This is a genomic window from Stutzerimonas chloritidismutans AW-1, from assembly GCF_000495915.1.
Classification (GTDB): Bacteria; Pseudomonadota; Gammaproteobacteria; order Pseudomonadales; family Pseudomonadaceae; genus Stutzerimonas; species Stutzerimonas chloritidismutans.
The window spans coordinates 56,764-106,943 of sequence record NZ_AOFQ01000050.1; the positions used below are offsets into that span (position 1 = coordinate 56,764).

General features: G+C 62.3%; 46 protein-coding genes (1 of these 46 running past the window's edge). 22 read left to right on the forward strand and 24 right to left on the reverse strand.

The window, feature by feature from the left end; genetic code table 11:
• Nucleotides 1-1,392: the 5' portion of a TonB-dependent receptor gene (locus F753_RS40285; RefSeq protein WP_023445939.1), read on the reverse strand. It extends 741 nt beyond the left edge of the window; 1,392 of the gene's 2,133 nt are visible here — the first part of the coding sequence; it begins with the start codon at nt 1,390-1,392; the stop codon falls past the left edge of the window.
• A 391-nt stretch (nt 1,393-1,783) separates the two neighbouring features.
• The gene (locus tag F753_RS40290) at nt 1,784-2,947 is read right to left on the reverse strand and encodes a type III PLP-dependent enzyme (RefSeq protein ID WP_023445940.1); all 1,164 of its coding nucleotides are present in this window, start codon (nt 2,945-2,947) and stop codon (nt 1,784-1,786) included.
• 407 nt (nt 2,948-3,354) lie between these two features.
• Here F753_RS40290 and F753_RS40295 point away from each other — a divergent pair, with 407 nt between their 5' ends.
• Together F753_RS40295 and F753_RS40300 are read left to right on the forward strand one after the other, a co-directional pair.
• Nucleotides 3,355-4,938 carry a peptide chain release factor 3 gene (locus tag F753_RS40295; RefSeq protein WP_023445941.1) on the forward strand — a complete coding sequence of 528 codons (1,584 nt, stop codon included), beginning with the start codon at nt 3,355-3,357 and terminating at the stop codon, nt 4,936-4,938.
• Between the two features lie 123 nt (nt 4,939-5,061).
• A complete protein-coding gene (locus tag F753_RS40300) occupies nt 5,062-5,469 on the forward strand; it encodes an endonuclease domain-containing protein (protein WP_023445942.1) in 408 nt (135 codons plus the stop codon).
• 303 nt (nt 5,470-5,772) lie between these two features.
• On the opposite strand, the gene F753_RS40305 is transcribed toward F753_RS40300, so the two are convergent.
• The 4 genes from F753_RS40305 to ptsP all read right to left on the reverse strand — a co-directional run bounded on the left by F753_RS40305 (nt 5,773) and on the right by ptsP (nt 13,873).
• Nucleotides 5,773-8,172 (reverse strand): membrane-bound PQQ-dependent dehydrogenase, glucose/quinate/shikimate family, encoded by a 2,400-nt coding sequence (locus tag F753_RS40305; RefSeq protein WP_023445943.1) that lies wholly within the window; start codon nt 8,170-8,172, stop codon nt 5,773-5,775.
• 129 nt (nt 8,173-8,301) lie between these two features.
• Nucleotides 8,302-10,038, reverse strand: coding sequence for a PTS fructose-like transporter subunit IIB (locus F753_RS40310; protein WP_023445944.1), 1,737 nt, complete (start codon nt 10,036-10,038; stop codon nt 8,302-8,304).
• Nucleotides 10,039-10,058: 20 nt separating this feature from the next.
• The gene (pfkB, locus tag F753_RS40315; protein ID WP_023445945.1) at nt 10,059-10,997 is read right to left on the reverse strand and encodes a 1-phosphofructokinase; all 939 of its coding nucleotides are present in this window, start codon (nt 10,995-10,997) and stop codon (nt 10,059-10,061) included.
• Nucleotides 10,997-13,873 (reverse strand): phosphoenolpyruvate--protein phosphotransferase, encoded by a 2,877-nt coding sequence (gene ptsP / locus F753_RS40320; protein ID WP_023445946.1) that lies wholly within the window; start codon nt 13,871-13,873, stop codon nt 10,997-10,999. Before ptsP ends, pfkB begins: the two co-directional genes overlap by 1 nt.
• Before the next feature lie 180 nt (nt 13,874-14,053).
• Here ptsP and cra point away from each other — a divergent pair, with 180 nt between their 5' ends.
• From cra to F753_RS40350, 6 genes are all read left to right on the forward strand, one after another.
• The gene (gene cra, locus F753_RS40325) at nt 14,054-15,043 is read left to right on the forward strand and encodes a catabolite repressor/activator (protein WP_023445947.1); all 990 of its coding nucleotides are present in this window, start codon (nt 14,054-14,056) and stop codon (nt 15,041-15,043) included.
• Nucleotides 15,044-15,111: 68 nt separating this feature from the next.
• The gene (locus F753_RS40330) at nt 15,112-15,417 is read left to right on the forward strand and encodes a nucleotide pyrophosphohydrolase (protein WP_003302193.1); all 306 of its coding nucleotides are present in this window, start codon (nt 15,112-15,114) and stop codon (nt 15,415-15,417) included.
• A complete protein-coding gene (locus F753_RS40335) occupies nt 15,414-16,163 on the forward strand; it encodes a methyltransferase domain-containing protein (protein WP_023445948.1) in 750 nt (249 codons plus the stop codon). The genes F753_RS40330 and F753_RS40335 overlap by 4 nt, the downstream gene beginning before the upstream one ends.
• 18 nt (nt 16,164-16,181) lie before the next feature.
• Nucleotides 16,182-16,790 (forward strand): DUF4136 domain-containing protein, encoded by a 609-nt coding sequence (locus tag F753_RS40340; protein ID WP_023445949.1) that lies wholly within the window; start codon nt 16,182-16,184, stop codon nt 16,788-16,790.
• A gap of 70 nt (nt 16,791-16,860) precedes the next feature.
• Complete coding sequence (locus F753_RS40345; protein ID WP_023445950.1) at nt 16,861-17,418, forward strand: DUF4136 domain-containing protein; 558 nt, start codon at nt 16,861-16,863, stop codon at nt 17,416-17,418.
• 85 nt (nt 17,419-17,503) lie between these two features.
• Entirely contained in the window at nt 17,504-17,953 is a 450-nt protein-coding gene (locus F753_RS40350) for a DMT family transporter (protein WP_003302186.1), read from the forward strand.
• 17 nt (nt 17,954-17,970) lie between these two features.
• On the opposite strand, the gene F753_RS40355 is transcribed toward F753_RS40350, so the two are convergent.
• The gene (locus F753_RS40355) at nt 17,971-18,903 is read right to left on the reverse strand and encodes an SdiA-regulated domain-containing protein (RefSeq protein WP_023445951.1); all 933 of its coding nucleotides are present in this window, start codon (nt 18,901-18,903) and stop codon (nt 17,971-17,973) included.
• Between the two features lie 230 nt (nt 18,904-19,133).
• Between F753_RS40355 and F753_RS40360 the strand changes: the two genes are divergently transcribed.
• The 3 genes from F753_RS40360 (at nt 19,134) to F753_RS40370 (ending at nt 21,343) form a co-directional block, all read left to right on the forward strand.
• Nucleotides 19,134-19,427: a hypothetical protein gene (locus F753_RS40360; protein ID WP_003302182.1), complete on the forward strand. Its 294-nt coding sequence runs from the start codon at nt 19,134-19,136 to the stop codon at nt 19,425-19,427.
• A gap of 76 nt (nt 19,428-19,503) precedes the next feature.
• Nucleotides 19,504-20,880 (forward strand): MATE family efflux transporter, encoded by a 1,377-nt coding sequence (locus F753_RS40365; RefSeq protein ID WP_023445952.1) that lies wholly within the window; start codon nt 19,504-19,506, stop codon nt 20,878-20,880.
• A gap of 4 nt (nt 20,881-20,884) precedes the next feature.
• Nucleotides 20,885-21,343 (forward strand): DUF2214 family protein, encoded by a 459-nt coding sequence (locus F753_RS40370; RefSeq protein ID WP_023445953.1) that lies wholly within the window; start codon nt 20,885-20,887, stop codon nt 21,341-21,343.
• Between the two features lie 31 nt (nt 21,344-21,374).
• Here the strand turns inward: F753_RS40370 and speA are convergent, their stop codons facing one another.
• Both speA and F753_RS40380 read right to left on the reverse strand, forming a co-directional pair.
• Nucleotides 21,375-23,288 (reverse strand): arginine decarboxylase, encoded by a 1,914-nt coding sequence (speA, locus tag F753_RS40375; RefSeq protein WP_023445954.1) that lies wholly within the window; start codon nt 23,286-23,288, stop codon nt 21,375-21,377.
• Between the two features lie 121 nt (nt 23,289-23,409).
• Nucleotides 23,410-23,781 carry a translation initiation factor Sui1 gene (locus F753_RS40380; RefSeq protein ID WP_023445955.1) on the reverse strand — a complete coding sequence of 124 codons (372 nt, stop codon included), beginning with the start codon at nt 23,779-23,781 and terminating at the stop codon, nt 23,410-23,412.
• 326 nt (nt 23,782-24,107) lie between these two features.
• Between F753_RS40380 and F753_RS40385 the strand changes: the two genes are divergently transcribed.
• Nucleotides 24,108-25,166: an IS110 family RNA-guided transposase gene (locus F753_RS40385; RefSeq protein ID WP_156924047.1), complete on the forward strand. Its 1,059-nt coding sequence runs from the start codon at nt 24,108-24,110 to the stop codon at nt 25,164-25,166.
• Between the two features lie 335 nt (nt 25,167-25,501).
• Here the strand turns inward: F753_RS40385 and thiO are convergent, their stop codons facing one another.
• Nucleotides 25,502-26,599: a glycine oxidase ThiO gene (gene thiO / locus F753_RS40390; RefSeq protein ID WP_023445957.1), complete on the reverse strand. Its 1,098-nt coding sequence runs from the start codon at nt 26,597-26,599 to the stop codon at nt 25,502-25,504.
• Between the two features lie 156 nt (nt 26,600-26,755).
• Here thiO and F753_RS40395 point away from each other — a divergent pair, with 156 nt between their 5' ends.
• The 7 genes from F753_RS40395 to F753_RS40420 all read left to right on the forward strand — a co-directional run bounded on the left by F753_RS40395 (nt 26,756) and on the right by F753_RS40420 (nt 34,108).
• Nucleotides 26,756-27,253, forward strand: a complete 498-nt coding sequence (locus F753_RS40395; protein ID WP_023445958.1) for a GspH/FimT family pseudopilin — start codon at nt 26,756-26,758, stop codon at nt 27,251-27,253.
• A gap of 168 nt (nt 27,254-27,421) precedes the next feature.
• Nucleotides 27,422-27,913, forward strand: a complete 492-nt coding sequence (locus F753_RS40400) for a GspH/FimT family pseudopilin (protein ID WP_023445959.1) — start codon at nt 27,422-27,424, stop codon at nt 27,911-27,913.
• A gap of 8 nt (nt 27,914-27,921) precedes the next feature.
• Nucleotides 27,922-28,479: a type IV pilus modification protein PilV gene (pilV, locus tag F753_RS40405; protein ID WP_023445960.1), complete on the forward strand. Its 558-nt coding sequence runs from the start codon at nt 27,922-27,924 to the stop codon at nt 28,477-28,479.
• Nucleotides 28,476-29,327, forward strand: a complete 852-nt coding sequence (locus F753_RS40410) for a PilW family protein (RefSeq protein WP_031297993.1) — start codon at nt 28,476-28,478, stop codon at nt 29,325-29,327. Before pilV ends, F753_RS40410 begins: the two co-directional genes overlap by 4 nt.
• Nucleotides 29,324-29,929 (forward strand): PilX N-terminal domain-containing pilus assembly protein, encoded by a 606-nt coding sequence (locus F753_RS40415; RefSeq protein ID WP_031297995.1) that lies wholly within the window; start codon nt 29,324-29,326, stop codon nt 29,927-29,929. Before F753_RS40410 ends, F753_RS40415 begins: the two co-directional genes overlap by 4 nt.
• Before the next feature lie 11 nt (nt 29,930-29,940).
• Nucleotides 29,941-33,657 (forward strand): pilus assembly protein, encoded by a 3,717-nt coding sequence (locus F753_RS0125105; RefSeq protein ID WP_023445963.1) that lies wholly within the window; start codon nt 29,941-29,943, stop codon nt 33,655-33,657.
• Between the two features lie 37 nt (nt 33,658-33,694).
• Entirely contained in the window at nt 33,695-34,108 is a 414-nt protein-coding gene (locus F753_RS40420) for a type IV pilin protein (protein ID WP_023445964.1), read from the forward strand.
• Nucleotides 34,109-34,179: 71 nt separating this feature from the next.
• Here F753_RS40420 and ispH read toward each other — a convergent pair whose 3' ends face one another.
• The 6 genes from ispH to murJ form a co-directional block, all read right to left on the reverse strand.
• Entirely contained in the window at nt 34,180-35,124 is a 945-nt protein-coding gene (gene ispH / locus F753_RS40425; RefSeq protein ID WP_023445965.1) for a 4-hydroxy-3-methylbut-2-enyl diphosphate reductase, read from the reverse strand.
• A gap of 124 nt (nt 35,125-35,248) precedes the next feature.
• Nucleotides 35,249-35,686: an FKBP-type peptidyl-prolyl cis-trans isomerase gene (locus tag F753_RS40430; RefSeq protein WP_023445966.1), complete on the reverse strand. Its 438-nt coding sequence runs from the start codon at nt 35,684-35,686 to the stop codon at nt 35,249-35,251.
• The gene (lspA, locus tag F753_RS40435; protein WP_023445967.1) at nt 35,679-36,182 is read right to left on the reverse strand and encodes a signal peptidase II; all 504 of its coding nucleotides are present in this window, start codon (nt 36,180-36,182) and stop codon (nt 35,679-35,681) included. Before lspA ends, F753_RS40430 begins: the two co-directional genes overlap by 8 nt.
• A 111-nt stretch (nt 36,183-36,293) precedes the next feature.
• Nucleotides 36,294-39,125, reverse strand: a complete 2,832-nt coding sequence (gene ileS, locus F753_RS40440; RefSeq protein WP_023445968.1) for an isoleucine--tRNA ligase — start codon at nt 39,123-39,125, stop codon at nt 36,294-36,296.
• Nucleotide 39,126: 1 nt separating this feature from the next.
• Complete coding sequence (gene ribF / locus F753_RS40445; RefSeq protein ID WP_023445969.1) at nt 39,127-40,077, reverse strand: bifunctional riboflavin kinase/FAD synthetase; 951 nt, start codon at nt 40,075-40,077, stop codon at nt 39,127-39,129.
• 84 nt (nt 40,078-40,161) lie between these two features.
• A complete protein-coding gene (gene murJ, locus F753_RS40450) occupies nt 40,162-41,709 on the reverse strand; it encodes a murein biosynthesis integral membrane protein MurJ (protein ID WP_023445970.1) in 1,548 nt (515 codons plus the stop codon).
• A gap of 222 nt (nt 41,710-41,931) precedes the next feature.
• Between murJ and rpsT the strand changes: the two genes are divergently transcribed.
• On the forward strand, nt 41,932-42,210 hold the full coding sequence (rpsT, locus tag F753_RS40455) for a 30S ribosomal protein S20 (RefSeq protein WP_003288018.1): 279 nt from the start codon (nt 41,932-41,934) through the stop codon (nt 42,208-42,210).
• A gap of 84 nt (nt 42,211-42,294) precedes the next feature.
• Here the strand turns inward: rpsT and F753_RS40460 are convergent, their stop codons facing one another.
• The 5 genes from F753_RS40460 to rplU form a co-directional block, all read right to left on the reverse strand.
• The gene (locus tag F753_RS40460; RefSeq protein WP_031298001.1) at nt 42,295-42,753 is read right to left on the reverse strand and encodes a CreA family protein; all 459 of its coding nucleotides are present in this window, start codon (nt 42,751-42,753) and stop codon (nt 42,295-42,297) included.
• 7 nt (nt 42,754-42,760) lie between these two features.
• Entirely contained in the window at nt 42,761-43,879 is a 1,119-nt protein-coding gene (gene proB / locus F753_RS40465) for a glutamate 5-kinase (protein ID WP_023445972.1), read from the reverse strand.
• A gap of 105 nt (nt 43,880-43,984) precedes the next feature.
• Nucleotides 43,985-45,202: an Obg family GTPase CgtA gene (cgtA, locus tag F753_RS40470; protein WP_003292363.1), complete on the reverse strand. Its 1,218-nt coding sequence runs from the start codon at nt 45,200-45,202 to the stop codon at nt 43,985-43,987.
• 169 nt (nt 45,203-45,371) lie between these two features.
• The gene (gene rpmA, locus F753_RS40475) at nt 45,372-45,629 is read right to left on the reverse strand and encodes a 50S ribosomal protein L27 (RefSeq protein WP_003292362.1); all 258 of its coding nucleotides are present in this window, start codon (nt 45,627-45,629) and stop codon (nt 45,372-45,374) included.
• A 36-nt stretch (nt 45,630-45,665) separates the two neighbouring features.
• Entirely contained in the window at nt 45,666-45,977 is a 312-nt protein-coding gene (rplU, locus tag F753_RS40480) for a 50S ribosomal protein L21 (RefSeq protein WP_003292361.1), read from the reverse strand.
• A 241-nt stretch (nt 45,978-46,218) separates the two neighbouring features.
• Between rplU and F753_RS40485 the strand changes: the two genes are divergently transcribed.
• Together F753_RS40485 and F753_RS40490 are read left to right on the forward strand one after the other, a co-directional pair.
• Nucleotides 46,219-47,187, forward strand: coding sequence for a polyprenyl synthetase family protein (locus tag F753_RS40485; protein WP_023445973.1), 969 nt, complete (start codon nt 46,219-46,221; stop codon nt 47,185-47,187).
• 148 nt (nt 47,188-47,335) lie between these two features.
• Complete coding sequence (locus F753_RS40490) at nt 47,336-47,563, forward strand: PA4570 family protein (RefSeq protein WP_003302130.1); 228 nt, start codon at nt 47,336-47,338, stop codon at nt 47,561-47,563.
• A gap of 116 nt (nt 47,564-47,679) precedes the next feature.
• Here the strand turns inward: F753_RS40490 and bamJ are convergent, their stop codons facing one another.
• The 3 genes from bamJ to F753_RS40500 form a co-directional block, all read right to left on the reverse strand.
• Nucleotides 47,680-48,297, reverse strand: coding sequence for a BamJ family beta-barrel-assembly machinery protein (bamJ, locus tag F753_RS40495; protein ID WP_014821449.1), 618 nt, complete (start codon nt 48,295-48,297; stop codon nt 47,680-47,682).
• Nucleotides 48,298-48,393: 96 nt separating this feature from the next.
• The gene (locus F753_RS49190; protein ID WP_080902094.1) at nt 48,394-48,534 is read right to left on the reverse strand and encodes a DUF2256 domain-containing protein; all 141 of its coding nucleotides are present in this window, start codon (nt 48,532-48,534) and stop codon (nt 48,394-48,396) included.
• Nucleotides 48,531-50,066, reverse strand: a complete 1,536-nt coding sequence (locus F753_RS40500) for a cryptochrome/photolyase family protein (protein ID WP_023445974.1) — start codon at nt 50,064-50,066, stop codon at nt 48,531-48,533. The genes F753_RS49190 and F753_RS40500 overlap by 4 nt, the downstream gene beginning before the upstream one ends.
• Between the last annotated feature and the right edge of the window lie 114 nt (nt 50,067-50,180).

Here is a 50,180-nt window from a genome sequence, read left to right on the forward strand (position 1 = left end):
GCCGTTACGATTGTCGTCCAGATCGATCTTCACCTTGTCGTAACGCGCGCCAAGGATCAGTTCCCACTGCGAGCTCAACTCGATTTGGTCTTGGAAGTAGATCGCGACGGTCTTAGTCACGCTGCGGTTGTCCGGATCGCTGGAGCTCTGACGGAAATATACGGGCGCACTATAAATGGTACTGGACGAAGTCACGCTGCCAAGCTTGATGTCATCGTCGATAGAGTCTCCGAAACCAGTTTCACGATAGTTATCAGTCACCTGACGGCTCAGCTCCGCACCCACAAGCAACGTGTGATTCATCCCTAACGCATTGGTATCAATGGTCAGATCGGTCTGATTGATCAGGTTCTTGCGATCGGTCGCTTTGTTGTAAGCAGCAACTGGAATGATGTTATCGGTATCGTTCTTGTCGCTGCCGGGAAACACGTTCTGGTAGAACTTCTCGTAGTCGGCAAAGCGAGTCTGGTTGACCAGGGTGACATTGTCGGAAAAGTCATGGGAGATCCGCGCGTTCAGCGCATCCACTTCAGCTGTCGCATAGCTGAGGTCTGAACTACCGATGAAGGTTGACTCGTCCACTTTCAGCGGCTTGCCGTTAAGAGACGGCACACCCCGATCGACGGTACGGTCATCCTCGAAGTGCTCGTAACCCATCTCGATGCTGGTGGCGTCGCTCAGGCGGAAGGTCGCGGTCGGGTTTATCGCCCAGCGTTCCAGCTCGACATCATCGCGGAAGCTCTCGGAGTCTTCGAACAGTGCGGTCAGACGCACGGCGACGTTCTCGTTGAGGCCCTGGTTGAAGTCGCCGGTCATGCGACGGTTCTGCCAGGAACCGTAGGTCAGACCCAGCTCATGACCATCGGCCCAGTTGGCCTGCTTGGTGACGCGGTTGATCAGACCGCCACTGGCACCACGGCCGAAGATCATGCCGCTCGGGCCCTTGAGCACTTCGACGCGGTCGACGTTGTAGAGGTCGCGCAGGTATTGCACGTCGTCACGCATGCCATCGACGAAGAAGTCCGCCGTGGAGGTATTGCCGCGCAGGATGGGCGCATCGCGATGGCCTTCGCCCTGAGCCATCTGCACGCCAGGTACGTAGCGCACCACGTCGGCCATGCTCTGCATGTTCTGGTCGCGGATCTGCTCGTCGGTCACCACGCTGATGGACTGCGGAATGTTGCGCAGGGGGGTGTCGGTCTTGGTGGCTACCTTGCTGCGTTCCACGCGATAGCTTTCGCGCTGCTCGACCACTTCCATCGAGTCCAGCGTGACGCTCTCAGCGTCCGCCGCGCCGGCCCACTGGGCCGAAGCCAGCAACGGCAGACCATAAACGGCCATGCGAATGACGTTCGCCATACGGGTTTTCTTGAAGCGTGGCTGCTGCGACATCTCTACTCCCCCAAACACTCAAACTAATGCGAATTGTTCGTATTGATATTACGATGATAAATTCGCACAGCAGTCAAAGTCCAGCGTTTCGCTGCCGGTTAACGCGAATAAATCGCAATATTTTCGGAAAGGCGGCAATTGGTCACAACACGCAGATAGCGCCAGAGCAGGATTCGATGAACTCAAACGTAGGGCGGGAGAAACCCGCCGAACGTGGCGCAGCGCCGCAGTACTACCTCGCGATGCAAGGTCCAGAAAAAAGAAACCCCGCGCAGGGCAAGGTTTTCTTTCGCAGCATCGAGCCAGGTGAAACCGCGCGGGTTTCACCCGCCCTACAAAAGCCAACAGCAAAACGCCCACACGAGGTGGGCGTCAGTCGAAGCGATGAGGCTTAGAGGTAGTAAGCCTTCAGCGGCGGGAAGCCGTTGAATTCCACCGCGCTGTAGCTGGTGGTGTAGGCACCGGTGGAGAGCCAGTACATGCGGTCGCCGATGGCCAGGTTCAGCGGCAGGCCGTACTTGTAGTTCTCGTACATGATGTCGGCGCTGTCACAGGTCGGGCCGGCGATGACCACTTCTTCCATCTCGCCCTTCTTCTCGGTCCAGATGGGGAATTTGATGGCTTCGCCCATGGTTTCGATCAGGCCGGAGAACATGCCCACGTCGGTGTACACCCAGCGCTCGACGGCAGTACGCGACTTGCGCGCCACCAGCACCACTTCACTGACCAGAATGCCGGCGTTGGCAATCAGCGAGCGGCCCGGCTCAAGGATGATTTCTGGCAACTCGTCGCCGAAGTCTTCCTTGAGGAAGCGGATGATTTCCTCGGCGTAGGTTTCCAGGCTGTTGGTGCGGGTGATGTAGTTGGCCGGGAAGCCGCCGCCCATATTGATCATCTTCAGCTCGATTCCGTCTTCTTCCTTGAGACGCTCGAAGATCACCTTGACCTTGGCGATGGCCGCATCCCACACGGAGATGTCGCGCTGCTGCGAGCCGACGTGAAAGGAGATGCCGTAAGGCTCGAGCTTCAACTGGCGTGCCAGGATCAACAGGTCCATGGCCATATCGGTTTGGCAGCCGAACTTGCGCGACAGCGGCCAGTCGGCGGTGGTCGAGCCTTCGGTGAGGATGCGCACATAGACTTTCGAGCCCGGTGCCGCCTTGGCGATGTTGCGCAGGTCGGCTTCCGAGTCGGTGGCGAACATGCGCACACCCTTCTCGTAGAAGTAGCGGATGTCCTTGGCTTTCTTGATGGTGTTGCCGTAGCTGATGCGCTCGGGGCCGACGCCGCGGGACATTACTTTGTCCAGCTCATAGATCGAGGCGATATCGAAGCTCGAACCCTTGTCGCGCAGCAGATCGATGATCTCGACCGCCGGGTTGGCCTTGACGGCGTAGTACACGCTGGCGAATTCGAAACCGGCGCGCAGGTCGTCATAGGCCTTGCTGATGGTTTCGGTGTCGATCACCACGAAGGGGGTTTCGTGCTGGTCGGCGAAGGCCTTCATCTTCTGGAAGGTGGCGCGAGGGTAATAGTCTTCGATCTTGACCGTCATGCGTGGGACTCCAAAAAACGGGAAACAAAAGTCGGATGAGGGATGGAGGGCATCAGCCCTGACAAGAACGCCTGATCAGTTTCCCCACTTTGGTTCGCCTACTTCCCAAGGCATGTCGCCGAGTATCACGGAGGATCTCTCGTCGTCAGTACTTGAGCCGGATGGATCGTTGCCAGCATGGACGTTCGGGCGCGAACTTTAGGACCAAGGGGGGCATAGATCAATCAAAAAAAACGTCCCGAAGGTGCATCCGTTTCGAGTTGTTGTCGATTCAAAACAAAGCGTCATGGAAACTGCACAAATCGGCGATTTCCGCAGCCGTGCGGGCCGCAGCGAAATCCATTTGCCGCTATAATCGCCGCCTTTTTTGACAGACCGACTACTCGTCGACGGGTTCCTTAATTCCGATGACCACTCAGGCCGCCGAAGTCGCGAAGCGCCGTACCTTCGCCATCATCTCGCACCCCGATGCGGGCAAGACCACCATCACCGAAAAGCTGCTGCTGATGGGCAAGGCGATCGCCGTTGCCGGTACGGTGAAGTCGCGCAAATCCGACCGCCATGCCACCTCCGACTGGATGGAAATGGAGAAGCAGCGCGGCATCTCCATCACCACCTCGGTGATGCAGTTCCCCTACCGCGAGCACATGATCAACCTGCTCGACACCCCCGGCCACGAGGACTTCTCGGAAGACACCTATCGCACCCTGACCGCGGTGGACTCGGCGCTGATGGTTCTCGACGGCGGTAAGGGTGTCGAGCCACGCACCATCGCGCTGATGGACGTCTGCCGCCTGCGCGACACGCCAATCGTGAGTTTCATCAACAAGCTCGACCGCGATATCCGCGACCCCATCGAACTGCTCGACGAAATCGAGGCGGTGCTGAAAATCAAGGCCGCGCCGATCACATGGCCGATCGGCTGCTACCGCGACTTCAAGGGCGTGTACCACCTCAAGGACGACTACATCATCGTCTACACGCCGGGCCACGGGCACGAGCGCACCGAGGTCAAGATCATCCAGAACCTCGATTCCGACGAAGCGCGCAAGCACATCGGCGACGAGTACGAGCGTTTCATCGAACAGCTGGAACTGGTTCAGGGCGCCTGCCACGAGTTTGACCAGGACGAATTCCTCAATGGTCAGCTGACCCCGGTGTTTTTCGGTACCGCGCTGGGCAATTTCGGTGTGGACCACGTGCTCGACGCCGTCGTCGACTGGGCGCCGATGCCGCTGCCCCGCGCGGCCAACGAGCGAGTGGTCGAGCCGGTCGAGGAGAAGTTCACCGGCTTCGTGTTCAAGATCCAGGCGAACATGGACCCCAAGCACCGCGACCGCATCGCCTTCATGCGCATCTGCTCGGGCAAGTACGAGAAAGGCATGAAGCTGCGCCACGCGCGCATCGGCAAGGATGTCCGCATCGCCGACGCCCTGACCTTCTTCTCCAGCGAGCGGGAAATGCTCGAGGAAGCCTGGGCCGGCGACATTATCGGCCTGCACAACCACGGCACCATCCAGATCGGCGACACCTTTACCGAAGGCGAGAACCTCGGCTTCACCGGTATCCCGCACTTCGCTCCGGAACTGTTCCGCCGCGTGCGCCTGAAGGATCCGCTGAAATCCAAGCAGCTGCGCCAGGGCCTGCAGGAACTGGCCGAGGAAGGCGCCACCCAGGTGTTCTTCCCCGAGCGCAACAACGACATCATCCTCGGTGCGGTCGGCGTGCTGCAGTTCGACGTCGTCGCCAGTCGCCTGAAAGAGGAATACAAGGTCGAGTGTGCCTACGAGGCGATCAACGTCTGGTCGACGCGCTGGATCGAGTGCGATGACAAGAAGAAACTCGAAGACTTCAAGAACAAGGCCTACGAGAACCTCGCCATCGACGGCGGCGGCCACCTCACCTACCTAGCGCCGACGCGGGTGAATCTGAGCCTGATGGAAGAGCGCTGGCCGGAGGTGAAGTTCAGGGCGACGCGGGAGCATCATTGATGCCGGAAATGCGTCTGTTACCGGTATAGCGGGCGTATTTGATCGGGCACCGCCGTAGGGCTGCGCCCAAGACTGCGACCTCTCGCAAGGATGCGAGAACCCCGCTTTTCACAAGGAAGTGATATGCCCACCGAACGCCCCTCCCCCGAACAACGCCAGTTCGCCAGAAATCTTCGAGGCCAACTCACCGATTGCGAGCGTCTGCTGTGGCGCCAGTTGCGCAATCGCGGCTTAGCCGGATTCAAATTTCGCCGACAGCATCCGTGGCCGCCTTACGTTCTCGACTTCTACTGCGCAGCGTTGCAGCTTGTCGTCGAGCTCGATGGCGGGCAGCACTACGACGAAGCTGGCCTGGCGAAAGACCGTTTGCGCACGGCCTATCTGCAGCGTCAGGGGCTGGAAGTTCTTCGCTTCAGCAACCTGGATGTAATGCGGAATCTCGAAGGTGTCCTGGCGGAAATTTTGCGCTGGATTGAGGCCCGCTCCCCTCACCCCAACCCTCTCCCCAATGGGGAGAGGGAGCTGGATTGAAGTTACCGAACCATCTCATGCCTGGTCCGATACGACTGGGTCATCGCGCAGCTACGCACCAACAAATCCTAATCAGAATGTATCGCTTCACATCACTCCAAGACTTGTTCGAGTCCGTGCAGCAGATACGTGCAGCAGCTCGGCGATTGGCATCGCACGAATTGAATCGCTGCGCATCGCCTTACACCGATACCGAAACCCCAACTCGGTTCAGTCCCCTCTCCCCTCCGGGGAGAGGGTTAGGGTGAGGGGCTGGGCGCTATGTCTAGCATCGCAACCAAGAGCCACACCGCGCCGCTTCACCTACTCTTCAAGCGTCCACGCGATCACCGAATCCCCAATCTTCGTCCCGAACGACCCATGCCCGCCGGCCATCTGCACCACGTACTGCTTGCCGGTCTGCTCGGACACGTAGGTCATCGGCGTTGCCTGGCCACCCGCAGGCAGGCGGGCTTTCCACAGTTCTTTACCCGTTTGGAGGTCATAGGCGCGCAGGTAGTAGTCCAGCGTACCGCTCATAAAGGCCACTCCACCGGCCGTCACGATCGGTCCGCCCAATGCTGGTGTGCCCACCGGGAAAGGAATGCCCAGCGGCGCACTGTCGCGGCTGGTGCCGTTCTTGTGCATCCAGACCTTCTTCATGGTGCGCAGGTCGACGGCGGTGACATAGCCCCACGGCGGGCTCTGGCAAGGCAGGCCCAGCACTGATAGCAGTGGCTTCAGACTCACCATATAGGGCGCACCAAGGTTGGGTTGCAGGCCGGTTTCGCCGCCTCCGGTGCGCTCATTGGGATCGACCTCGCTGCGCTTGTACACCTTCGAGACGAACGCCAGGTAGTTCGGGGCGCCAAACAGCAACTGCCGACTCGGATCGACCGCCACGGACGGCCAGTTGAAGGTACCGACATTGCCCGGATAGATCAGCGAGCCCTTCTCCGATGGCGGCGTGAAGTCGCCTTCATAGCGCAGCTTGCGGAACTGGATGCGGCACATCAGCTGATCCAGCGGCGTGCCGCCCCACATGTCCTTCTCGTACAGCGGCTCCTGCGGCGCATACGTCAGCGCCGAGACCGGCTGAGTGGGCGCGGTGAAGTCACCGTAATCGGTGCCCTGCGGAACAGGCACCTCGGTCACCGGCACGATGGGCTCACCGGTGCGCCGATCGAGCACATAGAGATCGCCGCGCTTGGTCGCCTGAATGATGGCCGGCACCTTGCCTTCGGGCCGGTCGATATCGACCAGCGTCGGCTGGGAGGGCAGGTCGCGGTCCCAAAGGTCATGGTGAACGGTCTGGAATTCCCAGCGGACTTCGCCGGTCTCCAGGTCCAGCGCAATCAGGGTGTCGGTGAAACGCTCGGCCTGGGCCGATCGATCGATTGCCCACTGATCAGGGGTCTGGTTGCCGGAGGGGATGTAGACCAGGCCCAGCGCCTCGTCAGCGGTGGCCACCGTCCAGGAGTTCGGCGTGCTGCGCACGTAGGTTTCACCCGGTGGCAACGGTTCCGTGGCATCCGGGTTGCCCGGGTCGAAATTCCAGACCAGGCGGCCAGTTTTCACGTCGTAGGCACGAATCACGCCACCGGGTGAATCCACGGCGCCGTTATCGGTAACCGAACCGCCGATGATCACCAGCTTTTCGGTCACCACCGGCGGCGAGGTGGGCAAGTAGACCCCTAGCGCCCCTTCACCCAGGCGCAGCTTCAGGTCGACGACACCGGCATTGCCGAAGTCTTCGCAGGGCTTGCCGTCTTCCACGTCGAGCGCGATCAACGTGGCATCGTTGGTCGGCAGGAACAGGCGACGCTCGCAACGCGCCGCCGATTGATCCGGCTGGCCGCTGGTCGAACCCGGCGAGGGATAGCGAGTGCCGTCGTGAAACGCCAGGCCGCGGCACGTCATGTGTTGGTAGTACTCGGCATCACGGTTGATGCTCGGGTCAAAGCGCCAACGCTCTTCGCCCGTATCGGCATCCAGCGCAATGGCGATGCTGTGGGGGGTACAGATGATCAGGCTGTTGCCGACCTTAAGCGGGGTGACCTCGTAGGTGAACTCGCCCGGATCGTTCGGCCCCGGAAGATCACCCGTGTGGTATTCCCAGGCTTTCGTCAGCGTGCCCACGTTCTCGGGCGTGATCAGATCTGCCGTCGAATACCGGTCGCCCTGCTCTGATCCGCCGTAAGACGGCCAATCGCTGTTGGAGCGACCGGCCTGCCCTTGCGGATCGAGCCCCTGCATCTGCGCGTCGCTGAACTGGCCGTCGATCGAGTGGTAGTCCTGGGTCAACGAGTATCCTGCCATCAACGCTCCGGCCAGCAGACCGAGCCCGAGCAAGCCACTGGCACCGTCGCGCCAGACCAGCCGGTCGCTCACGTAGCGGTTGACGAAGGGCAGGATCAGCCAGAGGCCGAGGATGCACCAGAGGTCGATCCGCGGCGCCAGCTGCCACCAGTCGAAGCTGACTTCGTACAGCGTCCACGCCAGCGTCGCCAGCAGTAGCACCGCGTAGAGCCAGATCGCGGCGCGGCGTCGAGCGAACAACAGCCCGGCCACGCCCAGCAGTCCGATGCCGGCCAGCAGGTAGTACCAGGAGCCACCCAGCATTGCGAGGTAGCCGCCACCGACCGCCATCAGCGCTCCCAGTAGCAGAACCACCACGGCGGTCAGGGTGATGCGCATGGGCCGCGGCCCGTAATCGATACTCATGCAACGCTCTCCAGCCAATTCATCTTCAAAACAAAAAGCAAAAAGCTGGCGAAACTTTCTGACACAAAGTCTCGCCAGCTTGTAGTGGATACGATAGGCGGGGCTTTAGTTCAGCCGTTTTGCGACTGCTTACGCCGTCGCCCCGACACTGAGCGGCTGCGTTTCAGGCCGCTTGATTACTGCGTAGATCACCCCGGTTACCAAGCTGCCGGCGAGGATTGCAGCCAGATACAACAGCGCGTGATTGATGGCGTTGGGGATCAGCATCACGAACAGCCCGCCATGGGGCGCCAGCAGCTTTGCGCCGAAGGCCATGGACAGCGCGCCGGTCAGCGCACCACCGGCGATGCTGGCCGGAATCACCCGCAACGGGTCTTTCGCAGCGAACGGAATCGCGCCTTCGGAAATGAAGCAGCAGCCCAGCACCAGCGCGGCCTTGCCAGCTTCGCGCTCGGTCTGGGCGAACTTGCGCCGGGCGATCAGAGTGGCAATGCCCATGCCGATTGGCGGCACCATCCCCGCCGCCATGGTGGCGGCCATCGGCGCGTAACTCTGGGACGCGAGTAGCCCGACGGAGAAGGCATAAGCGGCCTTGTTCACCGGTCCGCCGAGGTCGACGCACATCATGGTGCCGAGCAGCAGACCGAGCAGGATGGCGTTGGAGGTGCCCATGGTGTCGAGGAATTCGGTGAGCCCGGCGAGCATCTTCGCCACCGGCGTGCCGACCACGTAAATCATCACCAGGCCGGTAACCAGGCTCGCCAGCAACGGAATGATCAGGATCGGCTTGAGCGATTCGATGCTCGCCGGCAATGGAATCCAGCGGCTCACGGCCTTGGCCGCGTAGCCCGCCACAAAGCCCGCGATGATTCCGCCGATAAAGCCCGCACCGAGCGTGCCGGCCAGCAGCCCACCGATCATGCCAGGCGCCAGGCCCGGGCGGTCCGCGATGGAATAGGCAATGTAGCCGGCAAGCAGCGGCACCATCAGCTGGAAGGCCGTTTCGCCACCGATCTTCATCAGCGCGGCGGCCAGCGTGCCCTCCTCCTTGAACGCCTCGATGCCGAAGACGAACGACAGTGCGATCAAAAGACCGCCCGCCACCACCATCGGCAGCATGTAGGACACGCCGGTCAGCAGGTGCTTGTATACGCCAGCCTTCTCGCCCTTCTGTTCACCACTTGCGCTGGCAGCGGCGCCTCCAGCGAGCACCGCGCCTTCTTCCAGCGCGCGATCCAGGGTCGCATCGGGTTGCTTGAGGGCGACGCCAGTACCGCAGCGAAATACGCGCTTGCCGGCGAAACGGGTGACATCCACCTCGATGTCCGCAGCCAGCAGCACCACGTCGGCCTCTTCGATGGCCTGGGCTTCGAGCACATTGCGCGCCCCCACCGAGCCGCGGGTTTCAACCTGCAGGTCATAACCCTTGCGGATCGCCGCCTGCTGCAGGGCTTCAGCCGCCATGAAAGTGTGTGCCACGCCGGTCGGACAGGCGGTGATGGCCACCAGCTTGGGCTTGCCGCTGGTATGCGCCGCATCCGCTTCGTCGGCCTGCTGCAGCTCGCTGGCGGTGTCCGCGGCACTGCGCAAGAAGGCTTCCGGGTCAAGCAGCGCCTCGGATGGCGTGGACTGGGCGACGCGCTTGCCAACGAAGCGCTGCAATGACAACGGCCCGGTTTTCACCACCACCACCAGATCGGCATTGGCGATCTGCGCGGGCGTCAGCGGCGAACCGATGGCCTTGGGATCGTGGACTTCCACGGCGGTCGACCAGCCCAGACGATGGGCGGCCGCTTCGAGCAGGCGTGAAGTCAGCACGCTGGTGACCATTCCGTTGGGGCAGGCCGTGACGATGAGAAGATTCATTCCTTCACCTCTTGTTCGAATTATTGGCTGAGCGACTGCAGGCGCACCGCAGCTTCAAGCTCCGCAAGTTCAGCCGTGTCGGTGAGGCCGAACCCAACCTGCCCGACCGCCTGCGCGGCGATGGCCGTGGCCTGTGTGAGGGTGCGCTCTGCCGGCCAGCCTTCCAGCAAACCGTGAAGCATCCCGGCGAGCAGCGAGTCGCCGGCACCGACGGTGCTGACGACCCGAACCCTGGGCGGATTTGCATGCAGTGCCGCGCCTGATGAAAACCAGCTGACACCGTCAGCGCCCTGCGAAACCACCACATGCTCGATGCCTTCGGTTTGCAGCCGCCGCGCTTCGGCCAGCAGCGCCGAAGAGCCGGTGAGATCAACGCCACGGGCCTCGGCCAGCTCTTCCTCGTTGGGCTTGATCAACCAGGGCGTGGCGGCCAGCCCGTCACGCAACGCGGCACCACTGGTGTCCAGCGCCACCCGCACGCCGAGACTCTTGAGCGTCTGCAAGAGCTGGACGAACCACTGACTGTCGATGCCACGCGGCAAGCTGCCGGCGACGACCACGAGGTCATGAGCAGGCGCCAGCCGCTGGAGGCGCGTCAGCAGCTCCGTGCAGTGCGCCTCGCTCACCGTCAGCCCTGGGCCGTTGATGTCGGTGACCTGCCCGTCCGCTTCGGCGAGTTTGATGTTGCTGCGGGTATCGCCCGGCACGCGGACGAATTCGTCGGCAAATCCACGCGCGGCGAACAACTGCTCGAAGGCCTGCGGATTGCCCTCGCCGAGAAAGCCGGTGACGGTCAGCTGATGACCGAGATCGGCCAGCACCTGCGCGACGTTGAGCCCCTTGCCGGCGGCGTGCACCTGCAGGCTTTCGCTGCGATTGACCTGGCCCAGGCGCAGCGCGGGCAGCTGCACGGTCAGGTCCAGGGCCGGGTTAAGGGTGACAGTGAGAACGCGGGCCATCAGCAGTGCTCCCCGACGAAGGCGCGAACTTCATGGGCGCCAGGCAACATCAGGGCTTGCTGAGCCAACCTCTGGCACGCGGCGAGATCCAGTTCGCGAACGCGCGCCTTCACCAAGGCAATGCTGCGCGCCGACACGCTCAGCTCATCCACGCCCAGGCCCACCAGCATCGGCACCGCCAGCGCATCGGCAGCCAGCTCACCACAGACGCCGACCCACTTGCCGTGGGCATGGGCGGCCTCGACCGTCATGCCGATCAGGCGCAAAACCGCCGGATGCAAGCCGTCGGCCTGGCCGGAGAGCGTCGGATGGCCGCGATCGATGGCCAGGGTGTACTGGGTCAGGTCGTTGGTGCCGATACTGAAGAAGTCGACTTCCTGCGCCAGCACCGGCGCGATCAAAGCTGCTGAGGGGATCTCGATCATGATGCCGACCTGCAGGTCAGCTACCGGCAGCTCAACGCGCAGGCGGTCGACCATGGCTTTGGCGGTGCGCCACTCGTCAATATTGCCGACCATGGGGAACATGATCCGCAACGGGCGGCCATCGGCCGAAGCGAGCAAGGCACGCAGCTGGGTTTCAAGGATGTCCGGGCGTTGCAAACTCAGGCGAATGCCACGCACGCCGAGGAAGGGGTTTTCCTCGGCGGGCATCGGCCAGTACGGCAGCGGCTTGTCCCCGCCGACATCCAGCGTACGTACCACCAGCGGACGCCCTTCTAGGGCTTCCAGCACGCGGCGGTACTCGGCCTCCTGGGTTGCCTGGTCCGGCGCCTGGGAATGGTTCATGAACACCAGTTCGGTACGCAGCAGGCCGATGCCTTCGGCGCCCATCGCCACCGCTTCCGGGGTTTCGCCAGCAGCGCCGATGTTGGCAGCGATCTCTACCGGATGGCCGTCACGGGTGATGGCCGGCTCAAGGCGACGCTCGTTTACCAGGCGCTTGCGCTCCTCGCGGGTGGCGCGCTCGTTGCGGGCCTGCTCCAGCTGCGCATCGGTCGGGGCGACCAGCAGTTCACCGCGCTCGCCGTCTAGCAGCAACAGTGTGTTTGGGGCCAGCCCGAGCACCCCCGGCCCTGCACCGACGATGGCTGGAATACCCAGGGCGCGGGCGATGATGGCGCTGTGGGACGTCGCACCGCCGCCAGCGGTAAGAATGCCTGCGACGCGCTGGGCGTTGAGCGTGGCGACGTCCGAAGGCACCACTTCGTCCATCACCAGGATGTAGGGCTCGTCTGGGGCCTGATCGGCTTCCACACCAGTCAGGCAGGCCAGCACACGGCGACCCACGTCACGCAAGTCGGCGGCCCGCTCGGCCAGCAGCTTGTCGTGCAAGGCCTCCTGCTGTTGCGCCGCAATTTCGATTTCCTCCATCCAGGCGGCCTCGGCACTCAAACCTTTTTGCAGGCGCGCCTGGACTTCCTCGCGCAGCGCCGGGTCGCGCAGCATGGCCTGATGGGTGGTAAAGATGTCGCGGATGCTGGCGACCTGACTCTCATCGATCAGCGTGCCGATCTCCGCATGGACCTTGCCCAGCGCCGCATCCAGCCGCTGTAGTTCGATCACCGGAGACTCGCCGCGCTTGGGGTAGTCGATCACCTGCGGCTTGCGTACCAGGACCGGACCGATGGCGATGCCGGGCGCGGCGGCGATGCCGATGACCTGCTCGCCGGCCCGCAAGACGGGCACGTCCTGGGCTGCCTCATTCAGTTGCACGGCCCGCGGCTCCGCCGGCGCCCCGCCGGCCGGCAGCGGCTCGATTTCCTCGCCCAGCCCTTCTTCCACCGCGCGGACCAGCGCCGGCAACGCATCGTCGGCGATCGAGGGCTCGGCGATGAACTCCAGCACCTGGCCGCGATGCGAGCCCATCGCCAGCAGCTTGCTCAGGCTCTTGGCCGAAACGCCCGCGCTCTGGCTACCAGCCAGACGCACTCGAATCTCGCCGGCGAAGGCCTGTGCGACCTCGGTCAGCACCTTTGCCGGGCGGGCATGCAAGCCATGGGCGTTAGCCAGTGGCACCTGGGCACTCGGCCAGTCTGCCGGCACTTCGCCGCCCAGGGCTTCGAGCACTGTGCGACTGGACGTTGCCTGACTCAGCTCCTGCCCGCGGCCTTCGATCAGCAGGTTGCACAGGCGCTCGAGCATCGCCTGATGCGCTTCGCCCAGGCTGGCCAGCACGAAAAGACCGTTGAGGGGCTGGCCTTGGTGTTCAAGATTCGACGCCGGCGTAACGAACGCCAGTCCAGGGCGCTGCACCGATTGCTCGCTGCTCAGCCACCAGAGGCCATCACCCAGCGGCAACGCCTGGCCAAGCGGCAGGCTGGCATTGAAGCCTGGCTCCACGCACTGCGCGCGCTTGAGCAACTTGACGCCCTGCCAGGCCAGCTCGTCGAAATCATCCGCAGCGACACCCAGCGAGACCAGCTCGCCATCCAGCGCCAGCGCCTGTGGCGCACCCTGCAGCAGGTCGATGATGGCTTCGGGGCTTTCGGCTTTCTGCAGCGCCTCGCTCAGATCGCCTTCACCCAATGCTCGGGTCAGCAGCTGTAGCAGGCGCAGGTGTTCGTCGGAACGCGCAGCGATACCGATGGCCAGATACACCAGCTGGCCGCTGCCCCAGTCGACGCCGGCCGGAAAATGCAGCAGCCGCACGCCAGTGGTGAACACCTGATCGCGGGTTTCCGGCGTGCCATGGGGAATCGCAAGGCCCTGACCGAGAAAGGTCGAGCCCTGCGCTTCACGCGCACGCAGCCCGTCCAGATAACCCGGCGCGACCAGCCCGTCGGCGACCAGAACTTCACCCAGCAGAGCCAGCGCCGCTGGCTTGTCCGCCGCGGCCTGATGCATGTGGATGTGTTGTGCATTCAACTCAAGCATGGAGAACTCCTGCGGGGCTCGCGATTGTTGTGGCCGACGGTCGCGCCGGCTTTGCCCGAATCCTGGGCTGGCGCTTCAGACCGAAGCAGTGCTGAAACGTTTCACCTAAGGCTGGCACATTACGCAATATTGGGTAATTCTAGAAGCCCGAGTTCATACCACCCGTCTCAGGACCCTCTGTTGAAACTGACCGACATCGCCCGCCTCTCCAACGTTTCGGTAACCACCGCCAGCTATGTGCTCAATGGCAAGGCCGCGCAGCGCCGTATCAGCGCGGCCACGGTCGAGCGGGTGATGGCCGTGGCCGAACAGCAGGGCTTTCAGCTCGACCAGCAGGCGGCTGGCCTGCGTCGCGGGCAGTCGCGCACCCTCGGCTTCATCGTTCCGGATCTGGAAAACCCCAGCTACGCGCGTCTGGCCAAACTGCTCGAGCAGCGCGCGCGGCAGCGCGGCTACCAGCTGCTGATCGCCGGCACCGACGACGAGCCGGATACCGAGCGCCAGGTCATCCAGCTGCTGCGCTCGCGCCGCTGTGATGCGCTGATCGTTGCCAGCTGCCTACCAGCCGACGACCAGAGCTATCGCAAGGTGCAGGCGGCTGGCACGCCGGTGATCGCCCTCGACCGCGCGCTGGACGCCGAGCACTTCTGCTCGGTGGTCAGCGATGATTGCGAAGCGGCCGCCCTGCTCACCCGCTCGCTGGCAGTTCCGGCCGCCGCCCATATGGCCCTGATCAGCGCACGCCCGGCATTGCCCATCAGTCAGCAGCGTGAGGAAGGATTTCGCCAGGCACTGTCGCAGCACAGCGGTCAGGTCAGCATCCTGCAGGCCGAACAGTTCAGCCGTGCGTGCGGCCGTGAACAGATGCTCGCCCTGCTCGAGCGCGGCCCGCTGCCCGATGCGCTGATCACCACCGCCTACGTCTTGCTCGAAGGCGTCTTCGATGCGCTGCGCGAGCGGAACCTGCTGTGGCCAGAGCAGCTGCGGCTGGCGACCTTTGGTGACGCGCAGTTGCTGGATTTCCTGCCGATCCGGGTCAATGCGATTTCCCAGCAGCACGAGCAGATCGCCGAGCAAACCCTGGAACAGGCAATCCGCGCCATAGAGCAGGGCGATTACCGTCCCGGCGTGATCGCCATCGAGCGTGAGCTGAAAGTGCGGCGTCTCTGATCCGCCCCTTGCGGGCGCTGCCGCGCTGGCGGAAGCTTGTCGTCTTTCGAACACGCCCACCCTCCCAGATGAACATCGAACAGATCACCCAACGCCTGCACGCCATCCGCGATCAGAACGACTGGCAACGCTTTCACAGCCCCAAGAATCTCGCCATGGCCGCCAGCGTGGAAATGGCCGAGCTGGTGGAAATCTTCCAGTGGCAGACCGAGGACGAGTCGCGCCAGCTCTCAGCCGACAAACTTGAGCATGCCGGTCAGGAAGTCGGCGACATCCTCATGTACCTGCTCTTGATGTGCAGCGAGCTGGGCATCGATATGGAACAGGCGCTGCTGGCCAAGCTGGCCGACAACGAGCGGCGGTTCGCCCGATGAGCGATCGGCATTTCGACGAGCTGGCGACGCGCTTCGCCGAGAAGATCTACGGCGGCGCCAAAGGCGCGATCCGCCTTGCCGTGCTGCAGGCCGACCTGACGGAAGCCCTGCCGCAACGGCCACTGCGGGTGCTGGATATCGGCGCCGGCCTCGGCCATATGAGCCTGTGGCTGGCCCAGCAGGGCCATGATGTGACCCTGGCAGAACCGGCAGAGCCGATGTTGGAAGGCGCGCGCAAACAGTTTGCCGCAGCCGGCCAGCAGGCAACCTTCATTCAGGCGCCCTGGCAGACAGTCGAAAGCCAGGTCGAAGGCCGCTTCGATCTGGTGATCTGCCACGCGGTACTGGAATGGCTGGCCGAGCCCCAGGCGATCCTGCCGGTGCTGCATCGCCTGACATCGGCCGATGGCTGGCTATCGCTGGCCTTCTACAACCGCGACGCGCTGATCTACCGCAACCTGCTCAAGGGCCATTTCAAGAAGTTGCGCAGCCAGACCTATGCCGGCGAGCGCCAGAGCCTGACGCCTCAGCAGCCGCTGGACCCACGCGAGCTGGCGGCGCAACTCGCACCGCACTGGCAGGTCGAAACAACCAGTGGCGTGCGCGTATTCCATGACTACATGCCCGCCGATTTCCAGGCCCGCACCGAGCCGGCCGAACTGATCGAGATGGAACTGGCCTACCGCCGCCATCCACAATTTGCCGGTCTCGGGCGCTACCTGCACTGGATGTGTCGGCCGCTCTGAGCCGACCGGGAGGTACCGATGTCGATTCGCGCCATGCTGCCGGTGCTCTGCCTGGGCCTTGCAGCCTGCCAGAGCCAGAACCCCTATACCGACGAATCCGCGCCGATTCCTCCGGCGCCACCTATCGAGCAGATCCAGTCACCGGTCTATCCGGCGGCACCACGGGACTTCTCCAGCTACCAGAACTGGAGCTGGCAAGCCCCACCGGCCGGCACCGCGTCGATCACCGGTGAGGAGCTGCAGGAAATGGTCGCCGGCGCGCTCGATCAACTCGGCTTGCGCCCTGCGCAGGCCGAGCGCAAGGGCGAGCTGTTGATCAGCGCCCGCGCCAGCAAGGAGACCCGTATTCGGCAGACTTACGATGATTACGGCCCGCATGTCGGCGTAGGCCGCTACGGTGGCGGCTACGGGTACGGCTCAGGTTATGGCGTGGGGACGAACGTACCCATCGTACGCAACTACGAGGAAGAGGTGCTCTCGGTGCGTATCGAGATGTTCGACGCGGCTTCCGGCCAATCGATCTGGAGCAATCGCGCCGAAGCACGTAGCGGCGGTAGCCGCGCCAAGCAGCAGGATGCGCTGCGCGAGGCGGTGCAGCGGGCGCTGGCGGACTACCCGCCGCGCTGAGCGTGACAGCGATGCAGACTCCGCACCGCGCCGAGGCCTAGACTGAACAGATTCCACCCGGAGAACGATCATGTTGCGCTGCCTGATGCTGATACCTCTGCTCTTCGCGCTCGCCGCCTGCCAGGGCCCGCAGGTGCAGCGCGATTTCGATCCGACGCGGGATTTCTCGGCCTATCGGGCCTGGGGCTGGCAGGAACCGGCGCTGCAGTATCGACCTGATGATCCAAGAATCAAAAGCGACCTCACCGAACAACGCATTCGCGCGGCGATCGCCGAACAGCTCGATCAGCAGGGAATGCGTCCCGCCACGGCCGGCCAAGCGGCGGACCTCAAGGTGCAGGCCTGGTACATCGTCGACCAGCGCACCCAGCAGTACACGACCACCTCCGGCGCCTGGGGCAATCCCTGGTACGGCTACTGGGGTGGGCCGATGTTCACCGACACCCGCACCATCGACTACCAGGTTGGCACGCTGCAGATAGACCTGTATGACGCCGCTGACGGCAAACTGGTCTGGCGCGGCAGCGCCGAGCAGACCCTGAGCAACCGCCAGGGCACCCCCGAGCAACGCGCCGGCAGCATGCGCGAGCTGGTGACACGGGTGCTTTCGCAATACCCGCCGCACTGAGTCAAGCACAGCGAACCGCTGTCCCGCTATGGCGAGTCGTATCCCGGCTCGCCATACTGTCGCGCCCTGATTCCGGAGATCCGAAATGCCTGCCGTTGCCTGGTGGTTACTCACCCTTCCGTTCATTGCCGGCGCGATGCTGCCCCTGCAGGCCGGAATCAACGGCCAGGTCGCGCGTCACCTCGGCAACGTGATGGGCGCGGCACTGCTTTCGTTTACCGTGGGAACACTGGCGCTGTTCGTCATCGTGGCAGTCCAGCGCGATATCCCGGCGTTGCAGACGCTGAAGGGCCTGCACTGGTGGCACTGGTGTGGTGGGCTGCTGGGGGCCTTTTTCATCGCCACGGCCGCCTTCGCCGCACCGCGCACGGGAGCGTTGCTGTTCATGGCGCTATTGCTGGCCGGCCAGCTGTTCGTCGCCTTGCTGCTGGATCACTTCGGCTGGGCCGGCTTTCGCCAGTCCAGCATCAGCTTCGGTAAAGTCTCCGGTCTGCTGCTGATCTTCGCCGGCGTCTGGCTGATCCAGCGCGGCTAGTAGGTGCGCGGCGGGCGTCACTCGTGCTCGAAGGCGTAGAACAGGTTGGGCTCGCTGACCAGGTATAGATTGCCCTGTGCATCGAAGGTCATCCCTTCGGCCTGCGGCACGCTGCGCTCCAGTCCGGCAAACCCGCTCCAGAGCGAGCGGAAGCTGACCAGCTCGCCCTCGGCATCGAGCTCCAGCATCATCTTCGCCTCGTCGCTGAGCAGCACCAGATGGCCGGTACGCTCGTCGAAGTGCACCGAGGACAGATCACTGGCCATGTCCAGCTTCTCGATCCAGGCCTCACGGTCGATGATCTTGATGTCCATGTCACCTGCCAGACTGCGCTTGATGCCCTGGATCTCGTATAGCTTGCGCGGTGAATGCTCCTTGACCACGAACAGCCGGTCACCGGCGCGGTCGTACCCGACGCCCTCGAAACCGGTATTGTCCTCGTCGTTCAGAGCCAGGGTGATGGAGCGGGCGTCGGTACGCTGCAGCGGCCCGGCAATCCTGGGAACCTGCACGATCACCAGCGATTGCTTGCGCTCCTCGGTCAACACCAGCAGGTCATCACCCAGATAGGTCACGCCCTCGACGTCCTGGAACCCGCGCAGCGGGTAGCGCGCGAGGAAGCCGCCGTCCTTGTCCAGCGCCAGCAGCTCTTCGGGGTTATTGACGACGCCCCAGAGATGATCGCGGCGTTCGTCGTAGGTCAGCCCGGAAAGATTGTCTTCCACCGTGGCCACCGGCAGCGCGTCGATCTTCACCCGGTATTCGGGTAGCCAGAGGCTGTGCCTTTCCCAGCTGCTTTCATGCCAGGTGGTTTTCAGCGTATAGAACAGCCGCTCATCCAGATGAGTGGCGGTGACAACGTAGAGCAGGCCGAAAAAGACGCAGCCATAGGCCCAGGCCGGGCGCAGTGTCGTGATTCGTTCCAGGCGCGCTCTGGCAATGGCCAGCATCGTTGGTCTTCTCGCTCAGGGAATGGTAGGCAGGCTGCCTGGCGCTTGTTGCAGTTGCATGAAGGTCGGGAACGCATGATGCGCAAAGGACTCACAGCGACATTCCGACCGCCTCCTGCGCTGGTGGTTCCAGCGCAGCGGCGACCGTTCGGAACTCTCGGGCGCACTCGAGAGCCCAATGCCCAGAGCCGTGCTTGGGCACCGCAATCGAACGTTCAGGAGAGTGATACATGCGGGTAGAAGGATTCTTCGAATGGCTGGGACAGGCGCTGGGCGCGGTCATACGTTTCATCGTCGAGGCGCTGGGCGACTTCTTCGGCCTGTTTGCCAGGGCCGGACACAATTTCCTCGAGGGGTTGTCGCGTACGCTGGGCATGGACCGCTCGCTGATCAGCCTGGTAGCACTGGCTATCGGCCTGCTGTTGCTGGTTGCGGCGGTCCGCGCGTTCTTTCGCGGCTCGATCATCGGCGGGCTGATCTGGCTGTTCCTCGGGCTGTGGCTGCTGAGCTGGTTGATTCACTGACGCGCAGCCTAAAGCTCGGATTTTCCCTCTTTCATTGCATGCCACGTATAGTGCCGGGCCGTCCCGGAGGCCCGTAATGTCCAGCATGCTTGCCGCCTGGCGCCACGCCCCAACCCACAGCAAGGTGTGGGCGCTGGCGGCGCCGATGATCCTGTCGAACCTATCCGTTCCGCTGGTCGCACTGGTGGACAGCAGCGTGATCGGCCATCTGCCGCACGCGCATCAGCTGGGCGCAGTGGCGGTCGGCGGTAGCCTGTATACGCTGCTGGTGTGGGTGATGGGCTTTCTGCGCATGGGCACGACGGGCTTCGCCGCCCAGGCCGCTGGTCGCAACGACGGCGGCGCCCTGCGCCAGATCCTCCTGCAGGGGCTGCTGCTGGCCCTGGGTTTCGCGCTGTTGCTCGGGGTGCTCGGCGTGCCGCTGAAAGGCGCGGCCCTGCAGCTCATGCAGCCCTCGGCCGAACTGGACGAACTCACCCGTGATTATTTCCACACGCGGCTGTTCGGCCTGCCCGCGGCGCTGGCCAGCTATGCGCTGATCGGCTGGTTCCTCGGCACGCAGAATGCGCGCGCGCCACTGGCCATCCTGCTGACCACCAATCTGATCAACGTGGCGCTGGACCTGTGGTTCGTGCTCGGCCTCGACTGGGGCGTGACCGGCGCCGCACGCGCCTCGGTGATCGCCGAATGGAGCGGCGCGCTGCTCGGCCTGGCGCTCACCCGCAATGCGCTGGCCCGCTATCCGGGCCGACTCGACGCCGGCGCGTTGCATCAGTGGGCAAGCTGGCGGCCGTTGCTGGCGGTCAATCGCGACATCTTCCTGCGCTCGCTGGCGCTGCAGCTGGTGTTCTTCCTGGTCACGGTACAGGGCACACGACTGGGTGACGCGACGGTTGCAGCCAATGCGCTGTTGCTCAACGGCCTGCTGCTGACCGCCCATGCGCTCGATGGACTGGCTCACGCCGTGGAAGCGCTGAGCGGGCACGCCATCGGTGCCCGCGATCGCAAGGCGCTGCAGCGGGTGATGGTCGTCGCTGGCGGCTGGTCGCTGATGGCCAGCTTAATCTTCGGCCTGTTCTTTCTCTGTGCCGGCCAGTTGTTCATCCAGTTACAGACCGACATCCCCGATGTTCGCCAGACCGCGCTGACCTACCTGCCCTATCTGGCGGTGCTGCCGCTGGTGACGGTCTGGAGCTACCTGCTCGATGGCCTGTTCATCGGCGCCACCCGCGCGCGCGAAATGCGCGACAGCATGCTCTTGGCGGTGGTGCTGAGCTTGCCACTGGGCTGGTTGCTGCAGGGGCTGGGCAACCATGGACTGTGGTTGGCCTTCCTGAGTTTCATGCTGATGCGCGGCCTCTGCCTGGGTACTGTCGCCTGGCGCCTGCAACGCCGCGGCGCCTGGTTTACCATGACCGGGCCGACCGTCGGACACCCTGTCGAAGGAACCTGAACACATGGCCTATGCCGTCGCCGCCTACCTGCACTTTCTGGCGATATTCGTGCTCTTCGCACTGCTTCTGCTGGAGCATCAGCTGTTTCGCCAGCCACTGACGCTGGAGCGGGCACGCAGTCTTTTTCGCATCGATATCGCCTTCGGCATCACCGCGGCGGCGGTACTGGCGAGCGGTAGCGCACGGGCGATCTTCTATGGCAAGGGCCTGGACTATTACCTGAAGAACAGTCTGTTCCACGCCAAGGTCGGCCTGTTCGTGGTGGTCGCGGTCCTGTCCATCTACCCGACCCTGACCTTCCTTCGCTGGCGCCCAGCCCTGGCGGCAGGCCAGGCGCCGGAGGTGTCGGGCAGCTGCGCCAGATGGGTCAGGCTGAGCATTCGCCTGGAACTGTTGCTGCTCCTGCTGATCCCCATGCTGGCGGTGCTCATGGCGCGTGGCTTCGGTGTCATGCCGGGCTGACCGCGCACAGCCCGGCACATCGCTCATCCCCTCAAGGCGTCAGATAGGACGATCGCGTCAGCCCCAGGCGTAACGCATCGATGTACTGGGTGCGCTCCTTGGCGGTCAGCCTGGCGCCGGCAACCTTGTCCCGGTAGTAGGTCATCAGCTCCTCGGGTGACAGATGCACGTAGCGCAGCATGTCCTCGATGGTGTCATGGGTCTCGATGCCGGCGTGGTAATAGCTGCCATCCTCGCGCTGATAGACGTTCACCGAATCGGTATCGCCGAACAGGTTGTGCATGTCGCCGAGGATTTCCTGATAGGCGCCCACCAGGAACACGCCGAGGAAGTACTCCTCACCCGGCGCGACCTCATGCACCGGCATGCTGCTCTCGATGCTCTGCTCGTCGACGTAGTGCTTGATCTTGCCATCCGAGTCACAGGTCAGGTCCTGCAGCACGGCACGACGCACCGGCTCCTCGCTCAGTCGCTGCAGCGGGACGATCGGCAGGATCTGGTCGATGGCCCAGGTATCCGGCAGGCTCTGGAATACCGAGAAGTTGCAGATGTACTTGTCCGCCAGCTTGTCGTTGAGTTCGTCGAGCACCGCACGATGCGAGCGCTGGCGGGCCTTGAGCTGGTTGTACAGGCGTCGGCAGATGGCGAAGTAGCTCTGCTCTGCCAGCGCCTTCTGCGCCAGGCTCAGCTTGCCCGACGCGTACTGCGCGCCGGACTCGCTCATGTAGTGGGTAGCGCGCCAGTAGGTTTCGGTGACCATCTCCGGGTCGGTCGGCCCGAGCAGGTCGACCAGCGACTGGACGATCTCCGGCAGTTCGTCGTAGTTGTCGATCTGCGGCACCTCGTCGTTGTGCCGCTCGATATCGGTGACCTGCATGACCAGCACGGCATGGTGCGCGGTCATCGCCCGGCCGCTCTCGGAAAAGATGTGCGGATGCGGCAGTTCCTGACGGTCGCAGAACTCCTTGAGCATGCCGACCACGGTACCGGCGTATTCGTCCATGTCGTAATTGATCGAGCTGGCATTGCGCGAATGCGTGCCGTCGTAGTCGACCCCCAGGCCACCGCCGACGTCGATGTAGTCCACCGGCAGCCCCAGCGCACGCAGCTCGGCGTAATAGCGGATCGCCTCGCGAAAGCCCTGGCGGTAGTCAGCCAGATTGGCGATCTGCGAGCCCATGTGGAAGTGCAGCAGGCGAATGCCCTGATCCATGCCCACCGCGCGGAAACGCTCGATCACCGAAAGCAGCTGCGCCGCGGACAGGCCGAACTTGGAGCGCTCGCCACCGGTATCGGCCCACTTCGACGACGCCAGGGACGACAATCGCACGCGCAGGCCGACCTGCGGGGTCAGCTTGAGCTCGTTGGCTTCCTCGATCACCAGCCCGACCTCGGACTCCTTCTCGATGACGATGAACACGTTATGGCCGAGCTTCTGGCCCATCAGTGCCAGACGGATGAACTCGCGGTCCTTGTAGCCATTGCAGACGATGGTGCCGCCCTTCGGCGCCAGCGCCAGCACGGCCATCAGCTCCGGCTTGGAGCCGGCCTCAAGGCCGATGGAAACGTTCTGCGTGGCGATGATGTTCTCCACCACCGCTTCCTGCTGATTCACCTTGATCGGATACAGCGCGGTGTACTTGCCGGCGTACTCCATGCGCTCGATATTCGCATCGAACGCACCGGTCAGACGCCGCACACGGTCCTGCAGGATGCCAGGGAAGCGCACCAGCAACGGCAACGAAAGTCCCGCTTCGCGCAGTTGCTCGATCAGCCCGCTGAACTCGATCGGCTCGCCGCTCGGGCCTTGCGGCCTGACTTCGACGCTGCCCTGGTCATTGATCGCGAAATACCCCGCGCCCCAGTGGCGAATGCCGTAGATGCTGCGGCTATCGGCAGCTGTCCACTGGCTACCGTCGTCTTTACGTGTGCGTCTTACAGGCATCGAGGCCTCCCGGAAAAATTGACTGGTTCGCAGCGGGCTGAAGCAGCCCGGCGAAGGCTATGCGGCTTCGACAGCCGATATGCGGAAATGGCGAAACTGGCAGCCGGCGCGGCAAGGGTTCTCAGCCACCGGACTTCTTTGCCTTGAAACCACGCTTGCTCAACTCGTCGATCAGCAGCGTGACATGATCGCCCTGAATCTCGATGACACCGTCCTTCAGTGCCCCGCCGGTACCACAGCGGCGCTTCAGCGCGCTGGCCAGCTCCTTGAGTTCGCTTTCCGGCAGTGCAACGCCGCTGATGGTGGTCACGGTCTTGCCGCCCCGCCCCTTGCTTTCACGGCGTACCCGGGCGATGCCGTCGCCTTCGGGAATGGCCGTCTGCCTGCAGGTACACGCATCGTCCGGCTTGCCGCAATCGGGGCAATGACGTCCCGATTCGGTGGAATAGACCAGCCCGCCCAGGCTGGCGAGTGAGGTGGTTTTCTTCGCCACCAGACACCTCTCGATCAAACGGATGGAAGCCGCGCCAGCAGGCGGCGGAAGAGGGCGCAATTTAACAGACAGAGGCGAACGAATCCGCCACCGCTCGACAAAACTTTCCTCCACCTCCCGGCGTTTCGGTTTGCCGAGGCTCAACCATCAGCTATTCGAGAAGACAATGTCCCCGTTTCATGTTGCACGGAGGCAGTTCTGTAATCAGATGGACTCGCCCTCGCCGAGGCGTCAAAGCGCCACGGTGGCATCTAAAAGCCAACGACAGCGAGGGCGAGCCCATGAACAAGCGTACAGCGAAGAAGCAGTCCCAACCACTGAACGACGTGTCGGCCTGCACGACGGTCGCAGTCGATCTGGCCAAGCGGGTGTTTCAATTGGCGGGCGAGGATGCTCAAGGCCAAGTGGTCTTTGAGCAGCGGATCAAATCGCGCGAGGCGTTCCAGGCGTTCCTGGGCGCACTGCCGGCTGGTGTGATGGTGCTGATGGAAACCGGTCCGGGCGCACAAGCCTGGGCCCGGCTGTTGCAGGCGCAAGGCGTGCGGGTGCGCATCCTGCCGGCGCAGCGCGTGGCCGAGCATCGCAGCGGGGCGAAGAACGATCGTAACGATACGCTGGCCATCCTGCGTGCCGGGCGAGACAGCAGCATCGCCGCGGTGCCGGTCAAGAGTGCGGCGGCACTGGCGATGCAGGCCCTGCATCGGGCCCGGCAGGGCTATGTGCGCCGTCGCACGGCCATGGGCAACCAGATGCGCGGGCTGCTGCTCGAGCATGGCATAGCCTTGGCCCAAGGCGAGGCGGCCATCGCGCGGGGCGTGCCGCGCGTCCTGGAAGACGCCACCCAGCCGCTGCCCGACATGCTGCGCGAACTGCTCGACGAACTGCTGGGCGAATGGCTCCAGCTGGGGGCGCGCATCGACGTGCTGACTGGACGCCTGGAAACCCATGCGCGCACTGACGAGACGGCGAAACGGCTGATGACCGTACGCGGGGTCGGCCCGATCATCGCCACGGCGCTACTGGCCAAGCAGACCGAGCCCGAGCGATTCGCCAATGCCAGGCAGTTCGCCGCCTACTTCGGCGTCGTGCCCGACCAGCACAGCAGCGGACAGAAGGTGCAGTTGGGCAGGATGAGCAAGCGTGGCGATGCTTATCTGCGCAGCCTGATGATCCAGGGCGCGCATGCGGTCTTGCGGCAGTTGCAGCCTGATACGGAGCAGCCAGACGACCGCCGCCTGCAGCGCTGGCTACAGCGCCTCGGTCGCAAGGGCGCCGCGGTGCGCCTGGCCAACCGCAACCTGCGCATCCTGTGGGTGCTGCTGCAGAGCGAACAGACCTATCGTCGCCAGCCGAACCTGGATCAGGAGGCTGCGATGAGCCACTGAGCAAACGAGTGACCGCCACCGGGGCGCCAAGCGCTCCAACCCCTGCTGAAGAACATTGACCCCAGGTCAGACCGTCGCGGAACGATGCCTGCCACCCTACCGGCTCTTGAAGCCTCCACGTAATGGGCATACCGCGAGCTGAACTGATGTTGGCCAGAAGCCCGACGAGGCTTCCTCGAACAGGCCTGATACATAGATGCAACCGGGTAGCGGTGTTCAAAGAGCAGAAGGTTGACAGGTGGGGGCGAGTCCATACATAGGGTGGGCTTCAGCCCACCAATAGAGCACCGACGCAGCGATTACCTTGGGATCAGCCAGGCGGGTTGTAAGTCGCCCTACACGATCCGCCCGGCTGGTGCATAGGGCGCAGGATCGACAACCGGCTCACGCCCCAGCATCAGGTCGGTCAACAGCTGGCAGGACGCAGGGGCCAGGACCAACCCGTTGCGGAAATGCCCGCAATTGAGCCAGAGTCCTTCGAAGCCGCTCACCGGCCCGATATAAGGCACGCCGTCCGGCGAACCGGGACGCAGGCCCGCCCAGTGCCTGACCACCTGCGCGCCGGCCAGCGCCGGCAGCAGCTCGATAGCGGTCGCCCGAAGGCTCTCCAGGGCATCCTCTGTCGGCGTCTTGTCGAAGCCGACATCTTCCAGCGTGCTGCCGATCAGGATATGGCCGTCACGCCGCGGAATCGCATAGCGCCGCTTGGCCAGCACCATGCTGGGCAGGAAAGCCTCGGCGCACTTGAACAGGATCATCTGTCCCTTCATCGGCTTGACCGGCATATCCAGGCCCAACGTCGCCAGCAGCTTGCCGCTCCAGGCCCCCGCAGCCAGCACCACCTGGTCCGCCAGCATCTCGCCCTGCGCCGTCTGCACGCCCACTATGCGCGCGCCGTCGCGCAGGAAGCCCTGGACCGGGCACTGCTCGATCACATTCACGTTCGGCAGCAGGCGCAGCGCCTCGCGCAATGCACGGAGCAACCGCGGATTGCGCACGTTGGCGACACCCGACATGTAAACAGCCCGCTCATAACCTTCGCCCAGCGACGGCACGGCGTGGTGCACGGCTTCCATCGGCACCGACGCCAATGGCCGCCCGTACCGCTCGGCCCAGCTCAGTGCCTCGGCCTCGTCATGCAGATCGAGCCAGTAGAGGCCGGTCACATGCAGCTCCGGGTCCACCCCCGTCTCGGCCAGCAACCGCTCGCTCAACTGCGGATAGAAATCCTGCGACCAGTGCGCCAGCGCCGTGACCGCAGGGCTGTAGCGCCACGGATACAACGGCGACACGATCCCGCCGCCAGCCCAGGAGGCTTCGCTGCCGACAGCACCGGACTCCAGCAACGACACCGATTTGCCGGCCTGGGCCAGACGATAGGCGCAAAGAAGACCAATCACCCCGCCACCGACAACGATCACTTCTTGATTCACATGTCTCTCCAACCGTCTGGTTCACATTTCTGCCCTTCCTGTCTTGGACTGGCTGGCAGCCTGCTTTTAAAGTGCGTCTGTGACTGTTACGCAAGCATCTGCATGACAAACAGCAGCCAGGACGGCTGAGCATCATACGTGCAAAGGACCCGCACTATGGCGAACCGAAATCAAGGCTTCACCCTGATCGAACTGATTAGCACGCTAGCGATAGTGGCCATTGTCCTTTCGATAGCCGTGCCGGCATTTTCCGAATTGATCGAGCGGAATCGTCAGGAGGCGCTCATGCACCAAGTGCAAAACGTCCTGCACAATGCCCGTGCCCGAGCGGTCATGCAGCGTCGCACCATCGAGATCTGTGGTAGCGACGACGGCCAGACCTGCTCGGCGAGCTGGGCCGACGGCTGGCTCGTGCGCACCTCGAATGGCCAAATATTGCAGCTCACCCAGCTTCCCACGCCTGATGCACTACGCTGGCAGGGCTTCGGCCAGAGCATTAGTTTTCATGACAACGGCACTAGTCCAACCGGCAACGGGAGGTTTTACCAATGCCACAAGAGCCGAATAGCCTGGCAGCTGATTCTCAGTCGCCAAGGTCGCCTGCGCCAGGGAACGCCGACGGAGAACGTAAGCAAAGCCAGCCTATGCGATTGATGTCCTCGCACCGAAGCGCCGCACAAACTTTGACGCAGCTCACACTGCAGGGAGCGGGCAAATCGATGACCGACCGTCCGTCCACGTAAACGCGCCAACCATCTTTCCCGCGGGGACAAGACAACGGCGCATTTGCATCATCCGCTCACGATTGTCCTGGAGCACATCATGTCACGCCGAACCGACATGCACGGATTCACCTTGGTCGAGCTGATGATCACCTTGGCGTTGCTCGGCATATTCGCAGCTATTGCCGTGCCCAGCTTCAATTCGCTGATCCGCAGCAACCAAGTGCAGAGCAAGGCAGAGGAACTGGTCATCTTCCTGCAGCACGCGCGGGGGCAAGCCGTCCTCAACCGACAGCCATACGAAGTACGGATCAAAAGCGATGCGCCTTGGGAAATCAGCAAAGCGGGAAGCGACTACATCGAGCGAATCTTGGAGCATAACCCCGACCACGCGGAGATCCTCAGTTCAGCCCTGAGCAACGACAAGCTGGTCTACCGGGCAAACGGCACCGCTACAGCAGCCAGGTTCACCATATGCCGCGAATCAGACCCTGCCACCGGCTACCTGCTTGAGGTGCAGCCCAGTGGCAGCCTTATTCTTTCCCAGCGGGGCCAAGAAAACGGGACTGCCTTGAACAGTTGCACCCCATGAGGAATGCGATGAAAACCAGCAAGGGCTTCAGCCTGATCGAAGTGCTCGTGGCACTGCTGTTGACCACCATCGGCGTGCTCGGGATGGTGGCTCTGCAGGGACGCAGCATCCAATACACTCAGGACTCCGTGCAACGCAACACTGCCATCGCCCTGTCCGGCGACCTGATCGAAATCATGCGCGCTCAGCCAAAGGAGCTTTTCAACGCATCACCTCCACAGTTCCCTATGAATAGCGGCTTAAAAGACACTTCCCTGTTTTACAAGACCCTTGGTGATGACTTTGCCAACCGCGAGACCTGCGTGGCGGGCCCGAATCGCATCGCCGAGACCGCCGAGGAACTACGCGACTGCTGGGCAGATAAGGTCGAGGCCCTGCTGCCGGGTGGCACCGATGTGTTCACCGAACATACCTACATCTGCCGTAGCTCTGTCCCAGGGGACTGTGACGGCAAGGGTTCGATGCTCGAAATTCACCTGGCGTGGCAAGTCCGGGAGGGCGCCTGTCTCGATGCAAGCAATACCGACGGCGCAGTCTGCGCCTATACCGTTCGGGTAGAACCATGAAACTTATGAAATATACATTCGGCCTTTCTATGGTGGAGTTGCTGATCGCTCTAGCCATCAGCAGCTTCCTCGTCCTTGGTATTACTCAGGTCTATATCGACAACAAGCGCAACTATGCTTACCAGCAGAACCAGGCTGTAAACATAGAGAACAGCAGGTTTGCCGCGCTTGTGATCAACGACTACCTGGGCAAGGCCGGCTATCGCCGATCTCCCTCGGCGTTACTGGAAACGGTTTTCCCTGCTCTCACAGCGTCTGGGGACTGCCTCGCCTTCAATGCAGGGCATGCCGCTACCGGACTGGACCCCAACGTAGGAACCGGCTTCTGCATACGCTACCAACCGCAGATCAGCGGCGAGCTGGATTGCCAAGGCGCAGCGAGTCCAGTGGTATATGACGTGGCCTTTCCTTCACTCCCTCCTGACGAAAGCGACTTGACTGTTCTGGCATTCAAATACGAGCCCGGCAGCGGCGGTGAACTGCAGGATGGCCGACTACTGTGCAAAAGCCTGAATGCAAATAGCCCGCAATATGGAGAGGTGCTCCGCGGAATCGCGGATCTACGGCTGGATTTTGGCGTAGGCAGCACCGGCATGCTGGAAAAGCAAATCACCACTTTCATTTCGCAAGCCGACTGGACGCCAACCAGCGGTGCAATTCGTAGCGTTCGCTATGCGTTGCTGCTCGCCAGCCGTACTCGACAGCGCGACGCAGACGACTCCAAGGTTTTGGCCGATTGGTTGGCCGACGCATCGGCAGACACGAAAACCCGGCTGGAGGAGGCGGACAACAGACGCATCTATCAGATGGCAGCCGCCACGCAGACCATCAGGAATCTCATGCCATGACTCTCCATACGCGAAGCAAGCAGGAAGGAGCGGTACTTCTCGTTTCCCTCGTCATGCTGCTTGTATTGACCGTGCTGGCCGTCGGCAGCATGCGTGGGGTAACCCTCGAATCACGCGTCACCGCCAACCGTGCTCAAGACCTCAAGACCCAGAGCATCGCTGATGCGGCGTTGCGCGAAGCGGAGTTCCGCTTTTACGGCCCGGGCAACCTGGCTGACAAGCTCGAGGCAAGGGCCGAGAACTGTGCCGCGTCGAACACCTTGAAGACCAACGGAATAAACAGGCCCTGTCTGTTGGAGATCCGGGAGGATCGCCTCCTTGCCTTCGTGGACAAGCCCGGGCTGACCGGAGCTGACGATCTCTCGCTTTCGTCGAGCATCTGGATGCCCTACCGGGGCACGGATCCCGCAGCCGAAACCGAAGCCGATGCGTACTACAACAGCATCCTGGCGGCAGAAACTGGCAATGCCGCTGTAAACGCTGAATACGGCGGCCGCGGCGAAGGAAGCGGCACCTATTTCTATCTCAACAATGGCAAGACTGGTGATGCGATCTATCTGCAGTCGACGCACGCCAATATTTACCTTGGTCTTAACAATTGAGAGCCGACATCATGTCCCGTCTTCATCTCCACTCTCATACCAAGGCGCTCTCGTATGCGGTCTTCGGCGTAATTCTGTTCAGCGCTGCCGATGTGTTTGCCGCCGTATCTCAGAGCCCATTGAGCCTGACCGTGGGCGTTCCGCCGAACATGCTGCTGACGCTCGACGACTCGGGCAGTATGCGCTGGGCTTTTGCTCCGGATAATAAAAGCGGCTATTCCGACACACGCCGAGCCAAATCGAGCACTTTCAATCCGATCTACTACAATCCCGAGGCAACTTACCAGGCACCGATCGTCTTCGATGCTTCTGGCAACGAAAACCAGCTTTCCACCAGTTTCACCTCCGCGCTGGTCAACGGCTATAACAGCTCTCGCGGCGACCTGAATCTTTCTGGTGATTACAAGGTGTCATGGACCTACGTCCTAGAAGAAGGGCTGCCCACCAGCTATGGCTATAGCAGCACCAGCAATCGGTTGGCAGAGAACCCCTATGCAGACTTTTCCTGTTATGTGGCGTCTCTGAATAGCAACGGCTCATACAAAACCTGCAATCTCAGCACAGGGCAAACGGTTAAGATCACTCGCGGTGCTGATACCGGAGGCTGGAACTCAACTCGGACTTGCACCGCCACTATTGATAACTGGGTTGCTGGAGACTGCTCCTACAACAGCAATAACGGCCGCTATACCGGCAGTTGGGCACGCAAGGGAGTCCCAGCGTACTACTACATTTATGATTCGAGCAAAGCCGCGAACTGCACGTTCGATAATGATGAGTGTTACTCCCTTCAATTCGTCGGCAGCGACGAACAGCAGAACTTCGCCAACTGGTACTCTTTCTACCGTAACCGTGGCCTGGCAACCATTTCTGCCGCAGCGCTGGCCTTTTACGACGTGTCTCCTGCGGTACGCCTGAGTTGGCAAGGGCTTGGGCGCTGCACCACTTTCAACGGCAGCGACAGTAACTGCCGGAGCAACGCCTTCAAGGCCTACTCCCCCGAGCACAAAGGCCAACTGTATACCTGGCTGCAGAATATCAATTTCAACCAGAGCACCTACCTGCCAGCCGCAATGAAGCGTGCCGGCGAGTTCTTCAAGACCGCGACGCCGTGGCAGAAGACCCCCAATGGCACGGGCAATACAACGCAGAACACCTATGCTTGCCGCGCCAGCTATCACATCATGATGACCGATGGCCTGTGGAACGAATCGGTCAGCGCTCCCAGCAGTTTCCGGCACGATGCCGCCAGTTTCACCCTGCCAGATGGACGTGCTTATGCCCAACGAGCCCCCTATTACGACAGCCAGAACAACACCCTGGCCGACCTCGCTATGCACTACTGGGCAACAGACTTGAATTCGGAGCTAGACAACAACTTGCCGGCCTACGCCCCCTTCAAGAGCGGTGACACTACCACCGATTACTGGGACCCACGCAACGACCCAGCCACCTGGCAACACATGACCAACTTCATGATGGGCCTGGGCCTGACCGAAGCCATGAATCGAACGGATATCCTTTGGGAAGGTAGTACGCACAAGGGCGCCGGCTACAACGCCCTGCTGGCAGGTAATGTAACCTGGCCTCCCGCCAGCGACTCTGGTAACAATAACAACGTCTATGACCTATGGCATGCCGCAATCAACTCTCGCGGAGAGTTCTTCAGCGTTGATAGTCCTGAGGCGATGGTCCAGGCATTCGATGACATCCTGTCCCGTATTGCCGATCGCAAGTCCACCGCCGCTCGCCCTGCCATCAATTCCGGCCAAGTGAGTACTGACGAAAACGATAACGGCACGGTCAAGACCGTCTCCTACCAGACGTCATATGCCAGCGACGACAATTGGTCTGGCGATGTAAAACGTTTCGAAAAGGCTTGGAACGCTCAGGACAACGCTTTTGAAACTTCCGAAATGTGGAGCGCCAAGAGCCACGTACCCAGCTGGCAAAGTCGTACCATTAAAATGGCGGGCGAGACGAATAGTGGCCTGATGGACTTCACTTGGGCGAATGCCGGCTCCGCGGGCACCACCGGCACGCTGGCCAGCCTGCTCAGCCGCGATCCGGAAAATGGCAATCTACCGGACGCCAAAGGGGAGCAGCGCTTGCAGTATCTCCGTGGCAACCGCAGCGATGAAGGCTCAACGTTCCGTCAACGTAGCGGCGTGCTGGGTGACTTCTATTCATCCAGTCCAGTCGTGGTATCCGGGCCGCGCTACCTCGTCAATTTCAGTAATCGCCTGGAAGGCAATACCGCTTATTCAACCTTTGCAACCAATATTGCCGGCCGGACACCTCGCGTGTATGTGGGCGGCAATGACGGGATGCTGCATGGCTTTAATGCGCTTACCGGCGTTGAAGAATTTGCCTTCGTTCCTAGCGCTGTGTTTGCCAAACTCAACAAGCTGACCGGCACCAACTACAGTCACGAGTTTTATGTCGATGGCAGCCCGGTCGTAGCAGACGTATTCAATGGAACAGAATGGCGCACCATTCTGGTAGGTACGTTAAAAGCAGGTGGTAAATCTATATTCGCGCTGGATATCACGACTCCGGGAAGCGAGAAGCTTCTTTGGGAGTTCGACGACAGCAGCCTTCCGGACGATGCTGAAGCGAAGATGGGTTACAGCTTCTCGCAACCCACGATCGCACGGCTGCACACCGGCACTTGGGGCGTAGTGTTCGGCAATGGTTATGAAAGTACCAACAGCACCAACGGCAAGGCAGCCCTGTTCATAGTCGATGCAATGCAAGGCACGCTCCTCACCAGCTTGGAAGTCGAGGGTGTGGACAGCGTTGCGAATGGCCTTTCGACCCCCAAGCTGGCTGACTACAATGCCGACGGGGTGGCCGACTATGCCTATGCTGGGGATCTCCAGGGCAATCTCTGGCGTTTCGACCTCCTGCGTGACAGTCGTAGCGATACGGCACCTTTTACCACCGCAGACGATAGCGCAAACGCCATTGATGACTTCGAGGCAGCCTTTGGTGGCCACCCCCTATTCAGGGCGGTAGCGAACACCGGCACCGAAAGCCGTCAGCCTATTACCTCTGCACCCAGCCTGGTGCTTCACCCCACGGGGTTCGGCTATCTGGTCGTATTCGGTACCGGTAAGTTCTTCGAAATAGGCGACAAGGAAGGCGACAAGAGTTTCGCCCAAACGGTATACGGCATCTGGGACAAGCAAACGCTGGGTGAGGAAGCCAGCGACCCAAATATCGCCCGCAGCAGTTTGCAGGAGCAGACGATCACCACTCAAACCACTGTCGAGGCCAACGGCACCACGCGCCAAGGCTTAGTACTGAGCGATAACAACATCAGTTGGCAGGGTAGCGACGTCCAAGCGGCACAGAATGGCTGGTATCTGAACCTGCGCCAGAGCCAGGGGGAAATGGTGGTGGAGAATATGTCGCAGCTGGGCCGCACCATTTTCTTCCAGTCGCTGATTCCGAATGACGATCCTTGCAGTGATGGCGCGAACAACTGGACCTATGCCATCAATCCCTTCACGGGTGGCCGAACCTCTCACAATGCTTTCGACTACAGGCCAACCACGGACATCGGCACGATCAATGTCTCGGCTATCCGTCAGGATGGCGAGGGAGGCGGCACGCTTTCGCAGGATTCCGACGGAACCTACCAGTACTGCACGGGCCAGGAATGCACCAATGTCTATCCAGACCCAGCCAGTCTAGGCCGCCAAAGCTGGCGTCGCGTCGAGTAGGAATAACGAGATGAACCCTGTACTAACGGAGCAGTCCATGAAGCGTGCTCAACGTGGTGTCACCCTGATTGAACTCATGATAGTGGTCGCCATCATCGGCATTCTGGCCGCAATCGCCTATCCGAGCTACGAGGAATATGTGAAGCGCGGTAACCGCACCGAAGGCCAGACCCTGCTGAGCGAGGCATCTGCTCGGCAGGAACGCTACTTCGGTCAGAACAATGCTTATGTGACCACCGATGCAGACATCGCCAAACTGGGCCTGAGGAACGGGAACACATCGGAAACGGGTAAGTACACGCTTTCCGTAGGCATTGAAAACGATGACGGAGGCTACACGCTGACGGCAGAACAGGAGTTCGGCGATACCAAATGCGGCAATCTCACGCTGAATGCCCTTGGCATGAAAGGGAATACTGGTAGCGAGAGCGCAGAAGAATGTTGGCGCTAAGCTAAAGCGCGCCTTTTTCTCGATAAAAAGGGGCCGCCAAAGCCCCTTTCCGCAAGCCGCTCAGAACGAAGTCAAAGAGCCTTCACCCGAAGCTCCTTCGGCATCGAGAACGTCACGTTCTCGGGACGTCCATCGAGCTCATCCATGTCAGTCACCCCCCATGCACGGAGCTGGTCGATCACCCCACGCACCAGCACCTCAGGCGCTGATGCACCTGCGGTGATACCGATACGCTCGATGTTCTCGAACCATTCGCGCTTGAGGTCTTCGGCGCCATCGATGAGGTAGGCCGGGGTGTTCATGCGCTCGGCCAGCTCACGCAGACGGTTGGAGTTGGAGCTGTTGGGACTGCCAACCACCAGTACCACATCACACTCATCGGCCAGTTGCTTCACCGCATCCTGGCGATTCTGGGTGGCGTAGCAGATGTCATCCTTGCGCGGGCCGCCGATGCTTGGAAATTTGCTGCGCAGCGCGTCGATGACGCGACTGGTGTCATCCATGGACAGCGTGGTCTGGGTGACGAAGGCCAGCGCCTCGGGATTGCGCACCTGCAGCCTGGCCACATCGTCCTCGTCTTCCACCAGGTAAATCGCGCCGCCGTTGCGCGGGTCGTACTGCCCCATGGTGCCTTCCACTTCCGGATGGCCCTGGTGACCGATCAGGATGCATTCACGCCCATCACCGCTGTACTTGGCGACCTCCAGATGCACCTTGGTCACCAGCGGACAGGTGGCATCGAAGACCTTCAATCCGCGCTGCTCGGCTTCCTGCCGTACCGCCTGGGAAACGCCATGGGCGCTGAAGATGACGATCACGTTGTCTGGCACCTGGTCCAGTTCCTCGACGAAAACCGCGCCACGCGCGCGCAGGTCTTCCACGACGAACTTGTTGTGCACCACTTCATGCCGCACGTAGATTGGCGGCCCGAAGACTTCCAGAGCCCGATTGACGATCTCGATGGCGCGATCTACACCCGCGCAGAAGCCGCGAGGGTTGGCGAGTTTGATTTGCATGGTGAGTCTCGGCACGCGAAAGCTTGATGACGGGAGAGTGTAACGTGATCCTGCACGGACATTCGCTGATGCCCTGGATCGGCCAGCGGCTACCCAAAAGGCACCCGCCTGGCCTGCAATCCGGTTACACCGGTTTGACGTCGATGATTTCGACTTCGAAGGTCAGGGTCTTGCCGGCCAGGGGATGGTTGAAGTCAACGGTGACCTGGTTGTCGTCGAACGCCTTCACCACACCCGGCAGTTCGGTGCGCGCCGCATCCTGAAAGCTCACCATCAGGCCCTCGGAAAGCTCCATCCCGGCGAACTGGCCACGCGGCATGACCTGCACATTCTGCGGATTCGGCTGGCCGAAGCCCTGCTCCGGCGCGACCTGCAGGGTACGCTTGTCGCCGGCCTTCAGCCCATAGAGCTGCTGCTCGAAACCCGGCAGCAGGTTGCCGTCACCGACCGTGAAGGTGGCTGGCTTCTTGTCGAACGTGCTGTCGACCAGCTCGCCCGTCTCCAGGCCGAGCGCGAAATGCAGGGTGACTTCCTTGTCCGGCCCAATGCGCTGTTCAGTCATGTGCGGATTCTCCGGTCTTGTTGCTCTTGAACATGTCCAGCGCCAGCATCACGGCGCCGACGGTGATGGCGCTATCGGCGATGTTGAACGCCGGGAAATACCAGCGGTTCTGCCAATGCACCAGAATGAAATCGACCACGTGACCCAGGACCACGCGGTCATAGAGATTGCCCAGCGCGCCACCGAGAACCAGCGCCAACGCCACCGCCAGCCAGGTTTCACTGGCCTTCAGACGCTTGAGCCAGATCACCAGCACGATGCTCACACCGATCGCGATCAGCGCGAACAGCCAGCGCTGCCAGCCACTATGGTCGGCCAGGAAACTGAACGCTGCCCCGGTGTTGTAGGCCAGGGTCCAGGCAAAGTAGCCCGGAATCACGTCCATCTTCTGATACAGGCTGAAGTTGGCCTCGAAGTAATGCTTGGTCGCCTGATCGAAGGCGATTACCAGCACGCTGAGCCACAGCCAGGCGAGTCTGCCGAAACGCGCACTCATGCAGTTGCCTCCGCTGGAACACCGCGCGGTAGGGTGGGCTTTAGCCCACCGAGACTGAAGGCAGCATCGTGATGGTGGGCTGAAGCCCACCCTACGATCGTACGCAGAGGTTCACGCATAGTGACGGACCTCACCGGCGCCTTCGATATTTTCCACGCAGCGACCGCAGATTTCCGGGTGCTCGGCATGGCTGCCAACGTCCGGCAAATGGTGCCAGCAACGGCCGCACTTGCTGTGCCCGGTTTTCTTGACCAGCAGCTTGAGCCCGGCCAGTTCGCTATCCACGGCCTCGGCAGGCGCCTGGGCCAGAGGTGCGATGTCGACGGCCGAAGTGATCAGCACGAAGCGCAGCTCGTTGCCCAGCCTGGCCAGCTCCGCAGCCAGCGCTTCTTCTGCATACAGCGTGACTTCCGCTTGCAGGTTGCCGCCAATGGTTTTCGCCGCACGCTGGTTTTCCAGCTCCTTGTTCACCGCGCTCTTGACCGCCATGACCTTGTCCCAGAAGGCGCGATCCAGCTCGGCGCTTTGTGGCAGCTCGGTCAGGCCCGCGTACCAGGTGTTGAGCATCACCGACTCGTTGCGCTCGCCCGGCAGGTACTGCCAGATCTCCTCGGCGGTGAATGCCAGGATCGGCGCGATCCAGCGCACCAGCGCTTCGGCGATGTGATACAGCGCAGTCTGGCAGGAACGACGCGGCAGGCTGTTCGCACCAGTGGTGTACTGGCGGTCCTTGATGATGTCCAGATAGAAGCCGCCCAACTCCTGAACGCAGAAGTTGTGCACCTTCTGGTAGACGTTCCAGAAACGGTAGGTGGTGTAAGCCTCCTCGATCTCGCGCTGCAGCAGCAGCGCACGGTCGATGGCCCAGCGATCCAACGCGATCAGCTGATCGTTCGGCACCATGTGCTGTGCCGGATCGAAGCCGTCGAGGTTGGAGAGCAGGAAGCGCGCGGTATTGCGGATGCGGCGGTAGGCATCGGCGCTGCGCTGCAGGATCTGCTTGGACACCGCCATCTCGCCGGAGTAGTCGGTGGCCGAAACCCACAGACGCAGGATATCGGCGCCCATGCTGTCGGTGATTTCCTGCGGCGCGATCACGTTGCCGAGGGACTTGGACATCTTGCGGCCGTTCTCGTCCACGGTGAAACCGTGGGTCAGCAGGCCCTTGTACGGTGCATGACCATCGATGGCTGCGCCAGTCAGCAGCGAGGAATGGAACCAGCCGCGATGCTGGTCGGAACCTTCCAGATACAGGTCTGCGCGCGGGCCCTGATCGTGCCCCATCGGGTGCGAACCGCGCATCACGTGCCAATGGGTAGTGCCGGAATCGAACCAGACATCCAGGGTGTCGCTGATCTTTTCGTACTGTGCCGCTTCGTCGCCCAGCAGCTCGCTCTCGTCCAGCTTCGACCAGGCCTCGATGCCGCCCTGCTCGACGCGCTGCGCCACCGCTTCCATCAGCTCGACGGTACGCGGATGCAGCTCACCGCTTTCCTTGTGCAGGAAGAACGGGATCGGCACGCCCCAGGTACGCTGGCGCGAGATGCACCAGTCCGGACGCCCGGCGATCATGCCATGCAGGCGCGCCTGGCCCCAGGCTGGAACAAATTCGGTCTGTTCGATGGCGTCCAGCGCGCGACGGCGCAGCGAGCTGCCATCGTGGGCGACCTTGTCCATGCCGACGAACCACTGCGCGGTGGCGCGGTAGATCAGCGGCGTCTTGTGTCGCCAGCAGTGCATGTAGCTGTGCTGGATTGACTCGTGCTTGAGCAGCGCGCCGACCTCGGCGAGCTTCTCGACGATGGCCGGGTTGGCCTTCCAGATGAACTGGCCGCCGAAGAACGGCAGGTCAGGGACATAGACGCCGTTGCTCTGCACCGGACCGAGAATGTCGTCATTCTCCATGCCGTAGTGCTTGCAGGAGCGGAAGTCGTCTTCACCATAGGCAGGCGCCGAGTGGACGATGCCGGTACCGGCACCGGTTTCGACGTATTCGGCCAGGTACACGGGAGCGAAGCGCTCGTAGAACGGATGGCAGAAGCGGATCAACTCCAGCGCCCTGCCTTCGCAACGGGCGATGATCTCGCCGGACAGGCCGTAGCGCTGCAGGCAGGACTCGACCAGCTCCTCGGCCAGCACCAGCAGACGCTCGCCGGTGTCGACCAGCGCATAGACGAACTCGGGGTGCACGTTCAGCGCCTGGTTGGCCGGGATGGTCCAGGGCGTGGTGGTCCAGATGACGATGCTGGCGCGTTTGGCCAGGCGATCGAGACCGAACGCGGCGGCCAGCTTGTCGGCGTCCTCGACCTCGAAGGCGACGTCGATGGCATCGGACTTCTTGTCCTGGTATTCGACCTCCGCTTCGGCCAGTGCCGAGCCGCAGTCGAAGCACCAGTTCACCGGTTTCAGGCCCTTGAAGACGAAGCCGCCCTCGACCAGCTTCGCCAGGGCACGGATCTCGCCGGCCTCGTTGACGAAATCCATGGTTTTGTACGGATTGTCCCAATCGCCGAGCACACCGAGACGGATGAAGTCGGCCTTCTGCCCTTCGATCTGCTCGGCCGCGTAGGCGCGGCAGCGCTCGCGGGTCAGGTCGGCGGGCTGGTTCTTGCCGAAGGTGGTCTCGACCTTGTGCTCGATCGGCAGGCCATGGCAATCCCAGCCCGGCACGTAGGGCGCGTCGAAACCGGCCAGCGTGCGTGAGCGGACGATCATGTCCTTGATCACCTTGTTCACCGCATGACCGATGTGAATGTTGCCGTTGGCGTACGGCGGGCCGTCGTGCAGGACGAATTTCGGGCGACCTTCGCCGATCTGCCGCAGCTTCCGGTACAGGTCAATGCTGTTCCAGCGCTGCAGAATCTCCGGCTCGCGCTGTGGCAGACCGGCCTTCATCGGAAATGCCGTGGACGGCAGATTGAGGGTCGCTTTGTAATCGGTCATTTCAGTCCTGACTCGTCATAAGGGGTGAAGCCCGCCAATAATCGCGGGCAGCGGCGATATCCGCATCGATCGCCGTCTTGAGCGCCTCCAGCGAGGCGAAGCGCTGCTCGTCGCGCAGCTTGCGATGGAAGGTGACCTGTACCAGACGCCCGTACAGGTCACCCTGGTAATCGAGCAGATGCACTTCCAGATGGGGCCTGCCGTCGCTCTCGACCGAGGGCCGCATGCCGATGTTGGCCACGCCCGCCAGCGCTATGCCTTCCAGCTCGAGCGTGACGACGAAGACGCCACTGAGCGGCGTGTTGCGGCGCTTGAGTTGCACATTGGCCGTTGGAGCACCCAGCTGGCGCCCCAGCTTCTGCCCATGCATGACCCGGCCGGTGATGCCGAACGGTCGGCCAAGCAGGGCTTCGGCCAGCACCAGATCGCCTTCGGCCAATACCTGGCGCAATCGTGTGCTGCTGACCCGCTCGCCATCCACCTCGATGGTCGTGGCCGCCTCGACGGTGAAGCCTTCGGCAGCGCCGGCCTTGAGCAGGAAATCGAAATCCCCGGCACGGTCACAGCCGAAACGGAAATCGTCGCCGACCTCCAGATGCTGCACCCCAAGCCCCTCCACCAACGTGGCGTGGACGAATTCCGCGGCGCTCAGCTCACGCAGCCGGCGGTTGAAGGCCAGGCACAGCACCAGATCGACGCCCTGCTCGCTCAACAACTGCAGCTTTTCACGCAACCGGGTCAGACGCGCAGGCGCCTTGTCCGGCGAAAAGAATTCACGCGGTTGCGGCTCGAAGATCACCACGCAACTGGGCAAACCCAGCTCGGCCGCACGCTCGCGCAAACGCGCCAGGATGGCCTGATGCCCCCGGTGCACGCCGTCGAAATTGCCGATGGTGGCGACGCAGCCCCGATGTCGGGGGCGCAGGTTGTGAAGGCCTCGAACCAGCTGCATACCGCACTTCTTGCTTGAAAAGTGGCCGATTATACGCATGTGCCGAGCATCCCGGACAGGTTTGCATCGGCCCGACAGCATCGATCAATGCCGCAAATGTCGCGGCCGCAACCCTGTCAGCAGGAGTCCGCCGGCAAATGCCGCCAAGCCGGCGCAGACCAGCAATCCCAGCTGCAGCGCCCGCTGCTGCCAGCCCCAGGCGAACCACTCCTGCGCAGGCACATTGAGCCACCAGACCACCGCCACCATCGCCGCGCAGGCCGCCGCCAGGCGCAGGCCGAACAGCCACCAGCCAGGTGCCGGCCGATAAACGCCGATCTTGTAAAGCCCCCAGAACAGCAGCACGGCATTGAGCATGGACGACAACGATGTCGCCAGGGCGAGCCCCACATGCTGCAGCGGCCAGATCAGGATCAGGTTCATCACCATATTCGCCACCATGCAGATCACGGCGACACGCACGGGTGTCTTCAGGTCCTGGCGCGCGAAGAAGCCAGGCGCAAGCACCTTGATCAGCATGAAAGCCAGCACGCCCAGCGAATAGGCCTGCAGCGCCCTGGCCGACTGCACCACCGCCTCCTCGCTCATGGCACCGTAATAGAACAGGCTGGCGATCATCGGCTCGGCGAGAATGCCTAGCGCCAGCGCAGCCGGCACACCGACCAGCAGCACCATGCGCAATGCCCAGTCGAGCGTCGCGGAAAATGCCTTCGGGTCCTCACCCGCATGCTGGCGCGACAGACTCGGCAGGATCACCGTGCCGATGGCGATGCCGAAGGCGCCCAGCGGCAACTCGGACAGGCGGTCGGCGTAATACAGCCAGGACACACTGCCGGTCTGCAGAAAGGACGCCAGTACGGTATCGAGCAGCAGGTTGATCTGGCTGACCGATACGCCGAACAGCGCCGGCACCATCAACAGCATGATGCGCCGCACACCCTCGTCACCCCGCTTGACTCGCGGCCGGGGCAACAGGCCCAACTTGGCGACGTACGGCAGCTGGAAGGCCAGCTGTGCAAAGCCGGCGATGAACACCCCCCAGGCCAGCGCCATGATCGGCTGATCGAAATACGGCGTGAGGAATAACGCCGAGGCGATCATGCAGACATTCAGCAACACGGGCGTGAAGCCGGGCACCGCAAAATGCCCATAGCTGTTGAGCACGCCAGAGGTGAAGGCGGTCAGCGAGATCAGCATCAGATAGGGGAAGGTTATGCGCAGCAGCTCGCCAGCCAGTTGCATCTTCGCCGGATCGTCATGGAAGCCCGGCGCGAAGACCATCACCACATAGGGCGCGAACAGCACACCCAGCGCAGTCAGTCCCGCAAGCATGAGCCCCAGCATACCGGCGGTGCGATCCACCAACTGCTTGACCTCGGCCAGCGAGCGCCTGGTGCGATATTCCGACAACACCGGCACGAAGGCCTGGGCGAACGCCCCCTCGGCGAACAGCCGACGCAGGAAGTTGGGAATCTTGAATGCGATGAAGAAGGCGTCAGCCGCGGCACCAGAACCGAAGTAGCTGGCGACGACCATATCGCGTACCATGCCCAGCACGCGCGACAGCAGGGTCATGACACTGACCACCGCGCTGGAACGCAACAATCCGCCCTTGCCGGTTTTTTCGGACATTTGTCTTCCTAGAATTGCAGCGAGATTGATCGACCGAGCGCTCGGCGCCGGCCGGATCGATGGCCAGTTACGACACGAAAAGAGGCGGCGAGTTTAGCCGCAGCCCTTCTGTCCGACCAGCTTCTCAAGCCGTTCGACCAGGCTTGACAAGCGACCTTCGCGTCGGCATGATTCGCGGCCTTATTTGCTTTGCAATCCCCCACGTTTTCGAGGAGTTCGACGGTGGCCAACAGCCCTTCCGCCAAAAAACGCGCAATTCAGGCTGAGAAGCGTCGCAGCCACAACGCCAGCTTGCGCTCCATGGTTCGTACCTACATCAAGAATGTGGTCAAGGCCATCGACGCCAAAGACCTGGACAAGGCCCGCGCAGCCTACACTGCAGCCGTACCGGTCATTGACCGCATGGCTGACAAAGGCATCATCCACAAGAACAAAGCTGCTCGTCACAAGAGCCGCCTGAACGGCCACATCAAGGCCCTCGGCGAAGCTGCTGCAGCCTAACTGCAGGTTCTTGTAAAAAAACCGGCCTAGCGCCGGTTTTTTTGTGCCTGCTTTTCTGCCCCCGACGGATCGAGACGACTGTGGCTATTGCGCCCCCGGCCAGGGCAGGATCGGAATCGCCGTCACCGCATTCTGCGGACTGCCCTCGATGACACGGTCACTGTAGACGAGATAGACCAGCGTATTGCGCGACTCATCGAAGAACCGCACCACCTGCATGGTCTTGAAGACGAGCGACGTGCGCTCCTTGAAGACCACATCGCCATCCTCGAGCTTGCCATTGATGCGAATGGGCCCGACCTGGCGACAGGCAATGGAGGCTTCCGCGCGATCCTCGGCCAAGCCCAGGCCACCCTTGATACCACCGGTCTTGGCGCGCGACAGATAGCAGGTCACGCCTTCAACCAAGGGATCATCGAACGCCTCGACCACGATCTTGTGGTTCGGCCCGAGCCACTTGAACACGGTATCCACTTCGCCGACCTGCTCGGCCAATGCCGGCTGAGCCAATCCCAGCATCAAAGCCATCGCTACCAGACGCATCATCACATCAGACCAGAATCATGTTGTCGCGATGGATCAGCTCCGGCTCGTCAACATAGCCAAGCAGCTTCTCGATCTCGTCGGACGGCCGCCCCAGAATCCGCTGCGCCTCGGCCGCACTGTAGTTGACCAGGCCGCGGGCAACCTCGGCACCCTGCGGCCCGACACAGACCACCATCTCGCCACGACGAAACGCCCCCTGCACCGCCTTCACCCCGACCGGAAGCAGGCTGCGATTACCCTGGCGCAGCGCGTGCACCGCGCCATCATCCAGAGTCAGCGTGCCACGCGTCTGCAGGTGCCCGGCGAGCCATTGCTTGCGCGCCGCATGCCGACTGCACTCGGGAGCCAGCAACGTACCCAGACGCTCACCCGCCTTGAGCCGCGCCAGCACCTGCTCGATCCGCCCACCCACGATCACCGTATGCGCACCAGAGCGCGCCGCCAGACGAGCCGCACGCAACTTGGTCTGCATGCCGCCGCGACCCAACGCCCCACCAGTACCGCCCGCCACCGCATCCAGTGACGGATCATCGGCCCGAGCCTCACTGATGAGCTGTGCATCGGGATTGAGACGAGGATCGGCATCGAACATGCCATCCCTGTCGGTCAGGATGACCAGCAGATCAGCCTCGACCAGATTGGCGACCAGCGCGGCAAGGGTATCGTTGTCACCGAAGCGGATCTCGTCGGTGACAACGGTGTCGTTCTCATTGATGACCGGAATGACACCGAGATCGATGAGCGTACGCAGCGTGCTACGCGCATTGAGGTAGCGCTTGCGATCGGACAGATCGTCGTGAGTGACCAGGATCTGCGCCGTCTGCTGATCGCAGCGCGCAAAACTCGACTCCCAGGCACGGATCAGCCCCATCTGCCCTACCGCAGCCGCAGCCTGCAGTTCATGGACCGCCCTGGGACGAGAAACCCAGCCAAGACGACTCATGCCCGCGGCGACGGCGCCCGAAGAGACCAGCACGAGCTCCACACCTGCCGCACGCAACGCCACCATCTGGTCGACCCAGACGGCCATGGCATCCTGGTCGAGCCCGCGCCCATCGGCAGTCAACAGCGCACTGCCAATCTTCACTACCCAGCGCCGCGCGCCGCTCACCTTGTCCCGCATCGTTCCCGCCTTCTATTCGGCCAAAACACTTTCGGATCGGACTGCACACGAGCCAGCCCACCGACCACCCGCATGACCAGGCCGCGCAGCGGCCCGGCACTCGAATCAGCGAACGTAGATGATCTCGGCACCATCCTCGTCGTCGTCATCATCGTCGAAGTCATCGTCATCCACCTCGTCGACGGCCTTGACACCCGCGCGCCGCAGCGCGCGCTGATCGTCGAGCTCCTGCAGCCGGGCCCGAGCCTCGTCTTCGATCTGACGATCCAGCTCAGCCAGGGCCTCGGCGTACTCGGGCTCCTCGGCGATGCGCAAGGTGCGCTCATCCAGGTAGCGCATGATGGCCTGACTCAGCGCCTCGGTACCCTCACTTTCAAGCGCCGAGATGACGAATACCGGACCCTTCCAGTCCAGACGCTCGACCACCTGCCGGACACGCTGCTCACGCTCGTCTTCCAGGAGCTGATCAGCCTTGTTCAACACCAGCCAGCGGTCGCGCTGCGTCAGCGCCGGGCTGAATTTCTCCAGCTCATGCAGGATCACCTCCGCCGCATCGGCCGGATCGCCACCATCCAATGGCGCCATGTCGACGAGATGCAACAGCAGGCGAGTCCGTGCCAGGTGCTTCAGAAAGCGAATACCCAGCCCCGCACCCTCGGCCGCACCCTCGATGAGACCGGGAATGTCGGCGATCACGAAACTCTTGTAACGCCCGACACTGACCACGCCGAGATTCGGTACCAGCGTGGTGAAAGGATAATCGGCCACCTTCGGCTTGGCCGCCGACACCGAACGAATGAAGGTACTCTTGCCGGCATTCGGCAGCCCCAGCAAACCGACATCTGCCAAGACCTTCAATTCCAGCTTGAGGTCACGCGCATCGCCCGGCTTGCCTGGCGTGGTCTGTCGCGGCGCCCGATTGGTGCTGGACTTGAAGCGCGTATTGCCCAACCCGTGCCAGCCACCCTGCGCCACCAGCAGGCGCTGCCCGGCCTTGGTCAGATCACCCATGATCTCCTGGGTAGCGGCATCGATCACGGTGGTACCGACCGGCACCGGCAGGATCAGATCGTCGCCCTTGGCACCGGTGCAGTCGGTGCTGCCACCCTTCTGCCCGTTCTGCGCATTGAAGCGACGGGTATAGCGGTAGTCCACCAGGGTATTGAGGTTCTCATCGGCCTCCAGGTACACCGAGCCGCCGTCGCCGCCGTCGCCGCCGTTGGGACCACCCTTTTCGATGAACTTCTCACGACGAAAGCTCATCATGCCGTTGCCGCCGTCGCCGGCCTTTACAAAAATCGATACTTCATCGACGAATTTCATGGGAACGCCTCCCGTCGCAGGACGGGCTTAAGAAACAAGAAACGTAAGGGTCTTGCAAAAAACCCAGCGAAAACTGAATGAGCACCGAGCAGTTCTTTGCAAGAGCCTCACAGGATACAGAAACAAAAAAGCCCCGTCGCATGACAGGGCTTCTTCAGCAACGCCGCAGTTAGGCTGCGACGACGCTCACGTAGCGACGGCCGAAAGCGCCCTTCACTTCGAACTTGACCACACCTTCGACCTTGGCGAAGAGAGTGTGATCCTTACCCATGCCAACGCCGTAACCGGCATGGAACTGGGTGCCGCGCTGACGCACGATGATGTTGCCGGCCTTGATGACCTGGCCGCCATACATCTTCACGCCAAGGCGTTTGGCTTCTGAGTCGCGACCGTTGCGGGTAGAACCGCCAGCTTTTTTGTGTGCCATGAGTTCAATACTCCTGTAGGGGGATTCAGGCCCAGATTAGCCCTGAATACCGGTGATTTTGACCTCAGTGAACCACTGACGGTGGCCCTGACGCTTCATGTGGTGCTTACGACGGCGGAACTTGATGATGGTCACCTTGTCGTGGCGGCCCTGGGCAACCACTTCGGCAGTGACTTTGGCACCATCGACCACCGGAGCACCGATCTTCACATCGTCGCCGTTGCCGATCAGCAGAACGCGGTCGAAAGTGACAGCTTCGCCAGTCGCAACTTCGAGTTTTTCAATCTTGAGGTATTCGCCTTCGGCAACCTTGTATTGCTTGCCGCCGGTAACGATAACTGCGTACATCTCGTATCTCCGTTGATCCTGCTCACCCAGCGCTTTGAAAGAATGATTAGTGGCTGGCATGGCTGCATGGGGCCGGAAGTTGACGCCCGTGCAATTGCGTAAGGCAGGGAAATGCCCAGGGGGAAGTTCAGGGTCCGCGATTGTACGCATGCGGCACACCCCGCGCAATAGCCAACGGGCGTTGCCTTGACAGTGCCAGACCCGCCCCCTAGCATGCCGCGCAATCTGCGAGGAGTCCCCGATGCAACCCCAGCCTTTCTATCAAGTTGTGGCGGACGATTTTGCCGCTGTCGACGGCATAATCCGCAAGCAACTGACTTCGCGCGTCCCTCTGGTGGAAAAGATCGGGGATTACATCACGTCGGCTGGCGGCAAACGCCTGCGTCCGCTGCTGGTGCTGCTCAGCGGCAGTGCGCTCGGTCATCAGGGCGACCAGTTGCGCCTGCTTGCCGCCATCATCGAGTTCTTGCACACCTCGACCCTGCTTCACGACGATGTCGTCGACATGTCCGGCATGCGTCGCGGCCGCTCCACCGCCAACGCCCTGTGGGGCAATGCGCCCAGCGTGCTGGTCGGCGACTTTCTATATGCACGCTCGTTCGAAATGATGGTGGAACTGGATTCCATGCCGGTGATGCGCATCATATCGCAGGCGACTCGCGTCATCGCCGAGGGCGAGGTCCTGCAGCTGTCCAAGGTACGCGACGCCAGCACTACCGAAGAAATCTACATGGAAGTCATCCGCGGCAAGACCGCCATGCTCTTCGAAGCCTCGACGCATAGTGCGGCCACCCTGGCCGGTGCCAGCGACGAACAGCGCGAGGCGCTGCGCACCTTCGGCGATCACCTCGGCATCGCCTTCCAACTGGTCGACGACCTGCTCGACTATCAGGGCGACGCAGAGACGCTCGGCAAGAACGTCGGCGACGATCTCGCCGAAGGCAAGCCTACCCTTCCGCTGATCTACACCATGCGCGAAGGTACCACCGAACAGGCCGCTCTGGTGCGCAAAGCCATCCAGAAAGGCGGCCTCGAAGACCTGGAAAGCATCCGCGCCGCTGTCGAGGCATCAGGTGCGCTGGACTACACCGCCAAGCTTGCCCGCGACTATGCCGAACGCGCTATTGCCTGCCTCGAAGTGATCCCCGCCAATCAGTATCGCGATGCCCTGGTCGAGCTTTGCCGCTTCGCCGTAGCGCGCACCCACTGACACCCCAGCAATGTCGACGCTGCGCTTCGAGCGCAGCCTTCACCCCGCCCGTTGACCCCTCACCTCCACCCTCATCAGGGGAATATTTGCGCTTGCATATTTGCAAATAACAATTATTCTCATTACGAGAATGAATTGGAGGTGACTCATGACTTATCTGATAGATGCCTGGCTGGATCGCCCGCAACCCTACCTGCGCATACTCGACCGGAATACCGGCGCCGTATGCGTTTCACTCGAAGGGGATGCACTGGAAGAGTTGCGAGAACAAGGTGATCTCGATGTGCAGGAGTTGAGCACGAGTGAACCCTGCGTGCTCAAGGAACAGGTTCGAAACCTGTTCCTCTTCAGCTATGCCCGCGCGCTGCGGCCCTGACCAGTACGTAATACCGAGATCGAGAGCCGCACACGGGCAAGCGGTCAGGGCTCACCAGCAGCTTGTCGGTAACCGATTAGTCGCCGACCACAGACGCTACGCCCCAGCAGCCGGACTCAGAGCACGTCCAGCAGTTCGACGTCGAATACCAGCGTGCTGTGCGGCGGGATACTGCCAACGCCCTGAGCACCATAGGCCAGCTCGCTCGGCACATACAGGCGCCACTTGCTGCCGGCATTCATCAGCTGTAGCGCTTCGGTCCAGCCGGCGATCACGCCGCCTACCGGGAACTCGGCAGGCTGGCCACGCTGGTAGGAGCTGTCGAACACACTGCCGTCGATCAGCGTGCCGTGGTAATGCGTGCGCACACTGTCCTCGCGAGACGGTTTGGCGCCCTCACCGGTCGTCAGCACTTCGTATTGCAGACCCGACTCCAGCACCACAACGCCTTCGCGCTTGGCATTCTCGACAAGGAAGGCACGACCTTCTGCTGCGGCAGCTTCGGCTTTCTGCTGCGCCTCGGCCTGCATGCGCTCGCGGATCACCGCGAAGCTGGCGTTCAGCGCTTCCGGGCTGACCTGGCTGGCAACACCGGCAAACGCATCACGAATACCGGCGATCACCGCATCGAGACTGACGCCCGGCGGGGGATTGTCACGCAGCTGGTCGCCCAGCTGGCGGCCGATGCCGTAGCTCACACGGGTTTCGTCAGTGGATAGATTGAGGTCGGTCATGCCGGGCTCCGAGAGGAAAAAAGGTCGGCCAGCCTAGCACAGCTGAAGCGAGCGGACGCAGCCACCCATACCGCATTGCCGCCGGCAGTGCCTCCATTACCTGCCCTGCCGATTGCGCCGACAGCGTTCGGAGCAATAACGCACCTCATCCCAGCAGCGCGACCACTTCTTTCGCCAGGCAAACGGCAAGTTGCAGGCGGCACAGCACTTGAATGGCAGGTCCGCTTTCCTTCTCACAGCGCGTCCTCGGCATCCAGCCGCGCCAGCAGCGACTCGCCACGCTCCCACAGCGCCTGCTGCTTGCTGCCTTCCATGCGCGCGAGGTTGCGATAGACCATGCTCATCCGCGGATTACCCTGCAACTGCTCGCGGTGGCGCATGAGAAAGTGCCAGTACAACGCGTTGAACGGGCAGGCATCGTCTGTCGTGCTCTCGCGCACCTTGTAAGAGCAATCCTGACAATAGTTGGACATGCGTTTGATGTACTGGCCACTGGCACAGTAGGGCTTGGAGCCCAGGTAGCCGCCGTCGGCGTGCAGCACCATGCCCAGCACGTTGGGCAGTTCCACCCAGTCGAACGCATCCATATAGACCGCCAGGTACCAATCGCACAGCGCGGGCGGTGCGATGCCAGCGAGCAGCGCGAAATTACCGGTCACCATCAGCCGCTGGATATGGTGAGCGTAAGCATGCTCCAGCGTCTGCCCGATCACCTGGCGCATGCAGTTCATGCGCGTCTGCCCGGTCCAGTAGAACCCCGGCAGCGGCCTGGAATTGCCGAGGGCATTGCGTTGCGCATAGTCAGGCATCTGCAACCAATAGATACCGCGCACATACTCACGCCAGCCAATCAACTGGCGAATGAAGCCCTCGGCAGCGTTCAGCCCGACTCGCCCCTGCCGGTAGGCCGCATCCACGTCATCACACAGGCGGCGCAGGTCAAGCAGGCCGACGTTGAGCGCGGCGCCGACGCGCGCATGGAACAGGAACGGTTCGCCGCTGGCCATGGCGTCCTGGTAGTCACCGAAAGCGGCCAAGCCGAAATCGAGAAAATGCAGCCAGAGCTGTTCGGCCTCGGCGTGGGTGACGGGGTAATCGAAGCCGTCCAGACGGCCGTAGTGATGCGCGAAATGCGCGCTCACCAACGCCTGCACAGCGCGCGTGGTTTCGTCAGCGGCGAAGCGCAAGGTGATCGGGCCGTGCAATCCGCGTGGCAGCGGCTTGCGGTTGTCCGTATCGAGATTCCATACACCGCCCTCCGGTGTGCCATCCGGATTCAGCAGAAGGCCCGTTTGGCGACGCATCTCGCGATAGAAGAACTCCATGCGCAGCTGTCGCTTGCCACTGGCCCAACCGGCGAACCCGGTCCGCGAGCAGAGGAAGCGGCGGTCGGCATGCCAGGTGATCGAAAGCCCACTGCTCTTGAGCGCCTGTTCGACCCGCCAGTCACCGGCCTCGGTGACATGGATTTCGTCAGGTCGATACCATGCGGCGAAGCGCGCCAGCTCCCCGGCCAGCGAACCGCTGTTGGCAGGATCGTCGAGTGTCACGTAATCCACCGTGATTCCGCGTTTGCGCAACGCCTCAGCGAAGTGCCGCATGGCGCTGAACAGAAAGATGATCTTCTGCGGGTGATGCGGGACGTGTCCGGCTTCTTCAGCGACCTCAGCGAGCAGCACCCGGTCACGCGTCGGATCGAGCCCATCCAGGGCGGAGAGCTCGAAGCTCAACTGGTCGCCGAGCACCAGGCGCAGTGCGGCGACGCTCACGACCAGTTCTCTTGATGCTTACCGAACAGGGCGCTACCGACGCGCCTGCCGCCGGCCGTCACCACTGGGACCGCATGCCGACCGGCACGCGCAACGGCTCCCCCACCCCCCCCC

What these genes read in the sequence shown, in the direction of transcription:
- F753_RS40485 (WP_023445973.1), top strand. Translation starts at nt 46,219, where the DNA reads ATGCAACCCCAGCCTTTCTATCAAGTTGTGGCGGACGATTTTGCCGCT.
- bamJ (WP_014821449.1), bottom strand. Translation starts at nt 48,297, where the DNA reads ATGACCGACCTCAATCTATCCACTGACGAAACCCGTGTGAGCTACGGC.
- F753_RS40355 (WP_023445951.1), bottom strand. Translation starts at nt 18,903, where the DNA reads ATGCTGGCCATTGCCAGAGCGCGCCTGGAACGAATCACGACACTGCGC.
- speA (WP_023445954.1), bottom strand. Translation starts at nt 23,288, where the DNA reads ATGCCTGTAAGACGCACACGTAAAGACGACGGTAGCCAGTGGACAGCT.
- F753_RS40340 (WP_023445949.1), top strand. Translation starts at nt 16,182, where the DNA reads ATGTCGATTCGCGCCATGCTGCCGGTGCTCTGCCTGGGCCTTGCAGCC.
- lspA (WP_023445967.1), bottom strand. Translation starts at nt 36,182, where the DNA reads ATGAGTGCGCGTTTCGGCAGACTCGCCTGGCTGTGGCTCAGCGTGCTG.
- pfkB (WP_023445945.1), bottom strand. Translation starts at nt 10,997, where the DNA reads ATGGCCCGCGTTCTCACTGTCACCCTTAACCCGGCCCTGGACCTGACC.
- ileS (WP_023445968.1), bottom strand. Translation starts at nt 39,125, where the DNA reads ATGACCGATTACAAAGCGACCCTCAATCTGCCGTCCACGGCATTTCCG.
- F753_RS40330 (WP_003302193.1), top strand. Translation starts at nt 15,112, where the DNA reads ATGAACATCGAACAGATCACCCAACGCCTGCACGCCATCCGCGATCAG.
- F753_RS40345 (WP_023445950.1), top strand. Translation starts at nt 16,861, where the DNA reads ATGTTGCGCTGCCTGATGCTGATACCTCTGCTCTTCGCGCTCGCCGCC.
- F753_RS40400 (WP_023445959.1), top strand. Translation starts at nt 27,422, where the DNA reads ATGTCACGCCGAACCGACATGCACGGATTCACCTTGGTCGAGCTGATG.
- rpmA (WP_003292362.1), bottom strand. Translation starts at nt 45,629, where the DNA reads ATGGCACACAAAAAAGCTGGCGGTTCTACCCGCAACGGTCGCGACTCA.
- F753_RS40365 (WP_023445952.1), top strand. Translation starts at nt 19,504, where the DNA reads ATGTCCAGCATGCTTGCCGCCTGGCGCCACGCCCCAACCCACAGCAAG.
- murJ (WP_023445970.1), bottom strand. Translation starts at nt 41,709, where the DNA reads ATGTCCGAAAAAACCGGCAAGGGCGGATTGTTGCGTTCCAGCGCGGTG.
- F753_RS40360 (WP_003302182.1), top strand. Translation starts at nt 19,134, where the DNA reads ATGCGGGTAGAAGGATTCTTCGAATGGCTGGGACAGGCGCTGGGCGCG.
- ispH (WP_023445965.1), bottom strand. Translation starts at nt 35,124, where the DNA reads ATGCAAATCAAACTCGCCAACCCTCGCGGCTTCTGCGCGGGTGTAGAT.
- F753_RS40395 (WP_023445958.1), top strand. Translation starts at nt 26,756, where the DNA reads ATGGCGAACCGAAATCAAGGCTTCACCCTGATCGAACTGATTAGCACG.
- F753_RS40350 (WP_003302186.1), top strand. Translation starts at nt 17,504, where the DNA reads ATGCCTGCCGTTGCCTGGTGGTTACTCACCCTTCCGTTCATTGCCGGC.
- F753_RS40335 (WP_023445948.1), top strand. Translation starts at nt 15,414, where the DNA reads ATGAGCGATCGGCATTTCGACGAGCTGGCGACGCGCTTCGCCGAGAAG.
- F753_RS40430 (WP_023445966.1), bottom strand. Translation starts at nt 35,686, where the DNA reads ATGACTGAACAGCGCATTGGGCCGGACAAGGAAGTCACCCTGCATTTC.
- rplU (WP_003292361.1), bottom strand. Translation starts at nt 45,977, where the DNA reads ATGTACGCAGTTATCGTTACCGGCGGCAAGCAATACAAGGTTGCCGAA.
- ribF (WP_023445969.1), bottom strand. Translation starts at nt 40,077, where the DNA reads ATGCAGCTGGTTCGAGGCCTTCACAACCTGCGCCCCCGACATCGGGGC.
- ptsP (WP_023445946.1), bottom strand. Translation starts at nt 13,873, where the DNA reads ATGCTTGAGTTGAATGCACAACACATCCACATGCATCAGGCCGCGGCG.
- F753_RS40290 (WP_023445940.1), bottom strand. Translation starts at nt 2,947, where the DNA reads ATGACGGTCAAGATCGAAGACTATTACCCTCGCGCCACCTTCCAGAAG.
- F753_RS40300 (WP_023445942.1), top strand. Translation starts at nt 5,062, where the DNA reads ATGCCCACCGAACGCCCCTCCCCCGAACAACGCCAGTTCGCCAGAAAT.
- F753_RS40490 (WP_003302130.1), top strand. Translation starts at nt 47,336, where the DNA reads ATGACTTATCTGATAGATGCCTGGCTGGATCGCCCGCAACCCTACCTG.
- cgtA (WP_003292363.1), bottom strand. Translation starts at nt 45,202, where the DNA reads ATGAAATTCGTCGATGAAGTATCGATTTTTGTAAAGGCCGGCGACGGC.
- F753_RS40460 (WP_031298001.1), bottom strand. Translation starts at nt 42,753, where the DNA reads ATGCGTCTGGTAGCGATGGCTTTGATGCTGGGATTGGCTCAGCCGGCA.
- F753_RS40415 (WP_031297995.1), top strand. Translation starts at nt 29,324, where the DNA reads ATGACTCTCCATACGCGAAGCAAGCAGGAAGGAGCGGTACTTCTCGTT.
- proB (WP_023445972.1), bottom strand. Translation starts at nt 43,879, where the DNA reads ATGCGGGACAAGGTGAGCGGCGCGCGGCGCTGGGTAGTGAAGATTGGC.
- F753_RS40305 (WP_023445943.1), bottom strand. Translation starts at nt 8,172, where the DNA reads ATGAGTATCGATTACGGGCCGCGGCCCATGCGCATCACCCTGACCGCC.
- F753_RS40410 (WP_031297993.1), top strand. Translation starts at nt 28,476, where the DNA reads ATGAAACTTATGAAATATACATTCGGCCTTTCTATGGTGGAGTTGCTG.
- F753_RS0125105 (WP_023445963.1), top strand. Translation starts at nt 29,941, where the DNA reads ATGTCCCGTCTTCATCTCCACTCTCATACCAAGGCGCTCTCGTATGCG.
- F753_RS40295 (WP_023445941.1), top strand. Translation starts at nt 3,355, where the DNA reads ATGACCACTCAGGCCGCCGAAGTCGCGAAGCGCCGTACCTTCGCCATC.
- F753_RS40370 (WP_023445953.1), top strand. Translation starts at nt 20,885, where the DNA reads ATGGCCTATGCCGTCGCCGCCTACCTGCACTTTCTGGCGATATTCGTG.
- pilV (WP_023445960.1), top strand. Translation starts at nt 27,922, where the DNA reads ATGAAAACCAGCAAGGGCTTCAGCCTGATCGAAGTGCTCGTGGCACTG.
- F753_RS40420 (WP_023445964.1), top strand. Translation starts at nt 33,695, where the DNA reads ATGAAGCGTGCTCAACGTGGTGTCACCCTGATTGAACTCATGATAGTG.
- F753_RS40310 (WP_023445944.1), bottom strand. Translation starts at nt 10,038, where the DNA reads ATGAATCTTCTCATCGTCACGGCCTGCCCCAACGGAATGGTCACCAGC.